The sequence below is a fragment of the Pseudomonas kermanshahensis genome (assembly GCF_014269205.2).
GTDB lineage: Bacteria > Pseudomonadota > Gammaproteobacteria > Pseudomonadales > Pseudomonadaceae > Aquipseudomonas > Aquipseudomonas kermanshahensis.
The window spans coordinates 2918254-2973675 of record NZ_JABWRY020000001.1 but is presented as its reverse complement, the minus strand read 5'-3'; the positions used below and the strand labels follow the sequence as shown (position 1 = coordinate 2973675).

58 protein-coding genes and 1 pseudogene (2 of these 59 cut by a window edge) are annotated in these 55422 nt (G+C 62.0%); 24 read left to right on the top strand and 35 right to left on the bottom strand.

Annotated features, from left to right (window positions below; all coding sequences use genetic code 11):
* The 8 genes from HU764_RS13455 to HU764_RS27690 all read left to right on the top strand — a co-directional run.
* A protein-coding gene (locus tag HU764_RS13455) for a sialate O-acetylesterase (RefSeq protein WP_186702626.1) crosses the window boundary here: on the top strand, nucleotides 1-1117 show its 3' portion. It extends 821 nt beyond the left edge of the window; the window shows 1117 of its 1938 coding nt (coding positions 822-1938); its start codon lies off the left edge, out of view; the stop codon is at nucleotides 1115-1117.
* Nucleotides 1118-1146: 29 nt separating this feature from the next.
* Complete coding sequence (locus HU764_RS13450) at nucleotides 1147-1974, top strand: hypothetical protein (protein ID WP_186702625.1); 828 nt, start codon at nucleotides 1147-1149, stop codon at nucleotides 1972-1974.
* Nucleotides 1975-2070: 96 nt separating this feature from the next.
* Entirely contained in the window at nucleotides 2071-2559 is a 489-nt protein-coding gene (locus tag HU764_RS13445; RefSeq protein ID WP_186702624.1) for a glycoside hydrolase family 24 protein, read from the top strand.
* Nucleotides 2556-2873, top strand: a complete 318-nt coding sequence (locus tag HU764_RS13440; protein ID WP_186702623.1) for a ubiquitination-like system serine protease family protein — start codon at nucleotides 2556-2558, stop codon at nucleotides 2871-2873. Before HU764_RS13445 ends, HU764_RS13440 begins: the two co-directional genes overlap by 4 nt.
* Nucleotides 2858-3400 carry a DUF2514 family protein gene (locus HU764_RS13435; protein WP_186702622.1) on the top strand — a complete coding sequence of 181 codons (543 nt, stop codon included), beginning with the start codon at nucleotides 2858-2860 and terminating at the stop codon, nucleotides 3398-3400. Before HU764_RS13440 ends, HU764_RS13435 begins: the two co-directional genes overlap by 16 nt.
* A 165-nt stretch (nucleotides 3401-3565) precedes the next feature.
* Complete coding sequence (locus tag HU764_RS13430; RefSeq protein ID WP_186702621.1) at nucleotides 3566-4360, top strand: DNA adenine methylase; 795 nt, start codon at nucleotides 3566-3568, stop codon at nucleotides 4358-4360.
* 77 nt (nucleotides 4361-4437) lie between these two features.
* Nucleotides 4438-4650, top strand: coding sequence for a hypothetical protein (locus HU764_RS13425; RefSeq protein ID WP_186702620.1), 213 nt, complete (start codon nucleotides 4438-4440; stop codon nucleotides 4648-4650).
* A 28-nt stretch (nucleotides 4651-4678) separates the two neighbouring features.
* Nucleotides 4679-4885, top strand: coding sequence for a hypothetical protein (locus tag HU764_RS27690; RefSeq protein WP_110160057.1), 207 nt, complete (start codon nucleotides 4679-4681; stop codon nucleotides 4883-4885).
* Here HU764_RS27690 and HU764_RS13420 read toward each other — a convergent pair.
* Complete coding sequence (locus HU764_RS13420; protein WP_186702619.1) at nucleotides 4848-5567, bottom strand: SOS response-associated peptidase; 720 nt, start codon at nucleotides 5565-5567, stop codon at nucleotides 4848-4850. The two genes, HU764_RS27690 and HU764_RS13420, sit on opposite strands and share 38 nt — an antisense overlap.
* A 101-nt stretch (nucleotides 5568-5668) precedes the next feature.
* Here HU764_RS13420 and HU764_RS13415 point away from each other — a divergent pair, with 101 nt between their 5' ends.
* From HU764_RS13415 to HU764_RS13405, 3 genes are read left to right on the top strand one after another with little or no spacing between them, the layout of a single operon-like run.
* A complete protein-coding gene (locus HU764_RS13415) occupies nucleotides 5669-6097 on the top strand; it encodes a LexA family protein (protein ID WP_085273408.1) in 429 nt (142 codons plus the stop codon).
* Nucleotides 6087-7361, top strand: a complete 1275-nt coding sequence (locus HU764_RS13410) for a Y-family DNA polymerase (protein WP_186702618.1) — start codon at nucleotides 6087-6089, stop codon at nucleotides 7359-7361. Before HU764_RS13415 ends, HU764_RS13410 begins: the two co-directional genes overlap by 11 nt.
* Nucleotides 7343-7564 (top strand): hypothetical protein, encoded by a 222-nt coding sequence (locus HU764_RS13405; RefSeq protein ID WP_338109070.1) that lies wholly within the window; start codon nucleotides 7343-7345, stop codon nucleotides 7562-7564. The genes HU764_RS13410 and HU764_RS13405 overlap by 19 nt, the downstream gene beginning before the upstream one ends.
* Before the next feature lie 262 nt (nucleotides 7565-7826).
* On the opposite strand, the gene HU764_RS13400 is transcribed toward HU764_RS13405, so the two are convergent.
* From HU764_RS13400 to HU764_RS13380, 6 genes and pseudogenes are all read right to left on the bottom strand, one after another.
* Nucleotides 7827-10256, bottom strand: a complete 2430-nt coding sequence (locus tag HU764_RS13400; protein ID WP_186702617.1) for a TonB-dependent siderophore receptor — start codon at nucleotides 10254-10256, stop codon at nucleotides 7827-7829.
* Between the two features lie 105 nt (nucleotides 10257-10361).
* Entirely contained in the window at nucleotides 10362-11315 is a 954-nt protein-coding gene (locus HU764_RS13395; RefSeq protein ID WP_420876191.1) for a FecR domain-containing protein, read from the bottom strand.
* Nucleotides 11312-11827, bottom strand: a complete 516-nt coding sequence (locus tag HU764_RS13390; protein WP_186702616.1) for a sigma-70 family RNA polymerase sigma factor — start codon at nucleotides 11825-11827, stop codon at nucleotides 11312-11314. Before HU764_RS13390 ends, HU764_RS13395 begins: the two co-directional genes overlap by 4 nt.
* A gap of 509 nt (nucleotides 11828-12336) precedes the next feature.
* Nucleotides 12337-12701 (bottom strand): annotated as a pseudogene (locus HU764_RS27970) (site-specific integrase).
* A 107-nt stretch (nucleotides 12702-12808) separates the two neighbouring features.
* A complete protein-coding gene (locus HU764_RS13385) occupies nucleotides 12809-13063 on the bottom strand; it encodes a hypothetical protein (RefSeq protein WP_027594844.1) in 255 nt (84 codons plus the stop codon).
* Nucleotides 13064-13214: 151 nt separating this feature from the next.
* Entirely contained in the window at nucleotides 13215-13928 is a 714-nt protein-coding gene (locus HU764_RS13380) for a hypothetical protein (RefSeq protein WP_186676732.1), read from the bottom strand.
* 273 nt (nucleotides 13929-14201) lie between these two features.
* On the opposite strand from HU764_RS13380, the gene HU764_RS13375 reads away from it, so the two are divergent.
* Nucleotides 14202-14501, top strand: a complete 300-nt coding sequence (locus tag HU764_RS13375) for a hypothetical protein (RefSeq protein ID WP_186676734.1) — start codon at nucleotides 14202-14204, stop codon at nucleotides 14499-14501.
* A gap of 34 nt (nucleotides 14502-14535) precedes the next feature.
* Here the strand turns inward: HU764_RS13375 and HU764_RS13370 are convergent, their stop codons facing one another.
* From HU764_RS13370 to HU764_RS13360, 3 genes are all read right to left on the bottom strand, one after another.
* Nucleotides 14536-14745 carry a hypothetical protein gene (locus HU764_RS13370; RefSeq protein WP_186676736.1) on the bottom strand — a complete coding sequence of 70 codons (210 nt, stop codon included), beginning with the start codon at nucleotides 14743-14745 and terminating at the stop codon, nucleotides 14536-14538.
* A 50-nt stretch (nucleotides 14746-14795) separates the two neighbouring features.
* On the bottom strand, nucleotides 14796-15257 hold the full coding sequence (locus HU764_RS13365) for a GNAT family N-acetyltransferase (RefSeq protein WP_186702615.1): 462 nt from the start codon (nucleotides 15255-15257) through the stop codon (nucleotides 14796-14798).
* 84 nt (nucleotides 15258-15341) lie between these two features.
* The gene (locus HU764_RS13360) at nucleotides 15342-15557 is read right to left on the bottom strand and encodes a hypothetical protein (RefSeq protein ID WP_186676749.1); all 216 of its coding nucleotides are present in this window, start codon (nucleotides 15555-15557) and stop codon (nucleotides 15342-15344) included.
* Nucleotides 15558-15746: 189 nt separating this feature from the next.
* Between HU764_RS13360 and HU764_RS13355 the strand changes: the two genes are divergently transcribed.
* Entirely contained in the window at nucleotides 15747-16106 is a 360-nt protein-coding gene (locus tag HU764_RS13355) for a hypothetical protein (protein ID WP_027594849.1), read from the top strand.
* A gap of 143 nt (nucleotides 16107-16249) precedes the next feature.
* Here the strand turns inward: HU764_RS13355 and HU764_RS27685 are convergent, their stop codons facing one another.
* Nucleotides 16250-16456: a hypothetical protein gene (locus HU764_RS27685; protein WP_027594850.1), complete on the bottom strand. Its 207-nt coding sequence runs from the start codon at nucleotides 16454-16456 to the stop codon at nucleotides 16250-16252.
* Nucleotides 16457-16808: 352 nt separating this feature from the next.
* Here HU764_RS27685 and HU764_RS13350 point away from each other — a divergent pair, with 352 nt between their 5' ends.
* The gene (locus HU764_RS13350) at nucleotides 16809-17609 is read left to right on the top strand and encodes a lipopolysaccharide biosynthesis protein (RefSeq protein WP_186676750.1); all 801 of its coding nucleotides are present in this window, start codon (nucleotides 16809-16811) and stop codon (nucleotides 17607-17609) included.
* A 75-nt stretch (nucleotides 17610-17684) separates the two neighbouring features.
* A complete protein-coding gene (locus tag HU764_RS13345; RefSeq protein ID WP_186702614.1) occupies nucleotides 17685-18185 on the top strand; it encodes a methylated-DNA--[protein]-cysteine S-methyltransferase in 501 nt (166 codons plus the stop codon).
* A gap of 11 nt (nucleotides 18186-18196) precedes the next feature.
* Here the strand turns inward: HU764_RS13345 and HU764_RS13340 are convergent, their stop codons facing one another.
* From HU764_RS13340 to HU764_RS13330, 3 genes are all read right to left on the bottom strand, one after another.
* The gene (locus HU764_RS13340) at nucleotides 18197-18439 is read right to left on the bottom strand and encodes a hypothetical protein (protein ID WP_186676753.1); all 243 of its coding nucleotides are present in this window, start codon (nucleotides 18437-18439) and stop codon (nucleotides 18197-18199) included.
* Nucleotides 18436-19179 (bottom strand): carbon-nitrogen hydrolase family protein, encoded by a 744-nt coding sequence (locus HU764_RS13335; protein WP_186676754.1) that lies wholly within the window; start codon nucleotides 19177-19179, stop codon nucleotides 18436-18438. The genes HU764_RS13340 and HU764_RS13335 overlap by 4 nt, the downstream gene beginning before the upstream one ends.
* A gap of 76 nt (nucleotides 19180-19255) precedes the next feature.
* Nucleotides 19256-19771 carry a DUF3016 domain-containing protein gene (locus HU764_RS13330; protein ID WP_186702613.1) on the bottom strand — a complete coding sequence of 172 codons (516 nt, stop codon included), beginning with the start codon at nucleotides 19769-19771 and terminating at the stop codon, nucleotides 19256-19258.
* A 75-nt stretch (nucleotides 19772-19846) separates the two neighbouring features.
* Here HU764_RS13330 and HU764_RS13325 point away from each other — a divergent pair, with 75 nt between their 5' ends.
* Nucleotides 19847-20572, top strand: a complete 726-nt coding sequence (locus HU764_RS13325; protein WP_099429480.1) for a metallophosphoesterase — start codon at nucleotides 19847-19849, stop codon at nucleotides 20570-20572.
* Here HU764_RS13325 and HU764_RS13320 read toward each other — a convergent pair.
* A complete protein-coding gene (locus HU764_RS13320; RefSeq protein ID WP_186702612.1) occupies nucleotides 20520-21134 on the bottom strand; it encodes a LysE family translocator in 615 nt (204 codons plus the stop codon). The two genes, HU764_RS13325 and HU764_RS13320, sit on opposite strands and share 53 nt — an antisense overlap.
* Before the next feature lie 80 nt (nucleotides 21135-21214).
* Nucleotides 21215-22024 carry a helix-turn-helix transcriptional regulator gene (locus tag HU764_RS13315; RefSeq protein WP_186702611.1) on the bottom strand — a complete coding sequence of 270 codons (810 nt, stop codon included), beginning with the start codon at nucleotides 22022-22024 and terminating at the stop codon, nucleotides 21215-21217.
* A 130-nt stretch (nucleotides 22025-22154) separates the two neighbouring features.
* On the opposite strand from HU764_RS13315, the gene HU764_RS13310 reads away from it, so the two are divergent.
* A complete protein-coding gene (locus tag HU764_RS13310) occupies nucleotides 22155-22778 on the top strand; it encodes a LysE family translocator (RefSeq protein ID WP_027594859.1) in 624 nt (207 codons plus the stop codon).
* On the opposite strand, the gene HU764_RS13305 is transcribed toward HU764_RS13310, so the two are convergent.
* From HU764_RS13305 to HU764_RS13245, 13 genes are all read right to left on the bottom strand, one after another.
* Nucleotides 22775-25108 carry an autotransporter family protein gene (locus HU764_RS13305; RefSeq protein WP_186702610.1) on the bottom strand — a complete coding sequence of 778 codons (2334 nt, stop codon included), beginning with the start codon at nucleotides 25106-25108 and terminating at the stop codon, nucleotides 22775-22777. The genes HU764_RS13310 and HU764_RS13305 overlap by 4 nt on opposite strands.
* A gap of 146 nt (nucleotides 25109-25254) precedes the next feature.
* Complete coding sequence (locus HU764_RS13300) at nucleotides 25255-25530, bottom strand: peptidylprolyl isomerase (protein WP_009686637.1); 276 nt, start codon at nucleotides 25528-25530, stop codon at nucleotides 25255-25257.
* Nucleotides 25531-25567: 37 nt separating this feature from the next.
* A complete protein-coding gene (locus HU764_RS13295) occupies nucleotides 25568-27526 on the bottom strand; it encodes an acetoacetate--CoA ligase (RefSeq protein WP_186702609.1) in 1959 nt (652 codons plus the stop codon).
* 145 nt (nucleotides 27527-27671) lie between these two features.
* Entirely contained in the window at nucleotides 27672-28151 is a 480-nt protein-coding gene (eco, locus tag HU764_RS13290; RefSeq protein ID WP_186676783.1) for a serine protease inhibitor ecotin, read from the bottom strand.
* 57 nt (nucleotides 28152-28208) lie between these two features.
* On the bottom strand, nucleotides 28209-28979 hold the full coding sequence (gene hbdH / locus HU764_RS13285) for a 3-hydroxybutyrate dehydrogenase (protein WP_186702608.1): 771 nt from the start codon (nucleotides 28977-28979) through the stop codon (nucleotides 28209-28211).
* A 140-nt stretch (nucleotides 28980-29119) separates the two neighbouring features.
* Nucleotides 29120-30136 (bottom strand): ABC transporter permease, encoded by a 1017-nt coding sequence (locus tag HU764_RS13280; protein WP_186702607.1) that lies wholly within the window; start codon nucleotides 30134-30136, stop codon nucleotides 29120-29122.
* A complete protein-coding gene (locus HU764_RS13275) occupies nucleotides 30136-31194 on the bottom strand; it encodes a microcin C ABC transporter permease YejB (protein WP_027594865.1) in 1059 nt (352 codons plus the stop codon). The genes HU764_RS13280 and HU764_RS13275 overlap by 1 nt, the downstream gene beginning before the upstream one ends.
* Nucleotides 31191-33026 carry an extracellular solute-binding protein gene (locus tag HU764_RS13270; protein ID WP_225935723.1) on the bottom strand — a complete coding sequence of 612 codons (1836 nt, stop codon included), beginning with the start codon at nucleotides 33024-33026 and terminating at the stop codon, nucleotides 31191-31193. Before HU764_RS13270 ends, HU764_RS13275 begins: the two co-directional genes overlap by 4 nt.
* 127 nt (nucleotides 33027-33153) lie before the next feature.
* On the bottom strand, nucleotides 33154-33435 hold the full coding sequence (locus HU764_RS13265; RefSeq protein WP_027594867.1) for a peptidylprolyl isomerase: 282 nt from the start codon (nucleotides 33433-33435) through the stop codon (nucleotides 33154-33156).
* Between the two features lie 79 nt (nucleotides 33436-33514).
* Nucleotides 33515-34576 carry a 3-deoxy-7-phosphoheptulonate synthase gene (locus HU764_RS13260; RefSeq protein WP_186676788.1) on the bottom strand — a complete coding sequence of 354 codons (1062 nt, stop codon included), beginning with the start codon at nucleotides 34574-34576 and terminating at the stop codon, nucleotides 33515-33517.
* Nucleotides 34577-35139: 563 nt separating this feature from the next.
* Nucleotides 35140-35691, bottom strand: coding sequence for a YbhB/YbcL family Raf kinase inhibitor-like protein (locus HU764_RS13255; protein WP_027594869.1), 552 nt, complete (start codon nucleotides 35689-35691; stop codon nucleotides 35140-35142).
* Between the two features lie 48 nt (nucleotides 35692-35739).
* Nucleotides 35740-36045: a hypothetical protein gene (locus HU764_RS13250; RefSeq protein WP_099453998.1), complete on the bottom strand. Its 306-nt coding sequence runs from the start codon at nucleotides 36043-36045 to the stop codon at nucleotides 35740-35742.
* A 207-nt stretch (nucleotides 36046-36252) separates the two neighbouring features.
* A complete protein-coding gene (locus tag HU764_RS13245) occupies nucleotides 36253-37548 on the bottom strand; it encodes an MFS transporter (RefSeq protein WP_099453999.1) in 1296 nt (431 codons plus the stop codon).
* Nucleotides 37549-38303: 755 nt separating this feature from the next.
* On the opposite strand from HU764_RS13245, the gene fdnG reads away from it, so the two are divergent.
* Genes fdnG through HU764_RS13220 form a run of 5 tightly spaced genes read left to right on the top strand, consistent with a single transcriptional unit; the run spans nucleotide 38304 to nucleotide 44715 of the window.
* Entirely contained in the window at nucleotides 38304-41354 is a 3051-nt protein-coding gene (fdnG, locus tag HU764_RS13240; protein WP_081717572.1) for a formate dehydrogenase-N subunit alpha, read from the top strand.
* A gap of 13 nt (nucleotides 41355-41367) precedes the next feature.
* Complete coding sequence (gene fdxH, locus HU764_RS13235) at nucleotides 41368-42252, top strand: formate dehydrogenase subunit beta (protein ID WP_027596742.1); 885 nt, start codon at nucleotides 41368-41370, stop codon at nucleotides 42250-42252.
* Nucleotides 42249-42884 carry a formate dehydrogenase subunit gamma gene (locus HU764_RS13230; protein WP_099429468.1) on the top strand — a complete coding sequence of 212 codons (636 nt, stop codon included), beginning with the start codon at nucleotides 42249-42251 and terminating at the stop codon, nucleotides 42882-42884. Before fdxH ends, HU764_RS13230 begins: the two co-directional genes overlap by 4 nt.
* Nucleotides 42881-43783, top strand: coding sequence for a formate dehydrogenase accessory protein FdhE (gene fdhE / locus HU764_RS13225; protein ID WP_186702606.1), 903 nt, complete (start codon nucleotides 42881-42883; stop codon nucleotides 43781-43783). Before HU764_RS13230 ends, fdhE begins: the two co-directional genes overlap by 4 nt.
* 56 nt (nucleotides 43784-43839) lie before the next feature.
* Nucleotides 43840-44715 carry an AEC family transporter gene (locus HU764_RS13220; protein ID WP_186676794.1) on the top strand — a complete coding sequence of 292 codons (876 nt, stop codon included), beginning with the start codon at nucleotides 43840-43842 and terminating at the stop codon, nucleotides 44713-44715.
* A 146-nt stretch (nucleotides 44716-44861) separates the two neighbouring features.
* Here HU764_RS13220 and HU764_RS13215 read toward each other — a convergent pair whose 3' ends face one another.
* The 5 genes from HU764_RS13215 to HU764_RS13195 form a co-directional block, all read right to left on the bottom strand.
* A complete protein-coding gene (locus HU764_RS13215; protein WP_186676797.1) occupies nucleotides 44862-45995 on the bottom strand; it encodes an HlyD family secretion protein in 1134 nt (377 codons plus the stop codon).
* On the bottom strand, nucleotides 45995-47641 hold the full coding sequence (locus HU764_RS13210) for an MFS transporter (protein ID WP_186702605.1): 1647 nt from the start codon (nucleotides 47639-47641) through the stop codon (nucleotides 45995-45997). Before HU764_RS13210 ends, HU764_RS13215 begins: the two co-directional genes overlap by 1 nt.
* A 68-nt stretch (nucleotides 47642-47709) precedes the next feature.
* On the bottom strand, nucleotides 47710-48285 hold the full coding sequence (gene mobA / locus HU764_RS13205) for a molybdenum cofactor guanylyltransferase MobA (RefSeq protein ID WP_186702604.1): 576 nt from the start codon (nucleotides 48283-48285) through the stop codon (nucleotides 47710-47712).
* 61 nt (nucleotides 48286-48346) lie between these two features.
* A complete protein-coding gene (locus tag HU764_RS13200) occupies nucleotides 48347-51475 on the bottom strand; it encodes an efflux RND transporter permease subunit (RefSeq protein ID WP_027596749.1) in 3129 nt (1042 codons plus the stop codon).
* An 11-nt stretch (nucleotides 51476-51486) separates the two neighbouring features.
* The gene (locus tag HU764_RS13195) at nucleotides 51487-52674 is read right to left on the bottom strand and encodes an efflux RND transporter periplasmic adaptor subunit (protein WP_186702603.1); all 1188 of its coding nucleotides are present in this window, start codon (nucleotides 52672-52674) and stop codon (nucleotides 51487-51489) included.
* A gap of 157 nt (nucleotides 52675-52831) precedes the next feature.
* Here HU764_RS13195 and HU764_RS13190 point away from each other — a divergent pair, with 157 nt between their 5' ends.
* Together HU764_RS13190 and HU764_RS13185 are read left to right on the top strand one after the other, a co-directional pair.
* Complete coding sequence (locus tag HU764_RS13190) at nucleotides 52832-53533, top strand: response regulator (protein WP_027596751.1); 702 nt, start codon at nucleotides 52832-52834, stop codon at nucleotides 53531-53533.
* Between the two features lie 6 nt (nucleotides 53534-53539).
* Complete coding sequence (locus HU764_RS13185) at nucleotides 53540-54841, top strand: ATP-binding protein (protein ID WP_186702602.1); 1302 nt, start codon at nucleotides 53540-53542, stop codon at nucleotides 54839-54841.
* Between the two features lie 99 nt (nucleotides 54842-54940).
* On the opposite strand, the gene HU764_RS27965 is transcribed toward HU764_RS13185, so the two are convergent.
* Nucleotides 54941-55422: the end of a M12 family metallo-peptidase gene (locus tag HU764_RS27965; protein WP_186702601.1), read on the bottom strand. The gene runs 1234 nt beyond the window's last position; only the last 482 of its 1716 coding nucleotides appear in the window; its start codon lies off the right edge, out of view; its stop codon occupies nucleotides 54941-54943.

Genomic DNA, 55422 nt, shown 5'->3' with positions numbered 1-55422 from the left:
GTCATTGGCGATGGGCGACACCAGTGTCGTACAGACCACGCAGCCGCCCACGGCGAATCGGCTGCTGACTATTCAGAGTGGGGTGATGCTAGCGGACCAGGACACCACTCTGACTGATGCGATGGTTGCCCCTTTCAGGCCGCTGATCAGCTCGGTTCGTGAGGTCCCGGTGGTGCAACTGTCTGGGCAGCTCAACCGCCTGCGCGGAATCCCAGCAAACGCTGGCCTGCTTACGAGTGCACACGGGCGCAACGGGCGGAGCATCGCGCAGCTTAGTAAGGGCACGCTGTATTACAACAACCTCCTGACAGCCGTCGCTTCGGCAAAAGCGGAAGCGACCCGGCTTGGTCTCGGATACGAGGTTCCATTCGTTGACTGGATACAGGGCGAGGCCGATCGCAACCTGTCCCAGGCTGCATACCTTAGCGCTTTGCTCCAACTGCAGTCTGACCTCGACACCGACATCCGCGCGGCAGCTGTCCAAGGAAGGACCGTACCCTTGCTGCTCGATCAGATGAGCAACTTCACCAACTACGGGATGGCAAGCAGCTTCGTGCCGCTCGCGCAACTACAGGCAGCGCTGGATTACCCGGAATGCTTCGTCTGCGCTGGCCCAAAGTACTGGGTGCCCAGTAACGTCGACGGCACACACCTCACTGGTGATAGCTATACCCGCATCGGCTGTATGCACATGCGCGCGGCGGAGACGCTGAGCCGCGGCGGGCGCTGGCTGCCCACGCACGCCATGTCGGCCGTCAGGACCGGCAACTTGATCGTTGTTCGGTTCCACACGCCCTCCGGTGCACTGACTGTCGACACTGGCAATGTCAGTGACCCTGGCAACTGGGGCGTGCGCTACGTGGACGATGCAGGAAGCGCGAACGTGACGAAGGTTCGCCTACTTGGCGGGAACTTGCTGGAGATCACCCTGAGCGCGGTACCGACCGGAGCAAACCCCTACATCGGTATTGCTGACGCCGGCATCCCGGGACAGCCACTAGGCCCGACCACCGGCGCTCGCTCCTGTCTGCGCGATAACAGCCAAGACCGAGACGGCCACGGGCGACCTGTCTACAACTGGGCCTGTCACCAGCGCATTGCAGTTCAAGCTGCTTAATACCGATTACCGACTGAAGGAAAAAATCAATGGCTGGTCAACTTATTCGCTTACCAGGAGTTACCGCCGCTGCGGCAGCTGGAGCACCTCGCATCATCATGACCGGGCCGGATGCCGTGGCCACTCAGATTGCTTCGCTCAAGCACGTAGTCAGCGCCAGAAGTATGACCCCGCTGAGCGGTGGCGGTGTTTCAGGGCGGTGCCGCCTCACCGGCCAGCCTCTCACCCCGATGGGTGCCGGAGCCGATCGCTGGCAAATTGTGACCGTGGGTGGGCGCGAAGGGCTTTACTCCGGTCCCGCAGCATCGGGTGGCCAAGGTGTTGCAGCATCGATCGCATTACCGGCAGGCAGCCTGACTCGCTCCTACACGGTCGTCGCAGCATGCTCGCTTGACTCGGCGGATCGCCTTGGCAACTACCTAACGAATTTTATCTTGGGCTTCGACGGCGGCGCGCCTACGCGCCGCGTCTTCCGTGCTTATGGGATGCAATACGCCGTGGTCGATGTGCGCAATAACTTGGTGACGGGCTCTGGTGAGTTCACGTCGGTCTCTGAAGAAATCCCGGCCACAGAGTGGGGCATCTTTGTCGCCGACTACAACCATGAAACCCGGGTCATCTCCCTATCGATGAACGACGCTGACACATTCACCCGGGCCACGGAAACGGTGGCGACACCGACGCCCTCAGCAGCCGCCGTGCTGGAAATTGGTTACCGCAACAGCAACAACAGCTTGCGCAACTCTAAAGTGGGTGACGTGTACACATTTGGTGAATCGCTGCTTTCGACCGAGCTGGGCGCATCACAGCTGAAGGCTTTGGTTGGTGAGTTGAAAACCTACTACAATATTGCTTGATCCAAGCCAGGAAAAAGCGGCCGCCTTGAGCGGTTTTTTTGTGCCTGAAATTCATGCAGCCCGCCAAGCGCGGGTTTTTTTGTGCCTGGAGAAAACATGGCCAGACTCACCGAAACCCAGGCCGGAGGCGCGAACGTGCTCCGGTTTCTAGACCTCATCGCTTTCTTTGAAGGCACCTCAATCGTGAGGGCAAGCGACGACGGGTACAACGTGTTGTACGGCGGCGGCCTGTTCCAAGGCTATGCCGATCACCCGCGGCGCAGGCTGACTTTCCCCATCAACGGCAAGCCGGTGACCAGCACGGCAGCAGGCCGGTACCAACTGCTCGAGCGCTACTGGGATGCGTACCGGGTGAGCCTACACCTGGCTGGCGGATTCACGCCGGAGAACCAGGACCGTATCGCGCTGCAGCAGATCCGAGAGCGCAAGGCCCTGGACGACATCAAGGCAGGCCGCATCCAGCAGGCCGTCGCCAAGTGCTCGAACATCTGGGCGAGCTTTCCCGGCAACAACTACGGCCAGAACCCGTACCGCCTGGACAAGCTGCTTGGGCGCTGGGTCGAACTTGGCGGGGGGCTGTCATGACCATCAAAACGATAGGCCGCTGCCTGGGCCAGGCCCATGACGGCTCGCTGTGGTTCTTCTGCAAGGGCTGTGACCAGCCGCACAGTGTGAAGGTCGGCTTGGGACCAGGTCCGCGCTGGGGCTACAACGAGAACCCCGAGGCTCCGACCTTCACCCCGTCGGTTCTGGTGCGCTGGAATGAGTGGGAAGAGGCCAAGGTGTGCCACTCGTTCGTCACCGATGGTCGCATCCAGTACCTCGCCGACTGCACCCACGCGCTGGCCGGCCAGACGGTGGACCTGCCGGATTGGGAGGCGTCATGGCGCAGTTGTTGAGGCTTGTGCTGACCTGGCGCTGGTGGCTGGCAGCGCTGCTGCTTGTCGCCGCTGGTCAGCAGTATCGCGTCCTGGTCGCCCAGGGTGAAACCGGTGCCGCGCGCGGCCAGATGGCCGACTACCGCCTGGAGGTGGCCGAGCGTGACCAGCGAGCTGCAGCACAGGCAAGGCAGGAAGAGCAACGACGCGCCAAAGCGCAGGAGGAGGCGAGAGCCCATGCCCATGAAGAACGAACGATTGCTTATGCTGGTGCTGCTGGCGCCGATTCTGCTGGCCAGCGGTTGCGCAGTGAAGCCGGCCAGTTCGCCGCCGCCGTCAGTTGCCCCGGCCTGGATACCGCCGCTGTCGGCCGAGGCCAGGCAACCACCCGCGCCGCCATGGTGCTCTCCGACCTGCTCGCACGGGCTGACGAAAGAGCGGGAGAGCTGGCGGCAGCGCTTGACCAGGCCAGAGTTGCCGGCCAGCAGTGCGAGCGTGAGTATGACGCCCTAGTCGCAAAGCGGGCGGCAGTAAGTGCCCGCGAATAAATTCGAAAGCTTCATGCAAAGAGAGCGGCCACCGGGGATGCGTCAACATCCCTGCTGACCGCCGAACCCGCAGACCATACCTGCAAGCCCAGCCAAGGCTCCCGCTCTGTGCACAAAGCACGGCGAGCCTAGCACCTGTTTATCCATACAGTAAAGGTTTGCAAATTGACTAACCCAATTATCCCTTGGATGGGCGGCAAGCGCCGCCTGGCCGACCGCTTGATTCCGCTTTTCCCTGCTCATGAATGCTATGTCGAGGTCTTCGCCGGCGGCGCCGCCCTCTATTTCATGCGCCCGCAACCCGCCCAAGTGGAGGTCTTGAATGATCTCAACGGCGACCTGGTGAATCTATACCGAGTAGTCCAGAACCATCTGGAGGAATTTGTCCGGCAGTTCAAATGGGCGCTGTCGTCACGGCAGATCTTCGAGTGGAAAAAGATGGCGAGACCGGAGACGCTGACCGATATCCAGCGCGCGGCCCGTTTCTTCTATCTGCAGCAGCACGCCTTCGCTGGGAAGGTTACTGGGCAGACATTCGGTACCGCCACCACTGGCCCTGCCATCAACCTGCTGCGCATAGAAGAGAACCTTTCTGCAGCCTGGCAAAGGATGGCCGGCACCTACGTGGAGAACCTTTCATGGCTCGACTGCGCTGAGCGTTATGATCGAGCGCATACGTTCTTCTACATGGATCCGCCTTATTGGCAGACCGCAGGATATGGGGTCGACTTCCCGTTCGATCAATATGAGCGCATGGCCGAGTTCATGCGCACATGCAAAGGCAAGGTGATGGTGAGCATCAACGATCACCCTGATATTCGCCGTGTTTTCGATGGCTTCCACTTTGAGTGCGTGGATATTCGCTACACAACGACCAACCAGCGTCAGGGCAAGGCTGAGATGGCCGGTGAGTTAATTATCATGAACTGGACGCCAGCGGAGTTGGGGCAACTGTTCTGAAATACAGAGTTTTTTGTCCTTTGCAGATGCTTGGCTCGTTTTACCCTATGCTTGTTATCAGCTGCTAGGAGTGACTTGTGGTCAAGCGTTCTTTCATTGGGATTGTTGAGGCCGGCGAGGCTCTGATTCAGCAGGCGATCGACGCCATGAGGGAGCTCCGGGCAGCTGAGGCCGCTAAGGCGCCTGCTGAAGAGGTGCAGCGGCTACGCCTTGTCGCGGACTCCCTCTACCATGCAGTCATCGATTTTCAGCTGATCGAAGCCAAACATCCGCCTGATACTATCCATTGAAAAGCGACTGCTGAAAGAGGGCTCCGTAATGTCAACAGCTCCTTCGGTACTGTTCCCAGATCATCCGATGTACACCGATGCAGTCGAAGCACTGAAGCGTTATCACCAAGCACAGACCGATGGCGCGTCACCCCTTGAGATTGAGCGACTACGACTGATCGCAGAATCCCAATTCCAGGCAGTCACCGACTACCAGCTTAGAGCTCTAGGTCGCCCTGGCGGCTCTCCTCACTGACCGGTTCAATCAGTTCTGGCCCTTGGTTGCGCACGTTGCCGACCGCTTTACCTACAGGGAACCAGCGAAAATCCTGAGCGGGCCGGCATCCTGCCTCGACGATCTCCGCCGCGCGCTCAGGCGTTGTGGCTGGGTCTAACCATTCCTTGGCCACTTCTGGCGTCAGCACTAGGGGCTTTCTGTCGTGGATGTCTACGAGCCCTTGATCGGCTGCTGCTGTGATGATCACGAACCCATCGTGCTCATCCGGCTCGAGGCTCTGGTGCACCTCAGCAAGTGCAGCGAAGTACAGCGGGGCGCCGTCGGCGCCCGTGATGTAGTAGGGCTGTTTGCGCTTCGGGTCCGCTAGATCAGGGAGCCACTCAAACCAGCCATTTGCAGGCGCCAGGGCTCTGCCGTTCGGCCACAGGCCCTTAAAGAATTTTCCTGTCACCACTGTCTCGGCCCGAGCATTGATCGGATCAGGACGTTTCCCCTTCGCCCAAAATGGCGACCATCCCCACTTGACCCGATCCACGCACAGTCCACCATCTACCTGGCGTATGACCTCGACGCGGGTAGTCGGCGCCACGTTGTAGCGACTGATTGGCTCGTGGTCGTAGCCATTTATCACGACCAGGTCCAGCGATAGCTGGCGCAGGTAGTGATCCATTGACTCGTAGATCGAGTACCGTCCGCACATATCTACCTCTCGCCCGTCAGAATTTTCGCCGCCTAGGATTGACCGGGCGACCGATGCCGGATTTACTGTATATGCATACAGTTTGCATTGGACCTTCCATCATGACCATCACATTTCTTGGTACGCCCACTGGCGGTACCGAACCGCTACCGCTGTATTCGTTTCACGTCCCAGCCGGTTTCCCTTCGCCTGCTGCGGACCATTTGGAAGGTCATATTTCCCTTGATGAGCTATTCGACCTCCGCGCGCCCCATGTGTATCTGGTAAAAGTTGAAGGCGACAGCATGCAAGGCGCTGGCATCTACTCTGGCGACCTCGTCATCGTAGACCGCGGCCGTGAGGCAGAGCACGACGACATTGTCATTGCTGCCGTTAACAGCGAGCCGGTGTGCAAGCGTTTGCACCGACGCGACGGCGTGGTGATCCTCAAGTCGGAGAATCCGGCGTATCCGCCTCGGTACATCATGGAAGGCGATGATCTCGTCGTATGGGGCGTTGTGCGTTACAGCGTTCGTGATCATGCGCAGTGACCAGGTGTTTGCGCTTATCGACTGCAACTCGTTCTACGCGAGTTGCGAGCGAGTGTTTCGACCAGACCTGGCCAAGACCCCGATCGTCGTACTGAGCAACAACGATGGCTGCGTGATTGCCAGGTCATACGATGCAAAGCCTTTCGTGAAGATGGGCGAACCGTTTTTCCAGGCGAAGGACAAGCTACGCCGGTACGGCATCATGGCTTTCAGCAGTAACTACGCGCTGTACGGTGACATGAGCGAGCGCGTCATGACGCTGATTGAGTCGATGGTGCCTGCCACCGAGATCTACAGCATCGACGAGTGCTTCGCAAACCTATCGGGTATTCAGGAAAACCTGACCCAGTTCGGGCGAAAGCTGCGGTCTAGGATTCTCCAGTGCACCGGAATCCCCGTGGGTGTCGGCATTGCCGGCACAAAGACACTCGCGAAGCTAGCCAATCACACCGCCAAACGACTGCAGGCACAAACCGGAGGAGTGGTGGATATCACCGATCCGTTCAAGCGCGACTGGGTACTACGGAATACCGAAGTGAAAGAGGTGTGGGGCGTAGGCCGGCGGATGACCGCCCACCTCGAGGCGATGGGCATCCACACGGCGATGGATCTAGCCAAGGCTGATGCCTGGACGCTGCGACAGAAATTCAGTGTGGTGGTGGAGAAGACTGCCCGCGAGCTGGCTGGTACGCCGTGCTTGGAGCTGGACGAGGCCGAGCCCCCGAAACAGGAAATCTGCTGCAGCCGAATGTTCGGGAAGCGTCTTACTGAGCTGGCGCCCATCAAGCAGGCAGTGGCTACGTACGTTGGCCGAGCAGCGGAAAAGCTCCGGGCCCAGGGTTCAGTGTGCAAGCGCATGCGCGTCAGCATCCGCACCGGCATGTTCAACCCGGACGAGGCGCACCACGCTCAGGGCGCCCTGGTTGAGCTTCCATATCCCACCTGCGACACGCTGCTGATGACCCGGTTGGCAACAGAAGCGGTCGACCGTATCTTTAGGCCCGGATTTCGGTACAGCAAGGCCGAGGTACTGCTGATGGACCTGCGGCAACCGGGTGAATTTTCAGAGGACTTGTTTGCGCTTAAGCAATCAGTGGCATGTGACCGACTGATGCAGGTGATGGATGACATCAACGAGCGCTGGGGGAGGGGGACAATGCGGGCCGCGAGCGTGCCAGCGACGCCAGACTGGGGAATGAGGAGGGAGATGATGAGTCAATCCTACACGACGAGGATCGATCAGCTGTGGACGGTGAAGTGTTGAGCCTGCCATCGGGTTGGCTGGCCGAGTTGAATGACCAGCCTGCCTTGTTGACCGATCCCGATGGCAGGGCCGCGCTGCTCGTTGAGCTAGCGATTTCAGCGCACCGACGCAGCGACGTTGACGCAGACCAGTTGGCTGACATGCTGGAGTTCACCGAGTCGGCCAGGCTGTGGGCGCTGATCGAGCATGAGGAGGTCGCTTGAGCCGTCTTTGTGAACGGCTATGTGGAGAAGGCAAAGGGTAGCAAGTGACAGCTATCGACCCATAGCGGACACTGACCCACCGCGCTGGCTTATCAGCCTCACCACCGGCAATCCAGCGCCCACAGGAAGCGCATCAGTCGCCAGACCTGCGCTGTACCTGTGGGTGCCGAGTTAGGCAGCGCCGGACCGCAAAGCGGCCCACTTACCCAGTTGTCAGCGTTGCATCGTTAGCGGCTACCCAAACATCCGCATTCGCTCCGAATCAGAAGCTGTACTTGGCCGTCACGGTGAAGTTGCGTGGCTCACCGTAAACGTCGTAGGGGCTCCACGTGTTATTGCTGGCAATCCCCTGATAGTACTTCTTGTCGAACACATTGTTGACGTTCAGCCGTGTGTCGAGCTTCTCGCTTACCTTGTAGCCGGCCATCAGCCCATAAACAGCGTAGGCTCCCTGATCGATGTGGTAGTTGCCGAACGCGTTCGAACCTTTGTTGAAAATGCTGCTTTGGGCATAGACATTGCCGCCGATACGCCACTTATGCAGATCACCCGGCAAGGTGTAGGTGGTGCTGAGCTTGAACAGGTGCTCGGGCAGATCGGTGTCGAACTTGGTGCCTTCTTTGGCGTTGTCGGCATCCTTGCGGTACTGGGTTTGCGAGTAGGTATAGCCAGCGGCAACTTGCCAATTTGGGCTCAACGCCCCCATCAATTCCAGGTCGATACCTTGCGTCCGAACTTTTCCGGATGCTTCGTAGCAGGTGAAGACGGTGCAGCCGGCCTGGTCCGACGACTCTGCCGCACGGTTCTCCTGGTCGATCTGGAAGATGGCCATGCTGGCATTGAGCGCGCCATCTAAGTATTCACCCTTGATACCGATTTCGTAGTTCTTGCCTTCGATCGGTCGGATGATGGAGGCGTCACGTGCGAGTTCCGACTGGGGCATGAAGATATCGGTGTAACTGGCGTAGACCGAGTGATGATCGTCCAAGTCGTAGATGACGCCAGCGTAGCGGGTAACATTACGGGTGACCTTGTAGTCGGCGTTGGTGTAGTAACCATCGTTGATCTCGCTGTACACCGACTGGTTGTCGTACCAGTCCAGGCGCGCGCCCACAATTAGCTTGAGCGGGTCAGCAAGGCTCAGTCGTGTGGTTGCATACACCCCTTCCTGTTCGACATGCTCACTGAGGGTGTAAATATCAGCCACGGAAGGTTTGCTTACACCGCCGGAATTGACGCTGAACAGGTTGTCGACAGGCAGGAATACTGTGCCGCCGTGTGCGCTGGTCTTGACTTCACGCTTGCTGGCACCCACCACCAGTTCATGTTGACGATCGAACAGCTTGAACGGCCCGGTGGCATACAGATCGTACGTGGATTGATCGTAGTCGCGACGTTGGTTGAACACCCGCTGGCGAAAGACCTCCGCAGCAGGCGTGCCGGTGCGCTCGAACACTGCCCCCTGCATAGCGAAATCGGACCAGTTCTTGGACGCTGCCAGGTGCAGGCGCCAGTCGTTGTCAAATCGGTGATCAAGCTCAGCGAACACCGTCGTGTTGTCGATATCCTGATAACTCCAGTCGTAACCGACGTTGGTGGAGCGGGAGTAACCGACGTGGCTGCCGTCCCGGTTGACCGGCAGCCCACCCCAGTTGATGTTGTTATTGTCGTTCTGATTCGATGCACCCAAGGTCAGCGTAGTGCTGTCGGTCAGGTCGAACTCGGTGATGCCATAGAACAGGCCCCGCTCACGGCCTGAGTAGTCCTGATAGCTGTCCTTGTCTTGGTAAGCGCCCACGAAACGGCCACGCACGCTAGCGCTTTCGTTGAGCGGGCCACTGAGATCAAGTTCACCTCGGTAGTTGTCCCAACTACCCGCCGAGCCGGTAATGCTGCCCTGGAACTGTTGGGTGGGCCTTTTGCGCACCATGTTGATGGCCGCCGACGGGTTACCCGCGCCCTGCATCATGCCGGTAGCGCCGCGCACGATCTCGACGCGGTCGTAAGGGGCCATGTCAGCCGCTGCAACCCAGTCAGCGTTGTAGGTGGTCGGCAGACCGTCAAACATCAGATTGGTGATGGGAAAACCGCGCGAGAAGTATTCACTGTTGGCAGGGCGTGCCGCCGACATACGCAGGCCAGGCGTGGCTTGCACCACATCATCAAGGCTGCGCATTGACTGATCGTCCATGCGCTGGCGTGTAATGACCGTTACCGACTGGGGTGTTTCGCGTATGGACAGAGGCAACTTGGTGGCGCTCTGCAAAGCGCCCGTAGTGTAAGAACCCGTTCCTTCGGTGGTACTGCCTAGCGCCTGCCCGGTGATGCTAGTAGCACCAAGCACTACAGCACCTTCCCCTCCCGCTACCAGCAAGTAAACGCCGTTCGCCTGGCGCACTGCCTGTAGGTTGCTGCCGGCAAGTAGAGTGGCAAAACCGCTTTCGACGTTATAGCTGCCCTTAAGCCCGGCGGAACGTCGCCCCGAGGTGTTGGCCCCGTCGAACGACAGCACTACCCCGGCGGCGCTTGCGAATTGTCCCAATACCTCGGTCAGCAGGCCGGGCGCTATGTCGTAGGTGCGGGTCTGCTCGTAAGTTGCCGGTGCAGCGATTGCACTGCCCAGACCGGTGCACAGCCCAGCCACGGCCAGGTGAACCGCTAACGCCAGTGCTGGATGTTGCGTGGTGCTCATGTTTCCCTCCCCAGGAACATTCAATTGAACATATGGGAGGAAAAGCCGAACGAGCGGCCAGAAAAGTGCAAACTGCCAAAAAAATATTTCATCTGCGAGCAGCGGTCAGCTGTTTGGCACCACAGTCACCCAGAAGCGAGTGCGCCGTAGGACTTTGAGTGGAAAGGCATTTTCCAGCGCGGTCAGGGCCAGATCGGTGTCGCTAATGGGAAATGCGCCGGAGATTTTCATTCGCGCCACTGCCGGGTCGCAACTCAACAAACCGGGACGGTAGCGTGACAGCTGCGCCAGCAACTCTGCCAATGGCGTGTCGATGGCCACCAGGCTGCCTTGCGCCCAAGCAGCCACAGCGGCATCGTTGGCACGCAGCGGACCCACTCCCTGCGGCCCGAACGTTGCCCGTTGGCCGGCTTCCAGGCGCACGCCATGCCTACCGCTTGCAGAAACCTCGACGGCCTTTTCCAGCACCGCCACTTCACTGTTCAGGTCGTCGACACTGACCATGAATCGAGTACCCAGCGCGAGCACCCGGCCATCGCGGGTGTCCACCATGAACGGCCGGGCAATGCTATCGCGGGCCGTGCTGATCAGCACCTGGCCGCGGCGAACTACCAAGCGTCGCTGCCGGTCATCGAAATAAAGGTCCACGGCTGTGTCGGTATCCATCGACATCTGGCTGCCATCGCCCAACCGCAATGTAAGCAGTTCTCCCACACCGGTGCGGTAGTCAGCAGTCCAGGCTTGGCGTGCGTCGCTGCGCCAGCCAAGGCCGCCGAGCACGCCACCGCCAAGCAGGACGGCCAACCCGTACAGTACTTGCCGACGAGCATGCCCAGCCTCCAACAAGGTTGACGCAGCAAGGCGGCCCGGCAAGCCGGAAAAGCTGTCGCTGACGGCCAGCATACGCAGCCACGCCTCACGATGCAGCGGGCTGCTGTCGTACCAAGTCTGCCATCGCGCCTGATCATCCCTGTCGGCCTCCTCGGCTGACAGTCGCGTATACCACCGCGCCGCCTCACGAATGGCCTGGCGCTGGGGTGCCGTCGGCACGCTACTCACTCGAATTGCTCCCACTGCATCAGGCAGACATGCTCCATGGCCTTGGCCATATGGTTGTTCACCGAGCGCAGTGAAATATGCAGGCGTTCAGCAATCTGCGCATAAGGGATGCCCTCTAACTGTGCCAGCACGAACACTTCCCGTACCTTGGCACCCAGGCCGGCCAGCATACGGTCCAGCTCGACCAGGGTATCGAACATCATCGCCTGGGCCTCGGAACTTGGAACATGATCGGGAGGCAGGCTGGCCAAGGCCTCCAGATACGCCTGTTCGAGCGAGCGACGGCGGAACAGGTCGATCATCAAGCCTTTGGCTACCTTAGACAGGTAGTGCCGCGGCTCGCGGATCTCATCCACTGTTCGTGCTTTCAGTAGTTTGACGAACGTATCCTGTACCAAATCGGCAGCATCGCAATGGTTGCCCATGCGTTTGCGCAACCAGCCGAGGAGCCAAGGGCTATGCTCAGCGTAGAGCGAGCCGACAGAGTTTGAGGCAGGCGAGTCGGCCGACATGAAAGCTATCTCAAATAGGAATTGCTCTTATTATTAGTTGGGCGAGTGGTGCCTGGCAATATGGGATTTTTGGCAGCACGCGCTAGACAAGCATCCTGGGCTCTAAATGAACTTGAGACCGAGGCAACCCGTGCAGTATCCGAGTAGTCCCATGACATAGCCTTGGCATTCTCCCTTTCCGCTTTCTGACGGAATGTATGACCCTCGCAGCAACGGTGTTTCCCACCTTGCAGACGTGGCGTCAGGCGCCGGACCCGTGTTTGCAAGGAAGGATGGGTACTGGCTGAAACCCTCGCATCAACGTCCGCTTTGGGTCGAAAGCGGACAGTCAGCGACAGCTACCAGGTGATACCAATTTTGATACCACTGATGGGGGAAGAAGGGGGGCGGAGGGGCGTTTCGCCCAATAAAATCAACCTTTTAGCACCGCCAAAAACCCCTGAAAAACTGCATGGTGATGTTGGCGGTAGAAATCAAGTGCTTGTCCTGCGGGGGTTCCAGAGGTGTATTTAGGCCCTCGTGTCAGTTTTGGGCCAATTTTGGGCCAATTCGACGCGGGGCGGCAGCTTCTCCAGCTCCCTCCAGTCCGAGGAGGAGCTGATCCATTTCGCGTAGGTAGAGAGCACCATCTCAACGCTATGGCCGAGCTGATTCGCGATGAACGCAGGGTTCATCCCAGGCATCAGGCACAGGGTTGCGTAGGTGTGGCGGGTGTCGTACTGACGGCGATCACGGATGTCCAGCGCTTGAGCGCTGATTTGAATGGGGGGATTGTAACACTTGCATCGCAGCTCCACAGCCCACCTTTGCTTGGTTGGACCACGAAGGGCCTCGGGCAGGCGATATCACCAAAGGACCGTGTGCGTTGTGCAATGCCTCTTGACGCACGCCGAAGCACAGCTTCACCTCTAGGGTAAGTGGAACGTGCGTTGCCCTTAGTGCCCGAGGTGAAGCTGTTTGTACCGGATCATAAAAGCGGGCTTACCCTCGGATCACCTTAAGGCGCGCCCGCCCAGCGTCCGTGATGGCGTTTTCGCCTTCATCGCTGATGCGGTAGCGGCCGGACACTGACTGTGTAATGGTGAACCTCACCAGTCCGCTCTTGGACAAAGCCTCACCCACTTCAAAGCTCATTGCACGCTCTAGGTCGAAGATTTTTGTTTCTCCGATTTTATAGCGGGCAAACGCAATCAGCGCCGAATCTATCGCCGCTTGGTCTATCACCTCAACACGCATTTGACCTCCTGGTCTGAATCGCCCAGGTCCGTGGGCTTGCAGTTAACGGACCTGGAAGTTCGTAGAATGCGCAACGCTACTACGGAGCCGGGCGTGTTAGTTACTGGCTTTGCGTCCATGCTGGATGGGTGGCCAGTCATGATCGTTAGTTTTAGTCTGCGTGCGGCGCTGCAGTGTCCGTTAACGACATCTCTTTTGGAAACACGTTGATAAACGCACTAATAACAGGCTTGTCGTCATCATCGATATTGATCTTCGGTGTTTGCGACGATCGACTGATGTCCGTTGCAAAATTAGCGGCCCTCAGCGCACGTTCGATTTGCTGGCTTCCCGGGCTGTCATACAGCACTGCCTGAACGCCCGTGGCCTCTTTGGTGAGCATCAACTGCTTTATTTGTACCCGCACGCCTGCTTTGGTCAGGGCAACGGCGATCTGCTTGGAGAACGCCAACGCTTCGTCGTCGTTTCTGACGATATTGAGCAGTACGGTTGGGGCTACTTTGTCTTTTGCGAGCGCTGCCGCCAATGCCTGGAACGCGGCCTGTGCCTGCGCTGTCAGCTTTCTAGGCCGCAGGCGATGTTCAATGGCCTGGCGCTCTTTTTTCGCGGCGTCCAGTTGTGCCGTCAACGCCGCGTTCTGTTGCAGGAGCTCTTCGATTTTCAACTGGGACTGGGCGGCGGACTGGTTGGCTGTGGCGATCAGTTGGCTGGCCTCGGCCATGGACCTGTCGGACTCGCTGCTTTGCACCTCGGACGTCAGGTGCGCCAGTATGACCGCGCAGGCCGAGACTAAGGCGGCAATGATGGCGGTTGTTGTAGCAATGCTGTGAATAAGGCTGGCGTTATCTGCTGAAATTTCTGGCATTAGCGTGCTCTTGAAATTTAGTTTCCATGATTTTGCTTTTCGATTTCGCGGCAGATTGCCATAAATTCACCGTGCAAGCGACCTCTGGCGTCGACGGTCGGTGCTTGATTTGGCATGACGTGATGGCCTGCGTGGGCAAACGAATAACGCTTTGTTTACTGGTGATTGCCAGTTGTCCGATTCAGCTCACATTTCGACTGAGTACAGTTGCGCGCCGTTTGCCTTTGGCTATGGTGGCTTTAGGTATACAACTAAAGTCGTAGGAGGGGCGACATGCGGATTCGCGGCGACGTTTTCTGGGGCTGGGCTGACCCGACGCTTCACCATCGGACTCACGACGAAACGTTATGTGACGGCAGCTACATCGATGTCCAGGTGCGACTGTCGCGAACAGGCAATACGCAGATGTTCATCGGGGTTTATGCCCCTAGTGGCATGGCCATTCATGAAGAAGCATTCGATTCGCGTCCAGGCGAATCGATGACCCGTGCCTTGGCGTGGGGCGTGGGCAGGGCACGGCGGATAGCAAGCGATGCGATTCCCGTGGCCGAACAGTTCGCCTGCGCTAAGTAGCGAGCTCTGAAGGTTGCCGCGGGTTGGGCGTAGGTCAGGGCTCATCCTTGATCTTTGCTGCGACGGACCTCAGCTCACTGGCAACCCCATCGATGGACTTGATATGAGCGCGTACATCGATCTCGCTGTCTGCGGTCGCCCGGGCTTCCATGAACTTGGCGTGCCCGGTCATGGCTTTACTGAGTTCATTCAGGTGGTCGGCGGTTTTGACGAGATCGGCTTTGATGGTATGAAGCGGTTCCATGAGCGTGAGTGCGTTCCTTGAAGTGTGCGTCTACAACCCTGTCTGGCCGTTCAGCGAAGCGTGCGTGACATCAGCCACTGCTTGTTGCCCCACGCCTCGAACTGCTCAATGACCGTCCAGCCACGCTTCTCATAGTAAGCCTGTTTATCATGGGTGTGCAGGTACAAGGTTTCGAAGCCGGCAGTGCGCGCATGGGCACATAGGCGCTCAATCAGGTGCTCGGCGATACCGGCTCCTCTGGCTGCCGGGTCAACGAACACGCAGGCAAGCCAAGGGCCGAGGTCCGGGCGGGAAGGCAAGTCTTGGGCTGCTAGAGCGGCACCGCCCAACAACTGGCCTTGCTCTAGGGCAATCAGGCATTGCCAGTCACCATTGCCCTGGCCTTCTGCGAACTCGTGCTGCCATCGCGAAAGGTCGATGCCGTCGAACTCATACGTGAATTGCTGATGAATCCACTGAGCGAAGGCGTTGCAATGGTTCATGTGATTCGCGAGCCAATCAAATTGAGGCATGGGCATCCTGCACGGTAGTACCTGTTCAGCGCATCATGACACAACCCTCAAGTGGAGACGCAAGTGAAGTTTTTCATGCTAAGGCTAGTCAGTGTCCGACTTACCTGATTCATTACCTTGTACCTGTAAAACTGAGCCTTTATCGTCCGTTGCCAATAAGCCACTTTGTGCGTTGGCGGCGTTCAGCTCTGCATGCGCGATGTTCGCTGCACCCCGAAAGATAGCGCGGCTTTCTTCACCTGTTTTCAGCGTGTGCAGGTGACCATTCTGATAGAAAAATTGCGTACGGTTGGATGGCATGGGGAGCGCTCCTTGTAATGCACCACGCTTATGAGTATCTGCACGGGCTACTCTGTGCCCGCTTCACGACTATGGCTACTAGCAGAATTAACAGGTGACCGCTCTAATGAAGCTCCGATAAAATCTTCACGCTAAGCAAAACGCACCACGACCTTGGTTGATTGGAACTAAGTTGCGACGCTGGGTAGAATGCCCTGTATCTCTATTGGTCAATTGCAAATGCCTACATTTCGTATCTTTGTTTGCACCTTGTTGACTGCCAGCCTTGCCGGTTGCGCAACACCGGGTAACCCCACAGCCAGTAAGCTGACCTCCAAAACCCCTGCACAATATGCCGCCTGTGTAATGCCCAAGTGGCAAGCACTGGCGCCCCTCGCCAACCAGAAATCGATTGCCCACGGCTATCGATTGACCGCGCCAAGCGCAGTGGCCTCCGACGATGTCCTCGAGGTGGTTGAGTCGCGCGACGGCAGCCGCGCCACGTTCTATAAAGGCAGCTTCCTTTCGGGCGACAAACTGCGCCAGGCTGCAAGAGAGTGCCTGGAATGAGCTCAGTAACCTGAGCTGCCCATACCGCCCATGTTGGTAGCTGGCTGCCAGTCAGTTAAGCGTCATCGGCGGTGAATGGGGCCGCGCAGCGACCCCCGAGGCAGCCGCCGTGTGCGGCGCGCACCTGCTTCGGCGACTTCCCCTCAGCGTGCTTCGAGTTTTGTGTTCATCCGCTGGCATTGCACTTCTGCATCGGTCCTGTTCGGGTAACTGGGTTTGAGCCGCTCCTTCGCCAGGTTGTCATAAATGTCGAACCCACCGCATACGGTCGCTGCGTAGTACCGGCTACCGACGCGGAATGACTCCTTTTCGATGGGTACCGCCGGAACGATAACGAATCTTGGTTGCATGTTTCGTGCCTCCCCAGGCAGAGACCTAAGTATTAGTCGGGCAGTTGGTAACCATCAAGCTGGCTCATGAGCAAGCGACGAATAGCCCGGGGCATGACACCAGTGATTGCACGCCCGTTCGTCGGTACAGTGGGGGCAAAGCGCCTGCCAGGCCTGCAGGCGGGTGAACAACGACCGAGACTACGGGTCTGTAGAAACACTGCGCTTGTGTGGAGAAGGGCGCTGTCATTTCTTCCACTTTTGGACAGATTTAGACCCATCAGTCGCTTTGTGTAAGGTTTTTGTAAAAGCGTCCGTTGTGCATACAAGGACCGGTATCGTGTTTGTACTGTCCAGTCCAAAGTAGCAAACGATGAACACACTTCCGTCGCAGCCCAGTGCTGAACGCGGGGCGTTCTCCAGTTTCGAGGCGTGTCGCAATACTCAGCAAGGCCCCGTGGTGATTCTGGCCTCGGGTGCTTCAGCCAGGCATTTCCCGCTGGCTGATTTTGCCCATCTGCCGATCATTGCCATGAACGGTTCAGTCGCCATGACAGCAGAGCATGGCGTGAAACCGTTTTTCTACGTGTGCACCGACAAAAGCTTCGGCCTGCAGCAACCTGATCTGTTTGCCACCGCCCTGCGTGACAGCCAACGGCTCGCGCTGTGGCCAGAGCAATTCGAGGGTGCCGACATACCAGCTGCTAGCGAATGCTATACCTTGCACAAGGCGCACACACCCGGCCTGCTCGACGGTGTGCGCGGGCACGGTGACAGTTGCGTCTGCAGCCGCGCATTGTGGAGCAAACGGGCACGGTCGATCGCCTTCAGCAAAGACTTGTCGCAGGGTTTTTTCGATGCCCGCACAGTCGCCTACGTGGCGCTGCAACTGGCTTATCACCTGGGGTTCGAAGAGGTGCTGCTGGTGGGGGTCGACCTTGACCAGACGGTGGGGCGCTTCTACGAGACCGAAGAAGGGCAACATTCACCGTGCGGACTGGACCAGCATTGGGACAGCCGCATCCTGCCGTCACTGACATTGATGGCGCGGCAAGTGGTCAATGAGCATTTTCACGTCTACAACCTGTCGGCGGCGTCGCGCATCCCGGCCGAACTGATCCCCAAGGTCAACCTGTCAGAAGCCAGGCGGATTGCCGGCTGCGGGATTGGTTGAGCAAGAAAGCGGGTGCGTGTGGCCTTGCGCCTGCGTAGAGTGCGCTGACCATCTCGCACCCTGCAGGAGCCCCCAATGTCCAGCGCCTTCACCTTCATGCAATCCCCCGTTGGCACGCTGACGCTGGTCGCCCGTGGCGAACGGCTGGCAGCCGTGCTCTGGGAGGAGGAGCGGGAAAACCGCGTGCGGCTCGGTGAGCTCCATCGTGATGACCGGTGCCCGGTACTGCTGGACACCGCCCGCCAGCTAGGCGAGTACTTTGCCGGCACGCGGCGACACTTCGACCTGGCGTTGGATTTTGCCGGTACGCCGTTTCAGCGCGAGGTGTGGGAGGCATTGCTGACCATTCCTTTCGGTGAAACCCGCAGTTACGGCGACATTGCCCGGCAGATCGGCAACCCTAGCGCGGTCCGTGCGGTAGGCGCGGCCAATGGCCGTAACCCGATCTCCATCATTGCGCCGTGCCACCGGGTAATTGGTGCTTCAGGCAACCTCACCGGCTTTGCCGGAGGGCTTCAGGCGAAGCAATACCTGCTGGCGCTGGAAGGCAGAGAAAGCCTGGCCTTGGCACTCTGAGCCCGGCAAACCTAAAAGATCCAGTTGGCGACCAGGCAGGCCACCAGCGCCAGCGCTGATCCGGCCATCAAGGTGTACTGACGGTGGGCCCGCCGGGCATGGGGCCGGACCTCTCGCAAGTATTCGCCAGCGGTGGGCGCACCCGGTCGATGGCGCAGGCCTTCGGCGATTTCGGCCAATTGACCCTGGATCAACAGCCCAACCAAGTAATGCGTGGATGCGTAGCTCGCCAGCGTCAACAACAGATACTTCACGCAGTCAGCACCCTCAGTGGCACAGCGGTCGCGCTGGAGTGGGTGGTATCCAGCAGAATCAGCCCTTCGCAGGTGTCATTCAGGCTGGCCAGCAGCCGACCCTGGTTATCCCAGGCCGCAGACCCACCTGCGCCGATGAACGTATCGGCAGGCCCCACGCAGTTGGCCAACAAGACGGTAAGGCCCAGCGTGCGGGCGACCTCCGGGTAATGCTCGTAGCCCTCACCAATGCCCTTGGCCGTTTTCGCCACACTGGCCAGGTACACTTGCGCGCCCTGTGCCCGCGCCTCGGCAGCATGTTCGATGAACATCGACTCGTAGCAGATGGCAGGCGCTACCCGGTGCTTGGCCACCTCGAGTACCAAGGGCTGATCGCCGGCGGCGAAGTAGGGCAGTTCATCGCCGTGCAGGCGCCGTTTGGCATACGCCTGGCGGGGCATGCCTGGGCTCAGGATCGGCATGCCGATGCGAATGCCGTGAGGCGTTGGCAAGGGCAGGCCCACGGCGACTGTGAGAGCATGCTGGTCGCACAGTGCCTGCAGTGGCTTTAGCCGTGGGGTGGATAACGGCAGGGCGAGCTGGCGGGCCAAGGTCGGCTCATAGCCGGTCAGTGACAGTTCAGGAAACACCACCAGCTCAGCACCCAGCGCCGCAGCCTGCTCGATGCAATACAGATGACGCGCAAGGTTGCCCTGAATATCGCCTTTGAGCGACGCCAGTTGCACGGCGCAAATCTTCATCAACAGCTCCTTCCCTGGTACAAGTCAAGGGCCGAGCATACGCCTGGCCGCAACACCTGTACCAGTGAAGGGTTTTTCAGGAAGGCGCGTGCGGTGCGAAGCGTTGGCGGAACCAGTCGTTCAGCATGGCCTTTTCGGCATACAGGCGGTCGCTGCTGCTGGTCACCCGCCCTGGGCGGCTGAGGTACATCTTGTCGCTGACCCGTTCCTGCGTTTGCTGGGCAGGTTTGCCGGGCTGGCTGAGGGTGTAGCTGAGGTCGATGGTCGGCCAGGTGATTTCGCGCATGAAGCGCACATCGTAGGCATTGCTGTGCCAAGGCTCGAAGCGCCCGGCCAGGTCGATGTCACGGATGTCGATAACCAGCTGCTGGTCAGCTTGCAAGTAACGCTGGCCGAGCTTCTGCAGGTACTCGGTCAGGGCCTTCATGACATAGGCATCGGCACCCCGTTCGTAGCCGGCACTGTCGAGGCTGGCATCGCGAAATTTTTCGGGATGGTCGAATCGCACCTCGACCTGCGCAGCCGGAGCACCTTGTGCCATGCTGTTCAATGACAGCGCCACGAGCACGGCACACACGAGGGCGGTACGCATGATGCACCTCCAAGGTGAAAGACGTGTCCTTTTATTCTACGCCTGCCATGACAGCACCCGCAGAGGAAGTTTGTAATGAGTCGGTTTCGGCGGGTAGCCGCCAACCCCCTGGGTCGAGACCTGGCGGTGGGTGATATCCACGGGCACTTCGGGCGCCTTGTTCGGTGCCTGCAAGCGGTTGGGTTCAACCCCGCAGTGGACCGCCTGTTCAGCGTCGGTGACCTGGTCGACCGCGGTCCGCTCAGCCACGCGGCGCTGGCATGGCTGGACCTGCCCTGGTTTCATGCCGTGCAGGGGAACCATGAGGCGCTGGCGGTTACCTACCTGCGCGGTGGCCGGCTCGACCTGGAGATGTACCACGCCGCCGGTGGTGGCTGGTTTCTTGAGCTGCCCAAGGCCGAGCAGCGACGCTTTGTCGAACGCTTCGAGCAATTGCCGATCGGCATGGAAGTTGAAAGTGCAGCGGGCCTGATCGGTCTGTTGCATGCCGACAGCCCCTTCGCCGATTGGCCCGTGTTACGTAGCTGGTTGGAACTGGATGACGACCCCGAGGTACGCGAAGTCTGCCAATGGTCGCGGCGCCGGCTGAAGGAGGGCGACACCCGGCCTGTGCACGGCATCCGTGCCTTGTTGGTCGGGCATACACCCGTGCTGCAGGTCAAACAGCTGGGCAATGTCTGGCACCTGGACACCGGCGGCTGGGCCAGCGGCCATTTCAGCCTGCTCGACCTGGCCACCCTTGAGCTGGTCAGCCCAGCGCAAGGTGCACAAGCAACCCCCCGGCCAACACCATCAGCATGACCCCCGAAGCCCGCTCCAGCCAGGGCAAGGCGCGGGCGAAGCGCTGCAACACGCGCTGGTTGCCGATGGCCACGGCGACCAGCAGGTCCCAGAGCAGCACGATGCAGAACATCCAGCCCGCATACACCACCTTCCAGCCGACACTGCTGCTGGCGACCATGCTGGCGAGGCTGGCGTAGAACAGCGCGTTCTTGGGGTTGAGAATGCCCGACAAAAAGCCCATCGCCAGGCTGCGCCACCCACTTGGTACAGCGCCATTGCCGGCCACTGCGGCCAGGTTGGAATGCCCGGCGTAGCGCAAGAATTGTGTGCCGATGTACAAAAGGTAAGCCGCACCGGCCAGTTGCAAAGCAATGAATAACGTGCTGCCTTCGCGCAAAATCGACAGGCCGGTAAAGGCCATGGCAATGAAGGCGCCATTGGCCAACGCGATACCCAGGCACGCGCCGCTGGCGGTGCGCCAACCGCCACTGATGGAGGTGCGGGCAACCAGGAAAAAGTCCGGGCCGGGTGACAGCAGGGCTAGGAAGTGGGCGAGGGCGACGATCAGGAACTGCTCCATGGGCGGGACGACTCCGGCAGGGGAAAACCGCAGTCTGGCGTCGAGCCTGGAGCCCGTATTGAAGATTATTGCGCGGGGCCTCAATGGCCTCGGTATTGCCCGGGCGTTACGCCCACGTGCGCCTTGAACACCCGCTGAAAGTGGCTTTGGTCGGCAAACCCAAGCTGATAGGCGACCTCTGCCAGCGCCAGGCCCTGGTTCAACAGAAGCCGACCGCGATTGACCCTGGCGTTGAGCAGGTAGGCATGGGGCGTCAGGCCGGTGGCTGCGCGAAACGCCCGGATCAGTTGATAACGCCCCAATCCCGTCTCCTGGGCCAACAACGTCAGGCTCAGTTGCGCAGGGTCCTCAGCCTCGATCCGCTCGACCAGGCCACTGAGCAGGGAGGCGCCCAGCGCCGGTGTCGCCTCCAGCGTCGGGTGCGAGCAGAAGTCCTGGTCCCCCATGAAAGCAATCAGCGCCGCCTCTTTCTCGCCGTTGCTCGCACTGGAGAACAACAAGGCATTCAGCGCGCAGAACTGGCCGTACAAGGCGGGCACATGGCTGATACGTGCAGGCTCACCCGCCTGCGCACCGCGCAGCCCAGACTCCAGGCGCAGTTGCGACAGCCAGTCGGCATCCACGTGCAGCATCTGGTAGCTCCAGGCCTGGCCAGGCGCCGGATTGCACGCATGCACACGCTTTGCCGGGACCATCACCAAAGTGCCGGGTGTCAGGCGTTGCTGACCACCGCTTGCGCCGGTAAACAGGCTGAAGCCGGCATCCACTGCGCCCATGGAAAAGGTCGGATGGCTATGCGCCTTGTAGCAGGCGCGGCTGTGGCAGGCGCGGCGGCTTTCGACGAAGGGCAGGGCAGTATCGCGCCAGACGCGGGCTTGTGAGCGGGGCATGAAAGGGTCCTCGACAGGAGCAAAAGCTTACCAGTAGCAGGGGACCCGTACAGTTTTTTCGGCTGGCTGTAACTTGACCCTGTGCGCGTCTGCGGTCGAAATAAGCGCTTGATGTCAGAGGACAATAAAAATGGATCTTGCCAGTTTGCTGCTGTTCATCCCCGCGTGCTTCGCCCTCAACATGGCGCCCGGGCCCAACAACCTGCTGTCGTTGCACAATGCCAGCCGCTACGGCCTGCGCACGGCCTGCGTGGCCGGTGGCGGGCGCATTGTCGCTTTCAGCGGCATGATTGCGCTGGCGGCCATGGGCCTGGCGGTGGTGCTGCATACCAGTGAATACTTGTTCCTCGCCATCAAGGTGATTGGTGCTGCCTACCTGTTCTACATTGCCTGGCAGCTGTGGCGGGCCCCTGTTGGTGAAGCCGTGGTGGCGGGTGATCACCCACGCGGCACCTGGCGCCTGGCGCGGCAGGAGTTCTGGGTGGCGGCGGGCAACCCGAAGGCCATCCTGATCTTCACAGCCTTCCTGCCGCAGTTCGTCTCGGTCGGCGGTGCTACCCCGGTCAGTGAGCAGTTCCTGTGGCTTGGCGTGCTGTTCCTGCTGCTGGAGTGGGCCGCCATCGCCATCTATGCGGGCCTTGGCGCCTATATGCAGCGCTGGTTCAGCCAACCTGGGCCGCGCCGGATGTTCAACCGGGTCAGCGCCTCCTTGCTGGGCTGCGCTGGCCTCGGTCTGCTGGCAGCGCGCCGTTAGAACTGCCAGCGCACACCCAGGTTCACGCCGCTGGCTTCCTGCTGGCGGCTGTCCAAGTTAGCGCTGTACTGCACGCCGCCGTGCAGGCTCAGCGCTTCACTCACTTGCACCACCACACCGCTTTCGAGTTGCACCGAGGTGTAGCGGTAGTCGGTCTTGATCGTGTCGAGGTCATCGAACGTCAGCGTGTCGCGGCCACCGTCGCCGTGCCACAGGTTGACCTGCGCATAAGGTTGCAGCAGGCGTCCACGGGTGCCAGTGAAGGTGCCTTCAAGGCGCGCACCCAAGCGCGCCGTTAGTTCAACCTGGGCGTCATGGCTGACGCGCGAGACGCTGTCACGAGCGGTGTCCAGCGAGACCTTCTGGGCGATCAACTGGGCTTGCGGCTCCACGGCCCAGCGTTGCGACAGGGCGATGGGGTAGCCGGACTCCAGTGACGCTGTCCAGGCATGGCCCTTGATGTTCAGCTTGTCACCACGGTGCGAGCGCGCCCGGCCATCCAGGTCGGTGTACTGCAGCACGGCATCCAGGTACCCGCGCTGCGGCCCGACCAGCGTCCAGTAAGCGCCGACGCTGTCGCCATCGAGCTTCAGGTCACCGACGCTGCGGTCTTGTACGGCCAGGGCAAACCCTTTGACGTCGGCGTCCAGGCGACTGTGGCTGACATACACGCCGACCTGTTGGCGATAGCCGCTGTCATTGACCTTGGCATACACGTCCTGGCCGACCTTGAAGCCATACAGGTCACCGTCCAGGCTGGGGCTGACCGTGCCGGTCCATTGCTGGCGCAGCGTGCCGCCGTAGGCCTGCCCCCAGCTGGCGGGGAGCCCGCCTTGGCCGGCCAACAACTGCTGGTCGCCCTGGCGCTGGTGAAAGGTGCCCAACGCTTGGCGGGCGATGATCGCGGCGCCTCTAGGGGCAGCGGCGTACACCGGGACTTCGGGGCGGTACAGCGCCAAGGGCTTGCCCTGTACGGGCGCAGGCAGTTCAGCTTGCCCGGGCGCCGCCGCAACCACAGGCGGGGTCGCTGCCGGTTCGATCACGGGTGGCTCGCCGGGCTGCGGTGCCGGCGCCGGAGCGGGCGGGGCGACTAAGGTCGAGCGCAGGTACCAGCTGTTTTCACTGCCTGCTGTGATACCACCCTTGAACAGGCGATAGTCGTAGGCACCAACCGAAAGCGTCTGGGTCTGGACGAAAGCGTCGTTCCGGCTGACAGCGCCTTCGCGGGCTTCGACTACTTGGATACCGTTCTGTGTGGTCGCCGCGCCTGCGCCCCCCAAGTTATTGACCAGCAGGCCAGTACTGCCAGCGATAACCCCGCGGCTGACGACCAGGCGGTCGGAGGCCGCGCCATCCCCGGCCAGCACGCTGTTCACGCGCAGGGTGCCGTTGTTGCCGGTGTAATCGCCTTGAATGCTCAAGCGCCCCTGGGCATCGTTGCCCTGCGACAGGTCTATCGTGCCGGCGTTTTCGACCGACACCTTGTTGCCGTTTTGGATACTCACGATGCTGCCTTGGCGTGCGATCAGCGCGCTGCTCGCATCGATTTTGAAGCTGCCTGTACCGGTCGCGGGGAGTGTGTCGGTGCCTAGGTCGCCCAAGGTGAGGGTGTCGTCGAGGGTGAATCGGCTGGCGTTGGTCAACGCCACGGATTCCCAGTTGGTGTACAACCCACCGCGCGTCACCTGGCTGCGGTTGAACACCAGGGTGTCATTGCCAGCGCCGCCGTCGACGCTGATGTTCAAGGCCTTGGCATCGAGGCTGTCGATTGTCGCGGAGTCATCGCCAATACCCATATCGACCCGGCCGCCGATGCTGCCGCCGGACCACGTGAAGGTGTCGTTGCCGGCGCTGGCGAGCACATTCCCCTTGAGCGAACCACCACTGATGGTAATGCGGTCCTGGCCGCCGCTGGTGCTGATATTGCCGCCAATCGAGCCCCCGCGCAGCAGGATCGTGTCGTTGCCAAAGCCGCTCACCAGGTTGCCGTCGATCTCGGTTGCAACGGCAGTGTCCTGGGACATTTCGAAGTAGTTGTCAGCGAGCTTCAAGTCGACTCGCCCTATCTGGCCGCCCGAAAAGATTGCATGATCGCCATCCTCGAACGCACCGATAATGCGCCCGCCCGACATTGTGAAAGTATCGAACCCTTGGCCCTGGTTCAGCGACTGGACCGTGCCCCCGCTCATGGTGAAGGTGTCGACCTGTTGGGTTTGCGAGATCGCCCCCAGGCTGTCGCCCGGCATGACGGTCAGTGAATCAGGGTAGCCAAGCGTCGGCAGTGCGAGCAGTGGCAACGCGGCAGGGGCAAGCAGGCGGTGATAACGCATCGGCAGGTCTCCGTGTCCTCAGAAGGGGACCACTGCCTGACGCGGCGCTTAGGCGCACCGTATCGGTCCTGCCTGAGTTGTAGGGAAATGCCTGACGTTGAACAACTGGCAATAATGCTAGGTGGCCTGTTGCTACCTAGGTGCTGTCAGTCGCGGTAGAAGGTTTGCACCAAGTGGTAGCCGAACTTGCTCTTGATCGGCCCATGCACCACGCGCAGCGGCTTTTTGAAGATGACCTGGTCGATGGCGCCGACCATCTGGCCAGGCCGCACCTCACCCAGGTCACCGCCGCGCTTGCCCGACGGGCAGGTGGAAAACTTCTTCGCCAGCACGTCGAAAGCCTCGCCATTGGCGATGCGCTGCTTGAGCTTTTCGGCTTCGTCAGCGGTCTTGACCAGGATGTGGCGGGCTTGAGCTTTCATGGGACACCTGTGCTTCGGGGTAAAAAAAAGGGCGCCATTATGCCTCATTGTGCAGCGCGTTGTGGTTGCGGAACTGCTCCAGCGCCTCCGGGTTGGCCAGGGCGTCGGTGTTTTTCACCGGCAGGCCATGAACCACATCACGTACCGCCAGCTCCACCAGCTTGCCGCTGATGGTGCGCGGGATGTCGTTGACCTGGGCAATCACCGCAGGCACATGGCGCGGCGTGGTGTATTGGCGTATCACCTGGCGAATGCGTTGGCGCAAGGCTTCATCCAGCTGCAGGCCGTCGCGCAGGCGCACGAATAGCACCACCCGCACATCGCCTTGCCAGTCCTGGCCGATGGCGACGCTTTCCAGCACCTCTTCGACCTTCTCCACCTGGCGGTAGATCTCTGCCGTGCCAATGCGCACCCCGCCAGGGTTGAGCACGGCATCGGAGCGGCCGTGGATGATCAGGCCACCGCTGGCACGCTGCTCGGCATAGTCGCCCTGGGCCCAGACCCCCGGAAACTGGCTGAAGTAGGCCGCGTGGTAGCGGCTGCCATCGGGGTCGTGCCAAAAGCCCAGCGGCATGGACGGAAACGGCTGCAGGCACACCAGTTCACCTTTTTCGTCATACACGTTCTGGCGTTGCGCGTTCCAGACCTCCACCGCCATGCCCAGCCCCTTGCACTGGATTTCGCCGCGATGCACCGGCAGCGTCGGGTTGCCCAGCACGAAGCAGGCAACGATGTCGGTGCCACCGGACATGGAGGCCAGGCATACATCGGCCTTGATCTTGCGGTAAACGTAATCGTAACTGTGCGGCGACAGTGGCGAGCCGGTCGACAGCAGCAGGCGCAAGCTGGTCAGGCGGTGCGTGGCGGCAGGCTCAAGGCCTTGCTGTTCGAGTGCGGCCAGGTACTTGGCGCTGGTGCCGAAGGCATGGATGCCCTCGGCGTCGATCAAGTCCAGCAGCCGCGCTGGCCCGGGGTGGAAGGGCGAGCCGTCATACAGCACCAGTGTGGCACCTACAGCCAGGCCGCTGGCTAGCCAGTTCCACATCATCCAGCCGCAGGTGGTGTAGTAGAACAGCACATCATCGGCCTTGAGGTCATTGTGCAGGCCGTGTTCCTTGAGGTGCTGCAGCAGCACCCCACCGGCGCGGTGGACGATGCACTTGGGTACGCCGGTGGTGCCGCTGGAGTAGAGGACGCACAGCGGATGATCGAACGGCAGCGGGGTGAAGCGAGGCATGCCGCCGGGCTGGAAAAAGACCTCCCACAGGTCGACACGGGACGCGTGGAATTCGTCGGCGCGGGTCCCGCTGCGGGTATGGGGTACCACGATCAGTTGCTCAAGGCCTGGTAATTGGGCGCAGACCTGGTTGACCTTGTCGACCTGATCGATGACCTTGCCGGCATAGTGGTAACCGGCGCAGACGATCAGCAATTTGGGACTGATCTGGCCGAATCGGTCGATGATGCCGTGCACGCCGAATTCGGGTGAAGCGCTGGACCAGATTGCGCCGAGGCTGGTGCAGGCCAGCATGGCTACCAGGGTTTCCCAGGTGTTGGGCATGATGGCGGCGATGCGGTCGCCCGGTTTCACACCAGAGGCCTCGAACGCCCGTTGCAGCCCCGCGACCTCGGCGGCCAACTGCGCATGGCTCAGCACTCGGCGCTGGCCGTCTTCGCGTACGGCGATCAATGCCGGGCGGTCGTCGCGCCGGCGCAGCAGGTGTTCGGCGTAATTAAGGGTGGCGCCGCTGAACCACTGGGCATCGGGCATTTGCGGGCCTTCGCGCAGCACGTGGCTCGGTGGCTGGTGCCAGTTAACGTGAAAGTACTCGGCAAGGCTCTGCCAGAAGGCTGAGCGCTGCTCGATGCTCCAGCGGTGCAGTGCCTGGTAGTCGTTTAATTCGAGGTTGTAGCGCAGGTTGACCCAGCGGCGAAACGCAACCATCCGGCTGGCCTCGATCTGCGCTGTGGAGGGGCTCCAGAGTACGTCATTCATGGCGAACCTCCAGTTGTTGCGGGAGGGGGGTAGGAGCAGCCTTGCGCTGCGAAGAGGCCAGTGAAGACACTGTAAATCTTCGGCGCTATTACTGGCCTCTTCGCAGCGCAAGGCTGCTCCTGCCTGTCAGCGTGATGCGAGCTTCTTATTCCACTTTAGCCTTCTGCACGTCTTGCGAGGCCGACCACACGCGGTAGCGCACCTCGACGTCCTTGGGCACATACACCACCACCGGCAACTTGCTGTTGTAGCGCAGCATGAAGCCTTCGCCGACCACCGGCACGAACGCATCGGTCTTCTTGCCATCCGGGCAGGCCATCAGGGTGCTCGCAGGGCCGCCGACCTTATCCAGGCGGTAGTAGCTGTAGCCCCAGCCTTCGAGCGTGCGTTCTTCGAGGCTACCCGCCAAGCGCTGGCGGTTGCAGTCGACCTTCAGCGTCTTGCCCGCGAGAATTTCCAGTTTATAGGCCGACTCGTCAGCCTGGGCCGGCAGGTGGATGACCTGCCGGGTGAAGCCTTTTTCCGCCTCAGGATAGGGCGCGATATCCTTCAAGCTGGCAGCCATCGCCGGGGCGGCGGCAGCCAGGGTCAAGGTCAGGATCGCGGACAGTGGGCGTGGGCGCATGTAGGCCTCCTTGCAGTTGAAAAGGGTGCAAGACCATTGCCAGGTCGTGGCCGGCCCTCACTGGGCCAGCCAGCCACCGTCGACATTCCAGGCGGCACCACGGACCTGGCTTGCGGCCTCGCTGCACAGAAATAGTACCAGCTCGCCCAGGTGCTCGGGGGTGACGAAGGCCAACGAAGGCTGCTTCTCGGCCAACAGGTCGTGTTGCGCCTGCTGCGGGTCTACACCCTTGGCGGCGCGGTCGTCGATCTGCTTTTGCACCAGCGGGGTCAGCACCCAGCCAGGGCAGATCGCGTTGCAAGTGACATTGCTGGCGGCCGTTTCCAGGCCCACGACCTTGGTCAGGCCCACCACGCCATGCTTGGCTGCCACGTAGGCGGCCTTGCCGGTCGAGCCGACCAGCCCGTGCACCGAAGCGATGTTGATGATCCGCCCCCAGTTGCGTGCACGCATGCCGGGCAGGGCCAGGCGGCTGCCATGGAACACCGCCGACAGGTTGAGGGCGATGATCTTGTCCCAGCTCTCCACGGGAAACTGTTCGACCGGCGCCACGTGCTGGATACCGGCGTTGTTGACCAGAATGTCGACACCGCCGAATTCATGCTCGGCCATGGCGAACAGGGCCTCTATCTGGGCTACATCCGACAGGTCGGCGGGGTGGTGGACGGCCTTCACGCCATGGCTGGTAATGCTGGCGATGGCCGGCGCCGGGTCGCCAAAACCGTTGAGCAGGATGTTGGCCCCGGCACGGGCCAGCACCTGGGCGATGCCAAGGCCGATACCGCTGGTGGAACCGGTGACGAGTGCAGTCTTGCCTTTGAGGGTCATGCGAATGCTCCCAGTGCAGGTTGTGGGTCTTTTTGTACGAGCAGCCTTGCGCTGCGAAGAGGCCGGTGGAAGCAGCTAAGATTTACAGGGGTTTCACTGGCCTCTTCGCAGCGCAAGGCTGCTCCTACAGGGGTCGTGCATTAACCATGTGGATCGAACGCTTCGCGCAGCGCATCGCCGATGAACACCAGCAGCGACAGAATCACCGCTAACGCGAAAAACGCAGTAAAGCCAAGCCAGGGCGCTTCCAGGTGCTGCTTACCCTGGGTCACCAGCTCGCCCAGCGAGGCGCTGCCGGCCGGCATGCCGAAGCCCAGGAAGTCCAGCGCAGTCAGGGTGGTAATGGCCCCGGTCAACATGAACGGCACATAGGTCAGCGTGGCGTTCATGGCGTTGGGCAGAATGTGCCGCAACATCACCTGGCTGTCTGGCAGGCCCAGCGCCCGCGCGGCTTTGACGTATTCCAGGTTGCGCCCGCGCAAAAACTCGGCGCGCACCACATCGACCAGGGTCAGCCACGAAAACAGCGCCATGATCCCCAGCAACCACCAGAAATCAGGCTCGACGAAGCCGCTAAGGATGATCAACAGGTACAGCACCGGCAACCCCGACCAGACCTCCAGCAAGCGCTGCCCCAGTAGGTCGACCCAGCCGCCGTGGTAGCCCTGCAAGGCTCTGGCCGTCACGCCGATCAGCACGCTGACTAGGGTCAAGGCAAAGGCGAACAGCAGCGACACTCGGGTACCGTACAGCACCCGGGCCAGCACATCGCGCCCCTGGTCGTCGGTGCCCAGCCAATTGCTGGTACTGGGTGGGCTGGGGGTGGGCACTTGCAGGTCGTAGTTAGGGGTGTCGGCACTGAAGGGGATGGGGGCGAACAGCATCCAGCCGCCCTGGGCCTCGATCAATTGGCGCACGTAGGCACTGCGGTAATCTGGCTGGAACGGCAATTGGCCGCCGAACTGCTGTTCGGTGTAACGCTTGAGCGCCGGGGTGTACAGCTCGCCCTTGTAACCCAGCAGCAAGGGCTTGTCGTTGGCCACCAGCTCTGCGCCCAGGCTCAGCAGCAATAGCGCTGCGAACAGCCACAGCGATACCCAGCCGAGGCGGTTGCGGCGAAAGCGTTGCAGGCGGCGGCGTGACACGGGCGAGAGCATCAGTTGGCCCTCGTGTCGAAGTCGATACGCGGGTCGAGCAGGGTGTAGCACACATCGCCGATCAGACGGATCAACAAGCCCGCCAGGGTAAAGATGAACAGCGTGCCGAAGACCACCGGGTAGTCACGCGACACGGCGGCTTCGTAACTCATCCGGCCAAGGCCATCGAGGGAGAAGATTACTTCGATGAGCAGCGAACCTGCAAAAAACACCGTGATCAGTGCCTGGGGCAGCCCGGCCACCACCAGCAGCATGGCATTGCGCAACACGTGGCCGTACAGCACGCGCCGCTCGCTCAGCCCCTTGGCCCGGGCGGTGACCACGTACTGGCGGGAGATCTCGTCAAGGAATGCATTCTTGGTCAGCAGGGTCAGGGTGGCGAAGCCGCCGATCACCAGTGCGCCGACCGGCAGCACCAGGTGCCAGAAATAGTCGGCGACCTTGCCCAGCAGGCTGAGCTGGTCGAAGTTTTCCGACACCAGGCCGCGCACCGGGAACCAGTTCAGCGACGTGCCGCCGGCGAACAGCACGATCAGCAACAGGGCGAACAGGAACGAGGGCAGGGCGTAGCCGATCACGATCAGTGCGCTGCTCCAGGCATCGAAGCGGCTGCCATGGCGCACCGCCTTGCGGATACCCAAGGGGATAGAAACCAGATAGGTGATGAGCGTGGCCCAGAAGCCGAGCGACAGGGTGACCGGGAGCTTGTCGAGGATCAGGTCGGTGACCTTGGCCCCACGAAAGAAGCTCTGGCCGAAGTCGAGGCGGGCGTACTGGCTGAGCATCAGCCAGAGGCGCTCGGGGGCTGATTTATCGAAACCGTATTGGTGTTTGATCGCCTCGATCAGCTTGGGGTCCAGGCCGCGGGTGGCCCGTGACTCGCCATGCGCCACCTCGGCCCGGGCGCCTGGTGCGCCGCCGCCGATACCCTGCAGCCGCGCCACCGCTTGCTCCACCGGGCCACCAGGCGCCGCCTGGACGATCGCGAAATTGACCAGCAGGATCGCCAGCAGCGTCGGAATGATCAGCAACAGGCGCCGCAGAATATAGGCCGTCATGGTGAGGCCTTCAGGCGTTCGGCCATCTGCGCGTTGGTCAGCGGGGTAGGGCTGACTTCCCACCAGGTGTCGAGGCCTTCGTCATAGGTGGCCTGAACCTTGGGCAAGCCAAAGCGGTTCCACCAGGCCGTGGAGCTGCCGGGCGGGTAGTAGTTGGGGATCCAGTAGTAGTTCCACTGCAGCACGCGGTCCAGGGCATGGGCATGGCGCAGCATGTCGGCTTGCGTGCTGGCGCGTACCAGGCCGTCGATCAGGCTGTCCACTGCAGGGTCCTGCAGCACCATCAGGTTGTTCGAGCCGGGGTCGTGGGCCGCTGCCGAACCGAAGTAGTTGTACAGCTCGGCCCCCGGCGACAGCGTGACTGGGTAGCCGGTCACGATCATGTCGTAGTCACGCGCCATCAGGCGGTTGACGTATTGGGCCGAGTCGACATTGCGGATGTTCAGGGTGACGCCGATCTGCGCCAGGTTGCGCTTCCATGGCAGCAGCAGGCGTTCCAGGCCAGCCTGGCCGTTGAGGAAGGTGAATTCCAGCGGCTCGCCTTGGGCGTTCACCAGGCGGTCACCCTCGGGGTGCCAGCCGGCTTGCTGCAACAAGGCCAACGCTTGCAGCTGTTGCGTGCGGATGATGCCCGTGCCATCGGTGACCGGGGCGGTGAACACGCGGTCGAAGACCTCATCTGGCACCTTGCCGCGTAATGGCTCCAGCAGTTCGAGTTCGCTGACGTCGGGCAATACGCGGGCGGCCAGTGGGGTGTTGGAAAACACGCTCTGCTGGCGGATGTAGAGGTTGCGCATCATCTGCCGGTTGCTCCACTCGTAGTCCCAGAGCATGCCCAGCGCCTGGCGCACGCGGCGGTCGCGAAACGGCGGTTTGTCCAGGTTGAACACATAACCTTGGGCAACCTGCGGTTTGGCCGGGCCCAGGTGCGCGCGCTGCAGACGGCCGTCGTCCAGCTGCGCGCCGTTGTAGCCGAGGGTGTAGGCCGTGGCAGAAAACTCGCGGTTGTAATCGTAGCCGCCCCCTTTCAGCACCTGCCGCGCCACTTCGGTGTCGCCGAAGTATTCGATGCGCAGCGTGTCGAAATTGTAGCGGCCACGGCTGACGGGGAGGTCTTTGGCCCACCAGGTTGGGTCACGTTCAAAGCTGATGCTGCGGCCATTGTCGATCTGGCCGATGCGGTACGGGCCGCTGCCGACCGGTTTGTCGAAGCCGGCGCCGTTGGCGAAATCGCGTTGTTGCCAGTCATGCTCGGGCAGCACCGGCAGGCTGGCCAAGTCCAAGGGCAGGGTGCGGCCATGGGGTTGCCTGAAGTCGAAGCGCACGCGATGCGGGCCCTCTACGGTAACCCCAGCGACCTCGGCGAACTGGGTGCGGTACTTGAGGCTGCCTTTGCTCATCAGCAGCTCGAAGGTAAAGCGTACGTCTTCGGCGCGCACCGGCTTGCCGTCGGCGAAGGTGGCGCGGGGGTCGATCTCGAAGCGCAGCCAGGCATCGTCCGGGCCACGTTCCATGCGCCGGGCAATCAGGCCGTAGACGGTGTAGGGTTCATCGAATGAGCGCACGGCCAATGGCGCGTACAGCCAACCATCGACTTCGTTGACGCCGATGCCTTTGTCGATGTACGGCAGAACATGGTCGAACTGGCCAATCTCCATGGCCGAGCGGCGCAATATGCCGCCCTTGGGGGCGTTGGGGTTGGTGTAGTCGAAATGGTGGAAGTTTTGGTTGTAGCGGGGGGCTTCGCCGTAGACGGTCAACGCGTGGGTGGGTGCAGCGTGGGTGTTGACGGAAAAGCACAGAAACAAAACCAGCCAGCCCAGGCGATACAAGCCCTTGTAGGAGCAGCCTTGTGCTGCGAAGGCGTCAGCACGGTCAACGAAATTGCCCGGCCGGGCCACTTCACAGCGCAAGGCTGCTCCTACAGAGGCTGAGTCGTTCCTGAGGAACAACCTGGTATCAGTCCTGACGGCTGGTCACTTCCAGCAGGTGATAACCGAACTGGGTTTTCACGGGGCCCTGGACAACGTTCAGCGGCGCGCTGAAGACCACGGTATCGAACTCACGCACCATCTGGCCCGGGCCGAACGAGCCCAGGTCACCGCCTTGGCGGCTGGATGGGCAGGTGGAGTTGGCCTTGGCGACTTCGGCGAAATCGGCACCAGCTTCGATCTGGGCTTTCAGTTCGTTGCATTTGTCTTCGCTGCTGACCAGGATGTGGCGGGCGGTGGCACGTGCCATGGGTACTGCTCCTTAGGGTAAAAACGCAAGCCTAGCGCACTTGTTCGGGAAATGTCTCGCAAGGCTTGCTAGCGGCTTCCTACAGTTTTTGTGCCGCCTCGCGCAACAGGGTTTCAGTCGACGCCCAACCCAGGCAGCCATCGGTGATCGACACGCCGTACTTCAGTGCGCCTTTGCCCAGGGACTGGCAGCCATCGAACAGGTGCCCTTCGATCATCACGCCGACAATCGAACGGTCACCGGCCACGCGCTGTGCCAGCACGTTCTCGAATACCGCGGGCTGCTGCGCTGGGTCCTTGCCGCTGTTGGCATGGCTGCAATCGACCATGATCCGCGCCTGTAACCCCACTTTGGCCAACCCTTGGCGGGCCTGGGCGATGCTCGTGGCATCGTAGTTCGGGCCTTTATGGCCGCCGCGCAACACCAAATGGGTGTCGGGGTTGCCCAGGGTCTCGATGATGGCCGGGTAGCCCTGCGCATCCATGCCGAAATGGCGGTGCGGGTGCGCGGCGCTGCGCATGGCGTCGCAGGCGACGCCAATCCCGCCGTCGGTGCCATTCTTGAAGCCCACAGGCAGTTCCAGGCCACTGACCATTTCACGGTGCACCTGCGACTCGGTGGTGCGTGCACCGATCGCGGCCCAGCCCAGCAGGTCGTCGAAGTAGCCCGCGGCCATCGGTTGCAGCAGCTCGGTGGCAATGGGCAGGCCGCGCTCGATCATGTTCAGCATCAGGCCGCGCGACAAGGCGATACCGGCGTGCATGTCATCGCTGCCATCGAGGTGCGGGTCGTAGGCCAGGCCTTTCCAGCCCACCGTGGTGCGGGGTTTTTCGACGTAGGCGCGCATCACCAGCAGCAGCTTGTCATCCACTTCGCGGCTCAGCGCGGCCAGGCGGTCGGCGTATTCCAGCGCCGAGCGAGGGTCGTGAATCGAGCAGGGGCCTACCACTACCAACAGGCGTTGGTCGCGGCCTTCGAGAATGGCGCGGATGGCCTGGCGGTGGGCATGGACTTGCTGAGTCAGCTCAGCGGACAGCGGCATTTGCTGCTTGAGCAGGTGGGGGCTGGGCAGGCGCTGGCTGACGGTAGTATTGGCAGCTTGCGGTTGGTTCAGGGGCAGGGCGAGGTTCGAGGCTTGCATGGCGTTTTTCCCTGGGCGGACGGCGGGTTCTGGCCCGCGTCGTCGGCCCTATCGAGGTGTTCGACAGATCGTTGTAGGTGTGTTGGCTGCAGCGTTGCCACCCTTGAAGGACCGATCGGAGGCGGCAGGCTGGCCCGAACGGGATTGGCTAAATCGCCAGGCATAGGTGTTTGCGCAGTAATAAGTGGCGTAGTTCATGAATCTGTCCTCAAGGTAAATCGGTAATGTTCAAAAGCCTGAAAAGCAAAACCCCCGGTCGGGGAGCCGACCGGGGGTTTGAGTATTCTCATGTTCGGCGGCCCCTCGAAAGTGGGCGCCGTGTGGGTATCAGCGGCGCCTAGTGGCTAAACCAATACCCAAAATAAAAGCTGACAGGAGCCTTGCAACCGGCAACGGCCAGCACAGGGCGCAGGGTGCGACCGGTGTGATTGGCATGATTGCAGGTGCGTTTCGGCATGTTGCTCTCCAGTGAATGAGCCCGAGCTTACTTCAGATCAGGCGCGGCGTTCAATGGGTAAATGCAATGACGTTGATCATTGCCGGTAATGGGGGCCATGGCCTGTTCAGTGGCCGTAACGCCCCACCAAGGTTTGCGCGCCCAAGGCATGGTCTTGCAGCAACTGCAGTAGCCCATTGCGGTCCAGGTCTGCTGGCAGGATGCCGGGTTCGAGGTCGGTTGCAATCAACGTCAGCGCGTAGTGGTGCGGGTTGTCCCCGGCGGGCGGGCATGGGCCACGGTAGCTGGCGGTGCCGCGGGAGTTGCGTCCCACCGTCACGGCAGGGCTGGTCAGTCCGGCCACGCCTTCTTTCAAGCCATCCAGGCCTGGGTCGATGTTATAGGCGACCCAGTGCACCACCCCCAGGCCTTTGCCGCCATCCGGGTCGAACATCACCAGCGCCAGCGAGCGCGTCCCGGCGGGCAGGTTGTCCCAGCTCAGTTGCGGGGTGCGTTCTTCACCTGCGCCGCAGGCCGGGTCTGGCCCGACCTGTTGCAGGGCAATCACGCCACCGTCGGTGAAGGAGGAAGAACTGATCGACAGTGCGCCAGAGCCCGGCCCGGCGGCCAGTACGCTGAAAGGCAGCAGGGCAGCGAGCAGCCAGGGTTTGGCGTTCATGGCAACTCCTTGGCAGGGCGATGGAGCGCAGTGTAGTCCAGCCGAGCCTCAACGGCTGTCCTGGTCCTCAGCGGTACCGCCATCGTAGCCGGCACCGGAACCTGTGGCTTCGCCGGTGCTGTTGGAGCCGCCACTGGCGCCGTCTGCGGCATCGGTGCCGGTGTTGCTGCTGTCGTTGTCCTGGCCGCTGCCGGGGCTGTTGACGCTGCTTCCGTCACCTGCGGTCTTGCCGCCGGACTGGTCGGTTTGTGGGCGGGTGTCGGTATTGGTGGGTTCGGTGGCAGCGAAGCTGGTGCCGGTGATGGCGCCCAGGGCCAAGGCCAGGCACAGCGAAAGGGGGCGAATGCGGATCATGATGAATCTCCCGTGCGGATGATCTGTCATTCGTTTGGCTGGAGCAGGGCGGCGCGGTGCCCTCTGGGCGACGGGTGGTCACCCAGGAACACGCGTTTTCTGTGTAGGAGCAGCCTTGTGCTGCGAAGAGGCCGGTGACCACACAACAGATCTTCGCTGCTATCACTGGCCTCTTCGCAGCACAGGGCTGCTCCTACCGAGGTGGGGTTATCGGGTTTCGGCTTGCGCTGCCCCTGTGCCTTGCACCGGCTCCAGCGGCGGATGCTCTTGCGCGGCATGCATCAGGTCTTCAGTCACCCGCAACTCGGCACCAGTGGGCGAGAAGGTGGTGGAGGCCGCGAACGGCGCCGGGTGCTCGGCCGCCGGGCGCTTGCCTCGGCGCCACAGGAAGAAGCTGACCATGGCCAGGTTGACCGCTGCAAAGGCCCAGAACAGCCCGGCCTCGCCAAACGACGTCATCATCGGCGAAATCGCCAGCGGCGCCAGCGCCGAACCCAGCGAGTTGATCAGCAGCAGGCCCTGGATCATCGGCACCAGCGCGTCGGACGGTGCACGGTCGGCAGCGTGGCTGACCGCTACCGGGTACAGGGCGAACACGCCGCCACCCAGCAGGAACAGCATTGCGGGCAGCAATGACGATTCAGACGGCAAGAACACCGTAATCAACGACAGCACCACGCACAGGCCGGCCAGGGCAATCAGCACATCCTGGCGGTCCTTGCGGTCGGACCAGCGCCCAACCGGGTACTGCAGCAGCATCGCACCCAGGATCACCCAGGCCATCATGCTGCCGACCTCGCCCACGTCCAGGCCAATACGTTGGAGGTACAGCGGCAGCAGCGCATAAATGCCGGCAATCGCCACCCCCGAACCGAAGCAGCCGACCAAACCCGACGGCGCCACCCCCAGCAGTTGGCGGGGCTTCAGCGGTTCGACCTGGTCCAGCAGTGGCGACACCCGCGGCAGGATCACGATCGGCAGCACCGACAGCGCCGCCAGCATGCCCGCGAGCATGAACGGCGCGGTGTCGCCCAGGCGGGTGATTTCGCCAAGGCCTGCCTGGGCAATAACGCCGGCGCCGTAGAAGGCAATCATGTACAGCGCCAGCAAGCGGCCACGGATTTTCGCGTCGCCGGCCAGCAGCAACCAGCTCTCGATCACCAGGAACACGCCCACCGCAGCCCAGCCGTTGATCAGGCGCAGGATCGACCACCACGTAGTGTCGTAAAACAGCCCTTGCAACAGGATGGTCGCGGCGATCAGCGAGGCGAAGCTGGTGTAGGCGCGGATATGGCCGATGCGCAGGATCAGCCGGTCATTGAAGATCGCGCCAAGGGTCAAGCCAATGAAGTAACTGGACGACACAATACCGATGGTGGTGGCTGATTCACCGGCCGCGCCCAGGCGCAGGGTGGTCAGGGAAGACATGAAACCGTTGCCCAGGGCAATGATGAAAAGCCCGAGCAGGGGCGCCAGCGCCATGGCCAGCAAACGCGGAGACATACGTACCTCAAGTTGGATGAGCGGAATGAGCGCCTCTTCGGACGCGCACGCCAACTGGGCCCGAAAGGGGGCCAAGAGGCTGCACGGATGTGCCTGGGCTGGATGCGACCTGGGCAAGACTCAACCGCTGGGCCGTAAGGGAGCTGGGCCGGGCGGGGTCGGTTGAGCCTATTTCACATGGGCGGTCATGTGTTCAGGCGCGGACTCTGTCATTGCTGCCGGTTGCCACCGTTCAAGGCGACGGGCGAAAAGGAACCGCGATTCTACGTGCTTGCAACCTTTTGCCCAAGGGGCATTGGCCTGCGACGAGACGCCGCAGGGCGTCGCGACGTACAGGCTTAATTCGCCCGCTTAATAATAATTTGTACAGAAAAATAACTTTAGTCGTATTGATTCATTGTTTTGGCGGCGGGCAGTGAGTATTTATTGATCTGGATCAATACAGGTACGTAATTAATTACCGTATCAGCCTGTTGATCGACAGAACTTATCAAGCAATCAAGCCGCTCAATTGGTCCCTGCGGCATCCTGCCACTACAATGGCGGGCGCGGCCCGCAAGGGGCGCCTTGATAAACGTGTGATGCCGCTGTCCATTTAGTAGTTGCAAAAGAAGTTGCGTTTTTATAACGCGCTGTAGATTTCTATTGCCCCTGGCTTGTGCCCGTCACCGAATTAGAACGACCAGCCGATAACACCCGTTGATAAGTAACGCCTGTGTGCCCGGTATTTAACCGGGCCGAGATGAGGAGATCCCATGGCACTTGGCAGACGACAATTTTTCAAACTGTGCACGGCCGGTGCGGCGGCAGCGACCACCGTGTCGCTGGGCTTTGCCCCGGCAGTGGCCAATGCCAGCCAGTCACGCCAATACAAGCTGTTGCGCGCCAAAGAGACCCGCAACAACTGCACCTACTGCTCGGTAGGCTGCGGCATCCTCATGTACAGCCTGGGCGACGGCGCGAAAAACGCCAAGGCACGCATCTTCCACATCGAAGGCGACCCGGACCACCCGGTCAGCCGAGGTTCGCTGTGCCCGAAAGGGGCAGGGCTGGTGGACTACATCCACAGCGAACAGCGCCTGCTGTACCCGGAGTACCGCGCGCCAGGCTCGGACACGTGGCAGCGGATCACCTGGGACCATGCCATCGAGCGCATCGCCCGGCTGATGAAGGCTGACCGCGACGCCAACTTCATCGAGAAAAACGCCAAGGGCGTTACCGTCAATCGTTGGCTGTCCACCGGCATGCTGTGTTCTTCGGCGGCCAGCAGCGAAACCGGCTCGCTCGACCAGCGCTTTACCCGCGCCCTGGGTATCCTCGGTACCGACAGCCAGGCGCGGGTTTGCCACGCCCCGACGGTGTCGGCGCTGGCACCCACCTTTGGCCGTGGCGCCATGACCAACAACTGGGTGGACATCAAGAATGCCAACGTCGTACTGATCATGGGCGGCAACCCCGCCGAGGCGCACCCGGTAGGCTTCAAATGGGTGATCGAGGCGAAGATCCGCAACGGTGCCAAGGTGATCGTCGTCGACCCGCGCTTCAACCGCAGCGCTGCAGTGGCCGACCTGTATTCGCCCATTCGCGCAGGCTCCGACATCACCTTCCTGATGGGGGTGGTCAACTACCTGATCAGCCATGACCGTATCCAGCACGAGTACGTGCGCGCCTACACTAATGCCAGCCTGATCGTGCGCAGCGACTACAGTTTCGACGACGGCCTGTTCAGCGGCTACGACGCCAACACCCGGCGCTACGATCGCAGCTCGTGGGCCTATGAACTCGACGAGCAGGGCTTTGCCAAACGTGACGTGACGCTCAGCCACCCGCGCTGCGTGTACAACCTGCTCAAGCAGCATGTGAGCCGCTACACCCCGGAGCGGGTCAGCGAGCTGTGCGGTACGCCAAAGGACGACTTCCTGCAGATCTGCGAAATCCTTGCCAGCACCAGCGCACCGGACAAGACCGCCACCTTCCTCTATGCCCTGGGCTGGACCCACCACACCACGGGCGCCCAGATGATTCGCGGCTCGGGCATGATCCAACTGCTGCTGGGCAACATCGGCATGGCTGGTGGCGGCGTCAACGCCCTGCGCGGGCACTCCAACATCCAGGGCTACACCGACCTGGGGCTGCTGTCGCAACGCCTGCCGGGTTATATGAACCTGCCGTCCGACAACCAGACCACGGTCGAGACCTACCTGAAAGAAACCACGCCCAGCGCCCAGCTGCCCGGGCAGGTCAACTACTACCAGCACACGCCCAAATTTTTCATCAGCCTGATGAAGAGCCTGTGGGGCGACAAGGCCACCCCTGAGAACAACTGGGGCTTCGACTGGTTGCCCAAGTGGGACGACAGCTACGACGTACTCAACTATTCCAACCGCATGTATGAAGGCAAGGTCAACGGCTACATTGCCCAGGGCTTCAACCCGATCGCGGCCTTCCCGGACAAGAACAAGGCCGCCGAGGCCTTGGCCAAGCTCAAGTTCCTGGTAATCATCGACCCGCTGGCGACCGAGACGTCGAGCTTCTGGCAGAACCACGGAGAGTCCAACGACGTCGACCCCGCGGCGATCCAGACCGAGGTCTTCCGCCTGCCTTCCAGCTGCTTTGCCGAGGAAAACGGCTCGATCGTCAACTCCAGCCGCTGGCTGCAATGGCACTGGGCCGGGGCGGCCCCGCCCGGTGAGGCCTGGCACGATGGCAAGATCCTTGGCCACCTGTTCATGAAGCTGCGCGAGCTGTACCGCGACGAGGGCGGCGTATGCCCCGAGCCTGTGTTGAACATGGCCTGGGACTACAAGAACCCCTACGATCCAGAGCCAGAAGAAGTCGCCAAAGAGTCCAACGGCTACGCCCTGGCGGACCTGCATGACGACAAGGGCAACCTGGTGCTGCGCAAAGGCCAGTTGCTGGACAACTTCGCCCAATTGCGCGATGACGGCAGCACCGCCTGCTTCAACTGGGTGTTCGCCGGCTCCTGGACCGAGGCCGGCAACCAGATGGCCCGCCGCGACAACGCTGACAGCGGCCTGGGCTGCACCCCAGGTTGGGCGTGGGCCTGGCCGCAGAATCGGCGCATTCTTTACAACCGTGCCTCGGCCGATCCGCAGGGCAACGCCTGGGACCCGAAGCGCCAGATCATTGCCTGGGATGGCAGCCGCTGGAGCGGCAGCGATGTCCCGGACTATCCGGTAACCGCCGCGCCAGGCAGCAACGTCAACCCGTTCATCATGCTGCCCGAAGGGGTAGGCCGGTTGTTCTCGGTTGGCGCCATGAACGATGGGCCGTTCCCTGAGCATTACGAACCGATCGAAAGCCCACTGGCGTCCAACCCGCTGCACCCCAATGTCAGCAAGAGCCCGACCGCACGCCTGTACGAAAGCGACCGTGCGCGGATGGGCAGCCGTGAGGAGTTCCCTTACGTGGCCACCACCTACTCGATCACCGAGTTGTTCCGTCACTGGACCAAGCATTCGCGGCTCAACGCAATCATCCAGCCCGAGCAGTTCATCGAGATCGGCGAAGTGCTGGCCAAGGAAAAAGGCATCGTCCAGGGCGACTTGGTGCGGGTCAGCACCAAGCGCGGCTACATCAAGGCCAAGGCGGTAGTGACCAAGCGGGTCCAGCGGTTAGAGGTCGCCGGCCAGATGGTCGACACCATCGGCATCCCGTGCCACTGGGGCTTCGAAGGTGCCACCCGCAAAGGCTTCCTGGCCAACACGCTGACCCCGGGGGTGGGTGACTCCAACACCAATACCCCGGAATACAAGGCGTTCCTGGTGAACGTGGAAAAGGCCTGACGGAGCGACGCACATGTCCCTGCAATCCCAAGACATCATTCGCCGTTCGGCGACCAACGCCTTCACCCCCGCGCCGCGTGCCCGCGATCACCAGGCCGAGGTGGCCAAGCTGATCGACGTCAGCATCTGCATCGGCTGCAAGGCCTGCCAAGTGGCCTGCAACGAATGGAACGACCTGCGTGACGAGGTAGGCCACAACGTCGGCGTGTACGACAACCCGGCCGACCTCACGCCAGACACCTGGACGCTGATGCGGTTTGACGAGCACCAGGACGAAAGCGGCAAGCTGGAGTGGCTGATCCGCAAGGATGGCTGCATGCATTGCGCCGACCCGGGCTGCCTCAAGGCGTGCCCGCAACCGGGGGCGATCATCCAGTACGCCAACGGTATCGTCGATTTCCAGTCCGAGCATTGCATCGGCTGCGGCTACTGCGTGGCCGGGTGCCCGTTCGATGTACCGCGCATCAGCAAGAAGGACAACAAGGCTTACAAGTGCACGTTGTGCGTTGATCGGGTCAGCGTCGGCCAGGAACCGGCCTGCGTGAAAACCTGCCCGACCGGCGCGATCAACTTCGGCAGCAAGGCTGACATGCTGGTGCAGGCCGAAGAACGCGTGAGTGAACTGCAAGGCCGCGGCTTCGCCGGTGCCGGCATTTACGACCCGCAGGCCGTCGGTGGCACCCATGTGTTCTACGTGCTGCAACACGCCGACAAGCCGCAGCTGTACCACAAGCTCAACCCAGACCCGCGTATCAGCAGTGCGATCGAGGGCTGGAAAGGCTGGCTCAAACCGGTAGCCGCCGCGGCATTCTTCGCCACCCTGGCGGGCACGGTGTTCCACTACATCGGCGTTGGCCCCAACGAAGTCGAGGAAGACGACAAGGAGACCCTGGTATGAACAAGGACCGATTGATTCTGCGCACGCGCTTCATCGACCGGGCCAGCCACTGGTTCATGGTCATCTGCTTCTTCCTGGTGGCGATGTCGGGGCTGTCGTGGTTTTTCCCGTCGTTGAACTGGCTGAATGGCGTGTTTGGCACACCGCAGCTGGCGCGCATCCTTCACCCGTTTTTCGGGGTGGTGGTGTTCGTGGTGCTGATGTTCCTGTTCGTGCGCTTCGTCAGGTACAACCTGCCCGAGCGTGAAGACGGCATCTGGTTTCGCAACGTCAAGCGCGTGTTGGCAGGCGACCATAGCCAGCCGCTGCGCATCGGCAAATACAACGCCGGTCAGAAGATCCTGTTCTGGGGGATCATGGGCCTGATCACCTTGCTGATGCTCAGTGGCGTGATCATCTGGCGGCCGTGGTTTGCCGACTACTTCAGCATCCCGCTGATTCGGATTGCCTTGTTTACCCACGCACTGGCAGGCATCTCGCTGATCCTGTTGATCATCGGCCATGCGTACCTGGCGTTCTGGGTGAAAGGTTCGATTCGCGGCATGATCACCGGCTATGTCTCACGCAGTTGGGCCAAGTCGCACCACGATCGCTGGTATCAGCAGATCAACAGCAAGAGCGAGAAGAAATGAGCAGCATCAAACTGACGGCTGTCGAGCAGCCCACCGGGGGCGTGGGCACCATCAGCGCCTTGTTGTTGCCGCAACTGGACCAGCACTTCGCCAAGCGCGCGGCGCGTTTGCGTCACTTGGCACAGGGGCATGAGCACGCCGACTATCTGGAGTTCGCCGCCACCATCGCGCAGGCCCAGCAGCGTTTGCTCGATCATTTTCCCGTGCCGGCCAACGTGCTTGAGGCTCTGACTGAGCGGCTGGGCGCTGAGGCGCCATTATCGACGCAGTTGCACTCAGGTTACTGGCAGCAAATGCTCGAGCATCTGCTCGAGGACCTGCGCACTGAAGCCAGCGACCCGGTATGCGCGGCCCTGGACAGGCTCGCCGCGCTGAGCGCCGATCAGCGCGAAGCCTGCGCCCAAGACTTGCTGCGGGGCCAATATGGCAAGGTGAACAGCGGCGAGGCGGTGTTTTTGTGGGCCGCCCTGGGGCTGTACTTCGTGCAACTGGCTGCGGCCTTGCCGGCGCATGCGCATGCGGCAGTGGGCGAGCATCGCCAGTTCTGCCCAGTGTGCGCCAGCGCGCCGGTGGCCAGCGTCATCCTCACTGGCAAGCGTGCTGGGCTGCGCTACCTGCATTGCGGGTTGTGCGAGAGTCGCTGGCACATGGTGCGGGTAAAGTGCAGCAACTGCGAGCACACCGGTAAGCTGGACTATTGGTCGCTGGAGCGTCAGGACAGTGCGGTCAAGGCGGAAAGCTGCGGTGACTGCGAAAGCTACCTGAAGGCCTTTTATTACGAGCACGACCCGGCACTGGAGCCTGTCGCCGATGACCTGGCCTCCTTGCAGTTGGATGCCGAGCTTGAAGGGCAAGGCTTTGCCCGTAGCAGTCTCAACCCATTTATGTTTCCGGGTTGAAGCAGCGTAGGACTGCGGCATACTGACGCCTTTCGCACACCAGGAAGGTAAGGCTCATGCTGGCATCGTTGTTCGCCGTTCTGGCACCTGTGTTCATCGTTGCCGGCATTGGTTTTGCCTGGGCCCGCAAAGGCTTGGACTACCCCACTGAGTTCATCGCCAGGCTGGTGATGACGGTCGGCACACCGTCGCTGGTACTGTCGACCTTGAGCCGCACGGAACTGGACCCGACGGCATTTACCAGCATGGCGCTGGCCTGCCTGTTGTGCACGTTGGGCATGGCCCTGGCAGGCCTGCTGGTCAGCCGTGCCTCGGGGCAACACTGGCGTGTGCTACTGCCGGCGTTCATGTTTCCCAACACCGGCAACATGGGCCTGCCGATCAGCCTGTATGCCTTCGGCGAGCACGGCCTGGCCCTGGCGGTGGCGTTTTTCCTGACCCTGTCGATCGTGCAGTTCACGGTCGGCATGGCCATCTCCGGCACGGCAGCTTCGTTCAAGGCGCTGGTCCGCAACCCCATTGTGATCAGCCTGGCGGGTGCGATGCCCATCATCTTTCTGGATTTCGAATTGCCGCGTTGGTTGGCCAACACGGTGAACCTGCTCGGCGGTATGACCATCCCGCTGATGCTACTGACCCTGGGCGTTTCGCTGGCCAGCATTCGCCTGCGCCATGTGGGCAGCGGGATGCTGCTGGGTGGTTTGCGCATCGGCCTGGGCGCGGGGGTGGGGTGGGCGGTTGGCGTGGCCTTGGGCATGGATACGCTGGAGCGTGCGGTATTGATGGTGCAATCGGCGATGCCGGTGGCGGTGTTCAATTACCTCATGGCCGTGCGCGCCAACCGCTCGCCGGAGCAGGTGGCGAACCTGGTGATGTGTTCAACGGTGCTGTCATTCGCCTGGCTGCCGATTGTGCTGGCGGGGTGGATGTAGGAGGCCGCTACGCGGCTCATCGCTGGCAAGCCAGCTCCCACCCGAACGATGTAGCCTCCCAGTCTAGCGCCGCACCTGTGGGAGCTGGCTTGCCGGCGATGGGCTGCACAGCAGCCCCACATATTGCAGCGCAGGCAAGTTGGACTTTACTGCGCATCCCGGGTGTCGATGCTGACCACCACCGACATCCCTGGCCGCAACCGCTTCGCCTCTGGCTGGTCGGCATCCACGGTGATGCGCACCGGGATCCGCTGGGCAATCTTGACGAAGTTGCCGGTGGCGTTGTCGGCCTGCAGCAGGGCGAATTCGGAGCCGGTGGCCGGCGAAATCTGCTGCACATGGCCGTACAGCTTCTGGTGGTTCAGCGCATCCACGGTGAAACTCACCGGCTGGCCGATGCGCACCGCGGCCATCTGGGTTTCCTTCATGTTGGCGATTACCCACAGGGTATCAGGCACCAGCGCCATCAGTTGCGCACCGGAATTCACGTAGGCCCCCAGGCGCGTGCCGATCTGCCCCAGCTGGCCATCACGTGGGGCGGTCACGCGGGTGTTGTCGAGGTCGATACGGGCGAGCTCGACGGCGGCCTTGGCATTTTCCACCGAGGCCTGCAACGCGGCCCGGTTGACCACCACGGTTTCCCGGTCCTGCCGGGCGATTTCCAGGGCAGCCTTGGCCTGAGCCAGGCTGGCGACAGCAGCCGCCTGGCTGGCACGGGCAAGGTCCAGCTCGCGGCGCGACACCGAACCGTCGCTGACCAGCGCCTGGTTACGGCTGAGGTCGGCCTTGGCCTTGGCCGCCTGGGCCGTTGCATCGCCGATGGCCGCCTGGCGCTGGGCAATGGTGGCTTCGGCGCTGTTGCGTTGCTGCAGGTTATTGGCCAGTGCCGCCTGCTGCTGTTGCAACTGGGCGATGGCCTGGGCCAGGCGTTGCTTATAGATGCGGTCGTCCAGTTGCACCAGCAGGTCGCCTGCCTTGACGAACTGGAAGTCATGCACCGGCACATCGACGATATAACCACTCAGTTGCGGGCCGATGATCGTCACCTGGCCGCGCACCAGTGCGTTTTCGGTGCTCTCGATGGCGCTGCCGAACGGGGGCAGGCGCCAGGCGTAGAGCACCAGCAGGATGCCGGCCAGGGCCACACAGGCAAAACTGATCGACGACAGGATGCGCATCCGGCGCGAGCGTACCGGGCTGGTCGGTTCACTGGGCGGCGGCGTGCCCTCTGGAGTTTCAGCAAGGGCAGTGGTGGTGGTCGTGCGGGTTTCGTCGGTCATCAGGTAGGCGCGCCGCGGCTAGAGTCAGGGAAGGTGGCCTTGCGGGCCGTGTACCAGAGCCAGGTGCTGCGGATGCAGATCCAGATCATGGTCAGGATAGCGATGCTGCCGATCAGCATGAACACATCGTTGTAGGCCATCACGTTGGCCTCGCGGGTGGCCGCACTGGCCAGCACGCGCATGCCGGCCTCGCTGCGCAGCGCGGGGTCGGCAAGGAGGCCGGCATAGCCGCCACCGCCGCTTTGCACCCGGGCGTTGACCAGGGGTTCGAGGTAGCTGAGGCGGTCCATCAGGTGGCTGGAGTGGAATTTCTCGCGCCAAGTCTGGAAGGTGCCGAGCAGCGCCGCGCCAATCAGGCCGCCGAGGTTGTTGCAGATGCCGAACAGCACCGAAAAGCTCACCAGGTTGCGCGGGTTGGCGCGCACATGGCTGATGCCCAGGGCCATCGACGGGCCCAGGAAGAACGTGCTGCCGAAGGCCAGCAGGAACTGGCTCAGGTACATCTGCGCCGGGCGCGTGAGGTTGCTTGAACTGCTGTCCATGAACGCCCCGGTGGCCATCGCCAGCAGCGACACCAGCAACGGGATCACCAGGTGCTTGGGGTCGATGGTCAGGGCGCTGGTTGCCAGGCCCGCCACTGCACCCAACAACATGATCGCGTACAGCGTGCGCATCTGCTCGCTGCCCATGTTCAACACTTGCAGAAAACCGACCGCGCCGGTGGACTGCTCCGAGGTGACCATGCGGATCAGAATCACGCACAGGGCCAGGCGGATGATCGTGCCGCTGCCCAGCCAGCGGGTCATCAGCAGCGGGTTCTGGCGATTGTGCTCGATGGCCAGCCCACTGAATATCAGGCCAATCGACGCGGCCAGTGCCACACCGATCCAGGGCGTGTCCAGCCACCAGTCAATGCGCCCCAGCGACAGCGCGGCGCAGAGCAGGGCGGTGCCGCTGGCCATCAGGGTGAAGGTGAGAAAATCCAGCGGCTCGAAGGTCTTGAAGCGGTCGCCCGGTGGCAACTTGAGCATCAGCACGCAGCCCAGTGCGGCCAACGCCAAGCCGAGTTCGAACAGGTATAGCCCGCGCCATTCGGCGATCTGCAGCAAGTCTTCAGAGAACAGCCGCGCCAGCGGCAAGGCCAATTGCGAGGCGCCCAGGCCCAGCACCATGGCCTTGAGCCGCCACTGCGCGGGGAACGCCTGGATCATGTAGTACAGGCCCAGCGAACTCAGCGCGGCGCCAACCATGCCATGGGCGGCGCGAACGGCAATTGCCGAGTTGATGTCATTGACGAACAGGTGGCCAAAGGTGACCAGCGCATAAAGCACCAGGAACACTTCGGTGAAGGCACGCAGGCCGAACTGCTGGCGAAACTTGACCAGCAGCAGGTTGATGGACACGTTGGTCATCACATAGGCGGCCGGCAGCCAGGCCATTTCGGCGGTGGTCGCCCCCAGCGCACCCTGCAGGAACACCAGGTTGGCTGTTACCAGCGCGTTACCCAACCCACCGGTGATCGCCACCAACAGGCCCACCAGGCCAAAGGCCAGGCGTTTGGCGGGCGAGTGCAAAGGCGTGGACGGCGATCCGGGCAGGCTGGGTTTTTCGTGGGGGAGCCACTGGCGGGGGGCGTATTTGTCCATGGGCAGACTTTACGTGAGGGGCTGGGGCATTAACACCGTCTGGGCTCAAGTTTGCCGTGCGGCGTGCGTCAGTTTTGCAGTGTTTCCGGGCTATTGAAGTTGCTCAAACGCGGATCATCCTCGGCACACACCAGCGCTTGCACAGCCCCTTTCAGCAGGGCCTTCTGCAAGCTTCGCTCATTGGCCGCCCACGCCTGCTCCAGCACCGGCAACACCTTGCGCGGCAGCACACTGAACATCGGCTGCCAGTAGCCTGCCTGGCGCACCATCGCCGCACTGTCGCCGGCCACCGCCAGCCGCAGCAGGTCCTCGATCAACGGCCGATCAATCAGCGGTGCATCGCAGGCCAGCACCACCACCCATGCGTGCCGCGCCGCCGCCAGGCCTGCGATCACCCCGGCCAACGGCCCAGGGAAATCGGGGGCTGCATCGCCCACCAACTGGTCAGCATAGGCTCGATAGGCGTCCTGGTTGCGGTTGCAGGAAATGATCAGGTCATCGCTCAGCGGGCGTACCACGCGTTGCACATGCGCCACCAATGGCTCGCCTTGCCAGGCCAGTAACCCCTTGTCGCGGCCGCCCATGCGTTGGCCGCGGCCACCGGCGAGGATGAGAATGGAGCAGGGGGGCAGGGCATCAGGCATGAAAAAGGGTTCCGGGCAGTCAATGCCAGGAACCCTCCCATGTCATGCGGTGCTTGTCCAGTCAGCGTGCGTCAAGCGCTGGAGTCGCCTCGGCTTTAGCGCCGCGACCGCGCCCGGCCAGGCGCATCACCACGACGAAGAACACCGGCACGAACACCACCGCCAGGGTGGCGCTGAGCATGCCGCCGATCACACCCGTGCCAATCGCCTGCTGGCTGGCCGAGCTGGCGCCGGTGGCGATCGCCAGGGGCACCACGCCGAGGATGAATGCCAGCGAGGTCATCACAATCGGCCGCAGACGCAGGCGGGCGGCTTGTACCGCGGCATCGACGGCATCGACACCCTGGTCCACCAAACTCTTGGCGAACTCGATGATGAGGATCGCGTTCTTGGCCGACAGGCCGATCAGGGTGATCAGGCCGACCTTGAAGAACACGTCATTGGGCATGCCCCGCAGGGTGACTGCCAGCACCGCACCGAGTACCCCAAGCGGCACCACCAGCAGTACGGCGGTGGGGATCGACCAGCTCTCGTACAACGCAGCCAGGCACAGGAACACCACCAGCAGTGACAACGCCATCAGGATCGGCGCCTGGCTGCCGGACAGCCGCTCCTGCAGCGACAGGCCGGTCCATTCCAGGCCTGCGCCGGCAGGCAGTTGCGCCACCAGGCGCTCGACTTCGGCCATGGCTTCACCCGAGCTGTAGCCTGCCGCCGGTTCACCGGAGATCGACACCGCCGGGTAACCGTTGTAGCGGGTCAGCTGCACCGGGCCGCTGACCCACTTCGCCTGGACGAAGGCCGCCAGCGGCACCATCTTGCCACTGCTGTTGCGCACATGGATTTTCAGCAGGTCTTCGACCTGGCTACGCTGGTCGCCTTCGGCTTGCACCACCACCCGTTGCATACGGCCCTGATTGGGGAAGTCGTTGACGTAGCTGGAGCCGACGGCGGTATCCAGCACCGCGCCGATGTCGGCGAACGACACCCCCAGGGCATTGGCCTGGCGACGGTCGATTTCCAGTTGCACCTGCGGGCTTTCGGCCAGCGACGCTTCGCGCACGTTGGTCAGCACCTTGCTTTTGCCTGCACCCGCCAGCAACGCATCGCGGGCGGCCATCAGCGCGGTGTGGCCCATGCCGCCACGGTCCTGCAGACGGAACTCAAAACCGGTCGACTCGCCCAGGCCATCGATGGGCGGTGGCAGCACGGCGTAGGCCACGGCGTCCTTGAGCTGAGTGAAGGCCATCGTGGCGCGGTCGGCAATCGACTGGGCGCTGTCATCGGCACCGCGCTCGGACCAATCCTTGAGCGTGGTGAACGCCAGTGCCGCGTTCTGCCCACTGCCAGAGAAGCTGAAGCCGAGGATCAGCGTGGTGTTGCCGACACCGGGTTCCTCTGCGTTGTGCGCTTCGATCTGCGCCGCTACTTGCTCGGTGCGCATGCGGCTGGCGCCTGGCGGCAGCTGGATGTCGGTGATGGTGTAGCCCTGGTCTTCGGTGGGCAAGAACGCCGTGGGCAGTTGGCTGAAGCCATAGCCCAGCACGGCCAGCAGCACGCCGTACACCAGCAGGTAGCGACCGCTGCGCTTGAGCGCTTGCACCACCCAGCGCTGATAGCCGTTGCTCATGCTGTCGAAGCGTCGGTTGAACCAGCCGAAGAAGCCCTTGCGCTCGTGGTGCTCGCCTTTGCCCAACGGTTTGAGCAAAGTCGCGCACAGTGCTGGGGTCAGGCTCAGGGCGAGAAACGCCGAGAACAGGATCGACACCGCCATGGACACCGAGAACTGCTGGTAGATCACGCCCACCGACCCTTTCATGAAGGCCATCGGCAGGAACACGGCCACCAGCACCAGGGTAATGCCGACAATCGCCCCGCTGATCTGGCCCATGGCCTTGCGCGTGGCTTCCTTGGGCGGCAGGCCTTCTTCGGCCATGATCCGCTCGACGTTTTCCACCACCACGATGGCGTCGTCGACCAGAATGCCAATGGCCAGGACCATACCGAACAGGGTCAGCACGTTGACCGAGAAGCCCATGGCCAGCATCACGGCGAAGGTGCCCATCAGCGCCACCGGCACTACCAGGGTCGGGATCAGCGTGTAGCGCAGGTTCTGCAGGAACAGGAACATCACCGCGAACACCAGCAGCATGGCTTCGAACAGCGTGTTGATCACCTGCTGGATCGACACTTTGACGAAGGGCGAGGTGTCATACGGGATGTCGTATTTGACGCCTTCCGGGAAGTAGCGCGACAACTCCTGCATCTTGGCCCGCACCAGGTCGGCGGTTTCCATGGCGTTGGCGCCGGGGGCCAGCTGTACGCTGAATGCGGTTGCGGGTTTGCCGTTAAGGCGCGTGCCGTACTGGTACTCCTGGGCGCCGATCTCGACCCGGGCGACATCGCCGACAGTCACCGTGGAGCCGTCCGCGTTGGCGCGCAGGACAATGGCCGCGAACTCCTCTGGCGTGCTCAGCTGGCCCTTGACCAGCACGTTGGCGGTGATTTCCTGGGTGCCGCGGGCGGGCAGGTCACCAATACTGCCTGGGGCGACCTGGGCGTTTTGCGCGGCGATGGCATCAGCCACATCGTTAGGCGTGAGGTTGAAACCGATCAGCTTGCTCGGGTCGATCCAGATCCGCATGGCACGCTCAGAACCATACAGCTGAGCCTTGCCGACGCCCTTCAGGCGGCGGATCTCGTTCATCACGTTGCGCGCGAGAATATCCGACAGGGCGGTTTCGTCGAGCTTGCCGTCCTCCGACGTCAGGGTGGCCAGCAGCAGGAAGCCGGTGGACACCTTCTCCACCTGCAGGCCCTGCTGGGTCACGGGGCGCGGCAGGCGCGACTCAACCACCTTGAGGCGGTTCTGCACATCGACCTGGGCCAGGTCCGGGTGCGTACCAGGTTCGAAGGTGGCGGTGATGGTGGCGCTGCCCAGGCTGCTTTGCGACTCGAAATACAGCAGGTTGTCGGCGCCGTTGAGTTCCTGCTCGATCAGGCTGACCACGCTCTCGTCCATGGTCGCCGCCGAGGCGCCTGGGTACACGGCGTAGATTTCCACTTGCGGCGGGGCCACGTTGGGGTACTGGGCCACCGGCAATTGCGGAATGGCCAAGGCGCCGGCAAGCAGGATGAACAACGCGACTACCCAGGCGAACACCGGGCGGTCAATGAAAAAGTGCGGCATCAATCAGCCCCTCACTGGCGGTTGTGCTGTGCGATGGGCGGCGCGCCGGGCGCTGAGCCCTGGCTCGCTTCGACCTGCACCTGGTCGCCGGCCTTGACGTGTTGCAGGCCTTCGATAACCACTTGTTCACCCGGCGCCAGGCCTTCGCTGACCACCCAGCGGTCGCCCTGGGCGCTGCCCAGCACGACCTGACGGTCGCTGACGCGGGCCTGCGGGTCGACCACCAGCACTTTCGGCACACCGGCGCTGTCGCGGAGGATTGCGCGCTGCGGCACGCTGAGGCCTTTTGGCTGCACCGCTTGCTCCAGGCGCACGCGCACATAGCTGCCCGGCAGCAGGTCGAGGTCTGGATTGGGGAACTCGCTGCGCAGTGTGATCTGGTTGGTGCTCGGGTCGACGCTGATGTCAGAGAACAGCAGCTTGCCGGGCAGCGGGTAGGCGCTGCCGTCGTCCTGAATCAGCGTGGCGCGAGCCTGGCCGTCGCCGACCTGTTGCAGCTCGCCGGCTCGCAGGGCACGGCGCAGGGCGTTGAGCTCGCGGGTCGACTGGGTAACGTCGGCATGAATCGGGTCCAGTTGCTGGATGGTGGCCAGGGGTGTGGTCTCGTTCTGCCCGACCAGTGCACCTTCGGTCACCAGTGCGCGGCCAATGCGCCCGGAAATCGGCGCGGTCACCGTGGCATAACCCAGGTTAAGGCGGGCGCGCTCCAGGGCAGCCTTGGCCTCGGCGACCTCGGCATCAGCCTGCAGGAAGCTGGCCCGGGCATTGTCGTATTCCTGGCGGCTCACGGCCTTGTCGTCGACCAGCTCGCGGTAGCGTTGCTCTTGCAGGCGCGCTTGATACAGGTTGGCCTGGGCCTTGGCCAGGGTGGCGCGGGCGCTGTCGTGGTCGGCCTTGAACGGCGCCGGGTCGATGAGGAACAGCACGTCGCCTTGCTTGACGTCGCTGCCCTCGCGGTAGACCCGCTTGAGCACCACGCCAGCTACACGTGCGCGCACCTCCGCAGTCCGCGGTGCCAGGATACGGCCGCTGAGTTCGCTGCTGATGGCCAGCGGCTGCAGTTGCAGGGTTTCGACGCGCACCTGCGGGGTGGGCTCTTTTTCGTCCTGCTCGGCGCTGTCGCCACAGCCGGCCAGGGATATGCTCAGAAACGCCAGAAGCGCCACGGGGCGCAGGCGAGGGGGGAGGCTAGTAGGCATACGGATCTTCCGATGATGACGCGGTGTATGCTACGGCAGGCGTTCCCTTGGTGGCTGTTAATACCTGTAGGGCGAGTGTGAAAAAGTGTGAAGAAGCGTCCTGCCTCGGCGCAGGATTCTATATCCTGCCTGGACTTCCTCTTGTGTCAAAGCGCTTATGCCAAACCTTTTATTGGTCGAAGACGACAGTGCCTTGTCCGAACTGATCGCCAGCTACCTGCAACGCAATGATTTCCATGTCCAGGTGATCGCTCGCGGCGACCACGTGCTGGACGCGTTTCGCCGGCAAAAGCCTGACCTGGTGATCCTCGACCTGATGCTGCCTGGCATCGATGGCCTGCAACTGTGCCGCTTGCTGCGCCAGGAATCGCAGAGCTTGCCGATCCTTATGCTGACCGCCCGTGACGACAGCCACGATCAGGTGCTGGGCCTGGAAATGGGCGCTGACGATTACGTGACCAAGCCCTGCGAGCCCCGTGTGCTGCTGGCCCGTGTGCGCACGTTGTTGCGCCGCAGCAGCGTCAATGAGCCGCGCCTGGACAGCGATTTGATCCAGATCGGCGGCCTGCGCATCGACCTGGCCGAGCGCACCGTCAGCTGGCGCGGCGAAGAGGTGGAACTGTCCAGCGGCGAGTACAACTTGCTGGTGGTGCTGGCGCGCAACGCGGGCGAAGTGCTGAACCGCGACCGCATTCTGCAGCAACTGCGCGGCATTGAGTTCAACGGCACCGACCGTTCGGTGGACGTCGCCATCTCCAAGCTGCGCCGCAAGTTCGACGACAGTGCTGGCGAGGCGCGCAAGATCAAGACCGTGTGGGGCAAAGGCTACCTGTTCAGCCGTGTCGAGTGGGAGTGCTGACCGAGCATGCTGAAGATCCTGGTGCGCCTGTACCTGCTGATCATCGTCGCCTACGCCGGTGCGCTGCTGTTCATCCCTGACTCCATCGTCGGCCTGTTCCATGAACGCTTCATGGCGTACAACCTGGACCAGACCAAAGGCGTGCAGTCGCTGATCGTCCGCCAGTTCTACCAGGCCCCGCAAGAGCAGTGGCCAGCGGTGGAGCGAGACCTGGCCGATGCCTTCGCACCGCTTGAGGTCAAGCTGCTGCGCATGGACCAGGCCGACCTCAGCGCGGATGAACGGGCCCGGCTGGAACATGGCTTGTACGCCGTGCGCATCGCAGACTGGGGTTATTACGAGACGGTGCTGGCACCGCTCGACAAGGACTGGCTGGTGCGCCTGCATGCGCCGCCTGATCCACTGGACATCAACGTGCTGTCCTGGGGCGTGACGGTGTTGATCGGTGCAGCCATGCTTGGCTGCCTGCTGCTGTGGGTGTGGCCGCACTGGCGTGACCTGGAGCGGCTCAAGGAAACCGCCCGACGCCTGGGGCAGGGGCAGATGGCCGAGCGTACGCACATCTCGCCGCATTCCAACATCGGTGAACTGGCCGGGGTGTTCGACACCATGGCCAGCGACCTGGAACGCCATGTCAACCAGCAGCGCGAGCTGCTCAATGCCGTGTCCCACGAGCTGCGCACCCCGCTGACCCGCCTGGACTTCGGCCTGGTGCTGCTGTTCGACGAAGTGCCGGCTGCCAGCCGCAAGCGGCTATTGGAGCTGGTCGGCCATGTGCGTGAACTGGATGAGCTGGTGTTGGAGCTGTTGTCCTACAGCCGTTTGTACAACGCCGACCAGGCGCGTGAGCGGGTCGAGGTATCGCTGCTGGAGCTGGTAGACAGCGTGCTGGGCAGTTTTGCCGAAGAGCTCGACAGCCGTGGTATCCAATGGGAAGTGCGGGCCGAGCGTGAGCTGCCACGCTTTGTGCTCGACCCCCGGTTGACCGCGCGGGCCGTGCAGAACCTGGTGCGCAACGCGATGCGTTATTGCGACGAAAGCCTGCTGCTGAGGTTGCGGCTTGAGGATGACGGTGCCTGCCTGCTGACGGTCGAGGATGACGGGATTGGTATCCCGGTCGAGGAGCGTGAGCGGATTTTCCAACCGTTCTACCGGTTGGACCGTAGCCGTGACCGCAATACCGGCGGGTTTGGCTTGGGGCTTGCAATCAGTCGACGGGCCATCGAAGGGCAGGGTGGCACAGTGACGGTGGCGCAATCGGCGCTGGGCGGGGCGCAGTTCAGGATTCGTTTGCCTGCGGGTAGTTAAGCTAGCTGCGTCCGCCCTGTAGTGAAACCCACGATTACCTATGTGCATCCCAAAGGCTAATCTATTGCCTGTAGTACGGAATCTACACGGGTTATGAAATCAGGGTATGGTCTCCCACTGCTGGTTCGTGTTGGAACGGCAGAAGTCCATTGTTGGCGTATTGTTACCCTCTTCGGCAGTCAGGCAAGCGGACAGCAGTAAGTCTGAATAAATAATTTGACCTGCAGTTCGGTACCACCCAGTTTTATCCTGACGTGCTTCCGCCGCGGTGGCAGGGCAATTGGCAAAGTCTGGGCGGCGGCTATTCATTTCAAATTTCAGGCACGGTTTCCAGCCTTCGCCTGTGGCGAAATAATTCCGAATAGACGTGTAAATACCCACCGTTTGATACTCCCAATAGCGCTGCTGCGTTTGTGCTTCACCTGGGTCATCTTCACACTTCACAAATGCGATGCCGTCTCTTGTTTGGGCCAAGCACGCTGGAAGATTCGCGTTCTTACGTTGCACACTCCTGATTTTCTTGAACGTCGGAGGCACTGGCAGGAGGGGATAGATATTGGCTATTTGATCCCGCGTTTCGT

Bases quoted from the DNA above. Each gene is read 5' to 3' on its own strand.
- HU764_RS13450 (WP_186702625.1), top strand. From the start codon at position 1,147: ATGGCTGGTCAACTTATTCGCTTACCAGGAGTTACCGCCGCTGCGGCA.
- HU764_RS13445 (WP_186702624.1), top strand. From the start codon at position 2,071: ATGGCCAGACTCACCGAAACCCAGGCCGGAGGCGCGAACGTGCTCCGG.
- HU764_RS13440 (WP_186702623.1), top strand. From the start codon at position 2,556: ATGACCATCAAAACGATAGGCCGCTGCCTGGGCCAGGCCCATGACGGC.
- HU764_RS13435 (WP_186702622.1), top strand. From the start codon at position 2,858: ATGGCGCAGTTGTTGAGGCTTGTGCTGACCTGGCGCTGGTGGCTGGCA.
- HU764_RS27690 (WP_110160057.1), top strand. From the start codon at position 4,679: ATGTCAACAGCTCCTTCGGTACTGTTCCCAGATCATCCGATGTACACC.
- HU764_RS13420 (WP_186702619.1), bottom strand. From the start codon at position 5,567: ATGTGCGGACGGTACTCGATCTACGAGTCAATGGATCACTACCTGCGC.
- HU764_RS13415 (WP_085273408.1), top strand. From the start codon at position 5,669: ATGACCATCACATTTCTTGGTACGCCCACTGGCGGTACCGAACCGCTA.
- HU764_RS13410 (WP_186702618.1), top strand. From the start codon at position 6,087: ATGCGCAGTGACCAGGTGTTTGCGCTTATCGACTGCAACTCGTTCTAC.
- HU764_RS13400 (WP_186702617.1), bottom strand. From the start codon at position 10,256: ATGAGCACCACGCAACATCCAGCACTGGCGTTAGCGGTTCACCTGGCC.
- HU764_RS13390 (WP_186702616.1), bottom strand. From the start codon at position 11,827: ATGTCGGCCGACTCGCCTGCCTCAAACTCTGTCGGCTCGCTCTACGCT.
- HU764_RS13385 (WP_027594844.1), bottom strand. From the start codon at position 13,063: ATGCGTGTTGAGGTGATAGACCAAGCGGCGATAGATTCGGCGCTGATT.
- HU764_RS13380 (WP_186676732.1), bottom strand. From the start codon at position 13,928: ATGCCAGAAATTTCAGCAGATAACGCCAGCCTTATTCACAGCATTGCT.
- HU764_RS13375 (WP_186676734.1), top strand. From the start codon at position 14,202: ATGCGGATTCGCGGCGACGTTTTCTGGGGCTGGGCTGACCCGACGCTT.
- HU764_RS13370 (WP_186676736.1), bottom strand. From the start codon at position 14,745: ATGGAACCGCTTCATACCATCAAAGCCGATCTCGTCAAAACCGCCGAC.
- HU764_RS13365 (WP_186702615.1), bottom strand. From the start codon at position 15,257: ATGCCTCAATTTGATTGGCTCGCGAATCACATGAACCATTGCAACGCC.
- HU764_RS13360 (WP_186676749.1), bottom strand. From the start codon at position 15,557: ATGCCATCCAACCGTACGCAATTTTTCTATCAGAATGGTCACCTGCAC.
- HU764_RS13355 (WP_027594849.1), top strand. From the start codon at position 15,747: ATGCCCTGTATCTCTATTGGTCAATTGCAAATGCCTACATTTCGTATC.
- HU764_RS27685 (WP_027594850.1), bottom strand. From the start codon at position 16,456: ATGCAACCAAGATTCGTTATCGTTCCGGCGGTACCCATCGAAAAGGAG.
- HU764_RS13350 (WP_186676750.1), top strand. From the start codon at position 16,809: ATGAACACACTTCCGTCGCAGCCCAGTGCTGAACGCGGGGCGTTCTCC.
- HU764_RS13345 (WP_186702614.1), top strand. From the start codon at position 17,685: ATGTCCAGCGCCTTCACCTTCATGCAATCCCCCGTTGGCACGCTGACG.
- HU764_RS13335 (WP_186676754.1), bottom strand. From the start codon at position 19,179: ATGAAGATTTGCGCCGTGCAACTGGCGTCGCTCAAAGGCGATATTCAG.
- HU764_RS13330 (WP_186702613.1), bottom strand. From the start codon at position 19,771: ATGCGTACCGCCCTCGTGTGTGCCGTGCTCGTGGCGCTGTCATTGAAC.
- HU764_RS13325 (WP_099429480.1), top strand. From the start codon at position 19,847: ATGAGTCGGTTTCGGCGGGTAGCCGCCAACCCCCTGGGTCGAGACCTG.
- HU764_RS13320 (WP_186702612.1), bottom strand. From the start codon at position 21,134: ATGGAGCAGTTCCTGATCGTCGCCCTCGCCCACTTCCTAGCCCTGCTG.
- HU764_RS13315 (WP_186702611.1), bottom strand. From the start codon at position 22,024: ATGCCCCGCTCACAAGCCCGCGTCTGGCGCGATACTGCCCTGCCCTTC.
- HU764_RS13310 (WP_027594859.1), top strand. From the start codon at position 22,155: ATGGATCTTGCCAGTTTGCTGCTGTTCATCCCCGCGTGCTTCGCCCTC.
- HU764_RS13305 (WP_186702610.1), bottom strand. From the start codon at position 25,108: ATGCGTTATCACCGCCTGCTTGCCCCTGCCGCGTTGCCACTGCTCGCA.
- HU764_RS13300 (WP_009686637.1), bottom strand. From the start codon at position 25,530: ATGAAAGCTCAAGCCCGCCACATCCTGGTCAAGACCGCTGACGAAGCC.
- HU764_RS13295 (WP_186702609.1), bottom strand. From the start codon at position 27,526: ATGAATGACGTACTCTGGAGCCCCTCCACAGCGCAGATCGAGGCCAGC.
- eco (WP_186676783.1), bottom strand. From the start codon at position 28,151: ATGCGCCCACGCCCACTGTCCGCGATCCTGACCTTGACCCTGGCTGCC.
- hbdH (WP_186702608.1), bottom strand. From the start codon at position 28,979: ATGACCCTCAAAGGCAAGACTGCACTCGTCACCGGTTCCACCAGCGGT.
- HU764_RS13280 (WP_186702607.1), bottom strand. From the start codon at position 30,136: ATGCTCTCGCCCGTGTCACGCCGCCGCCTGCAACGCTTTCGCCGCAAC.
- HU764_RS13275 (WP_027594865.1), bottom strand. From the start codon at position 31,194: ATGACGGCCTATATTCTGCGGCGCCTGTTGCTGATCATTCCGACGCTG.
- HU764_RS13265 (WP_027594867.1), bottom strand. From the start codon at position 33,435: ATGGCACGTGCCACCGCCCGCCACATCCTGGTCAGCAGCGAAGACAAA.
- HU764_RS13260 (WP_186676788.1), bottom strand. From the start codon at position 34,576: ATGCAAGCCTCGAACCTCGCCCTGCCCCTGAACCAACCGCAAGCTGCC.
- HU764_RS13255 (WP_027594869.1), bottom strand. From the start codon at position 35,691: ATGAACGCCAAACCCTGGCTGCTCGCTGCCCTGCTGCCTTTCAGCGTA.
- HU764_RS13250 (WP_099453998.1), bottom strand. From the start codon at position 36,045: ATGATCCGCATTCGCCCCCTTTCGCTGTGCCTGGCCTTGGCCCTGGGC.
- HU764_RS13245 (WP_099453999.1), bottom strand. From the start codon at position 37,548: ATGTCTCCGCGTTTGCTGGCCATGGCGCTGGCGCCCCTGCTCGGGCTT.
- fdnG (WP_081717572.1), top strand. From the start codon at position 38,304: ATGGCACTTGGCAGACGACAATTTTTCAAACTGTGCACGGCCGGTGCG.
- fdxH (WP_027596742.1), top strand. From the start codon at position 41,368: ATGTCCCTGCAATCCCAAGACATCATTCGCCGTTCGGCGACCAACGCC.
- HU764_RS13230 (WP_099429468.1), top strand. From the start codon at position 42,249: ATGAACAAGGACCGATTGATTCTGCGCACGCGCTTCATCGACCGGGCC.
- fdhE (WP_186702606.1), top strand. From the start codon at position 42,881: ATGAGCAGCATCAAACTGACGGCTGTCGAGCAGCCCACCGGGGGCGTG.
- HU764_RS13220 (WP_186676794.1), top strand. From the start codon at position 43,840: ATGCTGGCATCGTTGTTCGCCGTTCTGGCACCTGTGTTCATCGTTGCC.
- HU764_RS13215 (WP_186676797.1), bottom strand. From the start codon at position 45,995: ATGACCGACGAAACCCGCACGACCACCACCACTGCCCTTGCTGAAACT.
- HU764_RS13210 (WP_186702605.1), bottom strand. From the start codon at position 47,641: ATGGACAAATACGCCCCCCGCCAGTGGCTCCCCCACGAAAAACCCAGC.
- mobA (WP_186702604.1), bottom strand. From the start codon at position 48,285: ATGCCTGATGCCCTGCCCCCCTGCTCCATTCTCATCCTCGCCGGTGGC.
- HU764_RS13200 (WP_027596749.1), bottom strand. From the start codon at position 51,475: ATGCCGCACTTTTTCATTGACCGCCCGGTGTTCGCCTGGGTAGTCGCG.
- HU764_RS13195 (WP_186702603.1), bottom strand. From the start codon at position 52,674: ATGCCTACTAGCCTCCCCCCTCGCCTGCGCCCCGTGGCGCTTCTGGCG.
- HU764_RS13190 (WP_027596751.1), top strand. From the start codon at position 52,832: ATGCCAAACCTTTTATTGGTCGAAGACGACAGTGCCTTGTCCGAACTG.
- HU764_RS13185 (WP_186702602.1), top strand. From the start codon at position 53,540: ATGCTGAAGATCCTGGTGCGCCTGTACCTGCTGATCATCGTCGCCTAC.